The 57,671-nt window shown below is 49.0% G+C and carries 46 protein-coding genes (2 of these 46 cut by a window edge); 39 read left to right on the forward strand and 7 right to left on the reverse strand.

The features are described 5' to 3' along the window. From EJL91_RS14820 to sigE, 10 genes are all read left to right on the forward strand, one after another. On the forward strand, positions 1-1,375 hold the 3' portion of the coding sequence (locus tag EJL91_RS14820) for a peptidoglycan D,D-transpeptidase FtsI family protein (protein WP_243125364.1). The gene continues 737 nt to the left of window position 1, outside the view; only the last 1,375 of its 2,112 coding nucleotides appear in the window; its start codon lies off the left edge, out of view; it ends in the stop codon at positions 1,373-1,375. A gap of 111 nt (positions 1,376-1,486) precedes the next feature. Next, complete coding sequence (locus EJL91_RS14825; protein WP_125142727.1) at positions 1,487-3,229, forward strand: peptidoglycan D,D-transpeptidase FtsI family protein; 1,743 nt, start codon at positions 1,487-1,489, stop codon at positions 3,227-3,229. Positions 3,230-4,086: 857 nt separating this feature from the next. After that, positions 4,087-5,043, forward strand: a complete 957-nt coding sequence (gene mraY, locus EJL91_RS14830; protein ID WP_125142728.1) for a phospho-N-acetylmuramoyl-pentapeptide-transferase — start codon at positions 4,087-4,089, stop codon at positions 5,041-5,043. A gap of 12 nt (positions 5,044-5,055) precedes the next feature. Beyond that, positions 5,056-6,402 (forward strand): UDP-N-acetylmuramoyl-L-alanine--D-glutamate ligase, encoded by a 1,347-nt coding sequence (gene murD, locus EJL91_RS14835; RefSeq protein ID WP_125142729.1) that lies wholly within the window; start codon positions 5,056-5,058, stop codon positions 6,400-6,402. 60 nt (positions 6,403-6,462) lie between these two features. Beyond that, a complete protein-coding gene (locus EJL91_RS14840) occupies positions 6,463-7,623 on the forward strand; it encodes an FtsW/RodA/SpoVE family cell cycle protein (RefSeq protein ID WP_125142730.1) in 1,161 nt (386 codons plus the stop codon). Positions 7,624-7,730: 107 nt separating this feature from the next. Continuing rightward, the gene (murA, locus tag EJL91_RS14845) at positions 7,731-9,002 is read left to right on the forward strand and encodes a UDP-N-acetylglucosamine 1-carboxyvinyltransferase (protein ID WP_125142731.1); all 1,272 of its coding nucleotides are present in this window, start codon (positions 7,731-7,733) and stop codon (positions 9,000-9,002) included. A gap of 76 nt (positions 9,003-9,078) precedes the next feature. Further along, positions 9,079-9,807, forward strand: a complete 729-nt coding sequence (locus tag EJL91_RS14850) for a cell division protein FtsQ/DivIB (protein WP_125142732.1) — start codon at positions 9,079-9,081, stop codon at positions 9,805-9,807. Between the two features lie 207 nt (positions 9,808-10,014). After that, on the forward strand, positions 10,015-11,247 hold the full coding sequence (gene ftsZ / locus EJL91_RS14855; RefSeq protein WP_125142733.1) for a cell division protein FtsZ: 1,233 nt from the start codon (positions 10,015-10,017) through the stop codon (positions 11,245-11,247). A 657-nt stretch (positions 11,248-11,904) separates the two neighbouring features. Continuing rightward, complete coding sequence (locus EJL91_RS14860; protein ID WP_125142734.1) at positions 11,905-12,693, forward strand: sigma-E processing peptidase SpoIIGA; 789 nt, start codon at positions 11,905-11,907, stop codon at positions 12,691-12,693. Positions 12,694-12,847: 154 nt separating this feature from the next. Further along, positions 12,848-13,588 (forward strand): RNA polymerase sporulation sigma factor SigE, encoded by a 741-nt coding sequence (gene sigE / locus EJL91_RS14865; protein WP_125142735.1) that lies wholly within the window; start codon positions 12,848-12,850, stop codon positions 13,586-13,588. Here sigE and EJL91_RS14870 read toward each other — a convergent pair. Continuing rightward, complete coding sequence (locus EJL91_RS14870; RefSeq protein ID WP_125142736.1) at positions 13,548-14,624, reverse strand: acyltransferase family protein; 1,077 nt, start codon at positions 14,622-14,624, stop codon at positions 13,548-13,550. The genes sigE and EJL91_RS14870 overlap by 41 nt on opposite strands. 216 nt (positions 14,625-14,840) lie before the next feature. Between EJL91_RS14870 and EJL91_RS25385 the strand changes: the two genes are divergently transcribed. Further along, positions 14,841-14,951: a DUF6783 domain-containing protein gene (locus EJL91_RS25385; protein WP_423243447.1), complete on the forward strand. Its 111-nt coding sequence runs from the start codon at positions 14,841-14,843 to the stop codon at positions 14,949-14,951. Positions 14,952-15,124: 173 nt separating this feature from the next. Here EJL91_RS25385 and sigG read toward each other — a convergent pair whose 3' ends face one another. Then, positions 15,125-15,901 carry an RNA polymerase sporulation sigma factor SigG gene (gene sigG / locus EJL91_RS14875; protein ID WP_125142737.1) on the reverse strand — a complete coding sequence of 259 codons (777 nt, stop codon included), beginning with the start codon at positions 15,899-15,901 and terminating at the stop codon, positions 15,125-15,127. 219 nt (positions 15,902-16,120) lie between these two features. Here sigG and EJL91_RS14880 point away from each other — a divergent pair, with 219 nt between their 5' ends. Continuing rightward, entirely contained in the window at positions 16,121-16,903 is a 783-nt protein-coding gene (locus EJL91_RS14880) for an SseB family protein (RefSeq protein WP_125142738.1), read from the forward strand. 165 nt (positions 16,904-17,068) lie between these two features. Here EJL91_RS14880 and EJL91_RS14885 read toward each other — a convergent pair whose 3' ends face one another. Beyond that, positions 17,069-17,833, reverse strand: a complete 765-nt coding sequence (locus tag EJL91_RS14885) for a type III pantothenate kinase (protein ID WP_125142739.1) — start codon at positions 17,831-17,833, stop codon at positions 17,069-17,071. A gap of 344 nt (positions 17,834-18,177) precedes the next feature. Between EJL91_RS14885 and EJL91_RS14890 the strand changes: the two genes are divergently transcribed. The 6 genes from EJL91_RS14890 to EJL91_RS14915 all read left to right on the forward strand — a co-directional run bounded on the left by EJL91_RS14890 (position 18,178) and on the right by EJL91_RS14915 (position 24,987). Next, entirely contained in the window at positions 18,178-19,158 is a 981-nt protein-coding gene (locus EJL91_RS14890) for an alpha/beta hydrolase (RefSeq protein WP_125142740.1), read from the forward strand. A gap of 286 nt (positions 19,159-19,444) precedes the next feature. Then, positions 19,445-21,109 (forward strand): peptide chain release factor 3, encoded by a 1,665-nt coding sequence (locus EJL91_RS14895; RefSeq protein ID WP_423243444.1) that lies wholly within the window; start codon positions 19,445-19,447, stop codon positions 21,107-21,109. A 60-nt stretch (positions 21,110-21,169) separates the two neighbouring features. Continuing rightward, positions 21,170-21,616, forward strand: coding sequence for a GatB/YqeY domain-containing protein (locus EJL91_RS14900; RefSeq protein WP_125142742.1), 447 nt, complete (start codon positions 21,170-21,172; stop codon positions 21,614-21,616). 15 nt (positions 21,617-21,631) lie between these two features. Then, the gene (locus EJL91_RS14905; protein ID WP_125142743.1) at positions 21,632-23,035 is read left to right on the forward strand and encodes a Sapep family Mn(2+)-dependent dipeptidase; all 1,404 of its coding nucleotides are present in this window, start codon (positions 21,632-21,634) and stop codon (positions 23,033-23,035) included. A gap of 481 nt (positions 23,036-23,516) precedes the next feature. Next, positions 23,517-24,527, forward strand: a complete 1,011-nt coding sequence (locus EJL91_RS14910; RefSeq protein WP_125142744.1) for an FAD-binding protein — start codon at positions 23,517-23,519, stop codon at positions 24,525-24,527. Positions 24,528-24,744: 217 nt separating this feature from the next. Next, the gene (locus EJL91_RS14915; protein WP_125142745.1) at positions 24,745-24,987 is read left to right on the forward strand and encodes a PRC-barrel domain-containing protein; all 243 of its coding nucleotides are present in this window, start codon (positions 24,745-24,747) and stop codon (positions 24,985-24,987) included. Between the two features lie 381 nt (positions 24,988-25,368). Here EJL91_RS14915 and EJL91_RS14920 read toward each other — a convergent pair whose 3' ends face one another. Next, positions 25,369-26,685 (reverse strand): IS4 family transposase, encoded by a 1,317-nt coding sequence (locus tag EJL91_RS14920; RefSeq protein ID WP_125142746.1) that lies wholly within the window; start codon positions 26,683-26,685, stop codon positions 25,369-25,371. A 384-nt stretch (positions 26,686-27,069) separates the two neighbouring features. Here EJL91_RS14920 and nrdR point away from each other — a divergent pair, with 384 nt between their 5' ends. From nrdR to EJL91_RS14985, 13 genes are all read left to right on the forward strand, one after another. Next, a complete protein-coding gene (gene nrdR, locus EJL91_RS14925; protein ID WP_125142747.1) occupies positions 27,070-27,543 on the forward strand; it encodes a transcriptional regulator NrdR in 474 nt (157 codons plus the stop codon). Next, positions 27,543-28,100, forward strand: coding sequence for a YqeG family HAD IIIA-type phosphatase (locus tag EJL91_RS14930; protein WP_125142748.1), 558 nt, complete (start codon positions 27,543-27,545; stop codon positions 28,098-28,100). The genes nrdR and EJL91_RS14930 overlap by 1 nt, the downstream gene beginning before the upstream one ends. Beyond that, complete coding sequence (gene aroE / locus EJL91_RS14935) at positions 28,084-29,511, forward strand: shikimate dehydrogenase (RefSeq protein WP_125142749.1); 1,428 nt, start codon at positions 28,084-28,086, stop codon at positions 29,509-29,511. Before EJL91_RS14930 ends, aroE begins: the two co-directional genes overlap by 17 nt. A 134-nt stretch (positions 29,512-29,645) precedes the next feature. Next, on the forward strand, positions 29,646-30,203 hold the full coding sequence (gene efp / locus EJL91_RS14940) for an elongation factor P (protein ID WP_125142750.1): 558 nt from the start codon (positions 29,646-29,648) through the stop codon (positions 30,201-30,203). A gap of 229 nt (positions 30,204-30,432) precedes the next feature. Beyond that, positions 30,433-31,125, forward strand: a complete 693-nt coding sequence (locus EJL91_RS14945) for a peptidoglycan recognition protein family protein (RefSeq protein ID WP_125142751.1) — start codon at positions 30,433-30,435, stop codon at positions 31,123-31,125. A 33-nt stretch (positions 31,126-31,158) separates the two neighbouring features. After that, positions 31,159-32,940: an arginine--tRNA ligase gene (argS, locus tag EJL91_RS14950; protein ID WP_125142752.1), complete on the forward strand. Its 1,782-nt coding sequence runs from the start codon at positions 31,159-31,161 to the stop codon at positions 32,938-32,940. A gap of 62 nt (positions 32,941-33,002) precedes the next feature. Beyond that, positions 33,003-36,164 carry a DEAD/DEAH box helicase gene (locus tag EJL91_RS14955; RefSeq protein ID WP_125142753.1) on the forward strand — a complete coding sequence of 1,054 codons (3,162 nt, stop codon included), beginning with the start codon at positions 33,003-33,005 and terminating at the stop codon, positions 36,162-36,164. Positions 36,165-37,037: 873 nt separating this feature from the next. Further along, a complete protein-coding gene (locus EJL91_RS14960) occupies positions 37,038-37,517 on the forward strand; it encodes a MarR family winged helix-turn-helix transcriptional regulator (protein WP_125142754.1) in 480 nt (159 codons plus the stop codon). 91 nt (positions 37,518-37,608) lie between these two features. Continuing rightward, positions 37,609-39,417, forward strand: coding sequence for an ABC transporter ATP-binding protein (locus tag EJL91_RS14965; RefSeq protein ID WP_243125365.1), 1,809 nt, complete (start codon positions 37,609-37,611; stop codon positions 39,415-39,417). Continuing rightward, complete coding sequence (locus EJL91_RS14970) at positions 39,417-41,279, forward strand: ABC transporter ATP-binding protein (protein WP_423243448.1); 1,863 nt, start codon at positions 39,417-39,419, stop codon at positions 41,277-41,279. The genes EJL91_RS14965 and EJL91_RS14970 overlap by 1 nt, the downstream gene beginning before the upstream one ends. 199 nt (positions 41,280-41,478) lie before the next feature. Next, a complete protein-coding gene (locus EJL91_RS14975) occupies positions 41,479-41,718 on the forward strand; it encodes a helix-turn-helix domain-containing protein (RefSeq protein ID WP_125142756.1) in 240 nt (79 codons plus the stop codon). Between the two features lie 196 nt (positions 41,719-41,914). Next, positions 41,915-42,901, forward strand: coding sequence for a diaminopimelate dehydrogenase (locus tag EJL91_RS14980; RefSeq protein WP_125142757.1), 987 nt, complete (start codon positions 41,915-41,917; stop codon positions 42,899-42,901). A gap of 65 nt (positions 42,902-42,966) precedes the next feature. Next, positions 42,967-43,434 carry a YbaK/EbsC family protein gene (locus EJL91_RS14985; RefSeq protein WP_125142758.1) on the forward strand — a complete coding sequence of 156 codons (468 nt, stop codon included), beginning with the start codon at positions 42,967-42,969 and terminating at the stop codon, positions 43,432-43,434. A gap of 96 nt (positions 43,435-43,530) precedes the next feature. On the opposite strand, the gene EJL91_RS14990 is transcribed toward EJL91_RS14985, so the two are convergent. Then, entirely contained in the window at positions 43,531-43,839 is a 309-nt protein-coding gene (locus tag EJL91_RS14990; RefSeq protein ID WP_125142759.1) for a helix-turn-helix domain-containing protein, read from the reverse strand. A 308-nt stretch (positions 43,840-44,147) separates the two neighbouring features. On the opposite strand from EJL91_RS14990, the gene EJL91_RS14995 reads away from it, so the two are divergent. From EJL91_RS14995 to EJL91_RS15030, 8 genes are all read left to right on the forward strand, one after another. Then, complete coding sequence (locus EJL91_RS14995; protein ID WP_125142760.1) at positions 44,148-45,575, forward strand: D-alanyl-D-alanine carboxypeptidase family protein; 1,428 nt, start codon at positions 44,148-44,150, stop codon at positions 45,573-45,575. A 276-nt stretch (positions 45,576-45,851) separates the two neighbouring features. Then, positions 45,852-46,031 carry a hypothetical protein gene (locus EJL91_RS15000; RefSeq protein WP_125142761.1) on the forward strand — a complete coding sequence of 60 codons (180 nt, stop codon included), beginning with the start codon at positions 45,852-45,854 and terminating at the stop codon, positions 46,029-46,031. Further along, positions 46,032-46,598 carry an ATPase gene (locus EJL91_RS15005; protein WP_125142762.1) on the forward strand — a complete coding sequence of 189 codons (567 nt, stop codon included), beginning with the start codon at positions 46,032-46,034 and terminating at the stop codon, positions 46,596-46,598. Between the two features lie 307 nt (positions 46,599-46,905). Further along, on the forward strand, positions 46,906-48,312 hold the full coding sequence (locus EJL91_RS15010) for a Wadjet anti-phage system protein JetA family protein (protein ID WP_125142763.1): 1,407 nt from the start codon (positions 46,906-46,908) through the stop codon (positions 48,310-48,312). Continuing rightward, complete coding sequence (locus tag EJL91_RS15015; protein WP_125142764.1) at positions 48,305-48,970, forward strand: DUF4194 domain-containing protein; 666 nt, start codon at positions 48,305-48,307, stop codon at positions 48,968-48,970. Before EJL91_RS15010 ends, EJL91_RS15015 begins: the two co-directional genes overlap by 8 nt. Further along, positions 48,930-52,289 carry an ATP-binding protein gene (locus EJL91_RS15020; protein WP_125142765.1) on the forward strand — a complete coding sequence of 1,120 codons (3,360 nt, stop codon included), beginning with the start codon at positions 48,930-48,932 and terminating at the stop codon, positions 52,287-52,289. Before EJL91_RS15015 ends, EJL91_RS15020 begins: the two co-directional genes overlap by 41 nt. Positions 52,290-52,358: 69 nt before the next feature. Beyond that, positions 52,359-53,630, forward strand: coding sequence for a Wadjet anti-phage system protein JetD domain-containing protein (locus EJL91_RS15025; RefSeq protein WP_164516852.1), 1,272 nt, complete (start codon positions 52,359-52,361; stop codon positions 53,628-53,630). A 379-nt stretch (positions 53,631-54,009) separates the two neighbouring features. Further along, positions 54,010-54,261: an AbiH family protein gene (locus EJL91_RS15030; protein WP_125142767.1), complete on the forward strand. Its 252-nt coding sequence runs from the start codon at positions 54,010-54,012 to the stop codon at positions 54,259-54,261. Between the two features lie 158 nt (positions 54,262-54,419). Here the strand turns inward: EJL91_RS15030 and EJL91_RS15035 are convergent, their stop codons facing one another. Together EJL91_RS15035 and EJL91_RS15040 are read right to left on the reverse strand one after the other, a co-directional pair. Further along, positions 54,420-56,543, reverse strand: coding sequence for a CocE/NonD family hydrolase (locus EJL91_RS15035; RefSeq protein ID WP_125142768.1), 2,124 nt, complete (start codon positions 56,541-56,543; stop codon positions 54,420-54,422). A gap of 22 nt (positions 56,544-56,565) precedes the next feature. After that, positions 56,566-57,671, reverse strand: partial view of a DUF819 family protein gene (locus EJL91_RS15040; RefSeq protein WP_125142769.1) — the 3' portion only. 61 nt of this gene lie beyond the right edge of the window; only the last 1,106 of its 1,167 coding nucleotides appear in the window; its start codon lies beyond the right edge, outside the window; its stop codon occupies positions 56,566-56,568.

Raw genomic sequence — 57,671 nt, forward strand, 5'->3', positions numbered from 1 at the left:
GAAATATATCGACGAATGGCAGGCAGGAATTGGAAGCAAGGTGGCGGCCGTCATCGTCATGGATCCCAATAATGCGGAGATCCTTGCGATGGACACCAACATCCGTTACGATTTAAACGATCCTTATAATATGGACCGTTACTATACCCAGGAAGAACAGGCCGCCATGGATGAGAAGACAAAGGCGGATAACTGGTATAAGATGTGGAGGAACTTCTGCGTCAGCGATACCTTTGAACCGGGTTCCCCGCAGAAAGCGTTTACCGTGGCGGGAGCCATCGAGGAGGGGGCTATCAGCGGCTATGAGACGTTTGAGTGCGGCGGTATGCTCCAGCTTGACAAGTGGAAAATCCGCTGTGTTGCCAGAAGCGGCCACGGCCCTCTGACCATTACGCAGGGACTCATGAAGTCGTGTAACGTCGTCATGATGAATATCGTGCGTCTGGAAGGCAAAGAAAAATTCAGCAAATACCAGAGTATTTTCGGCTTTGGTTCCAAAACGGGAATTGACCTTCCGGGAGAAGCCGATACAGCAGGCCTTGTATACAGGGCGGACAAGATGGGGCCCGTCGATCTTGCGACAAACGCCTTCGGACAGAACTACAACTGTACGATGATTCAGATGGCGGCCGCATACAGCTCCCTGATTAACGGCGGCTCCTACTATGAACCGCATGTGGTCAGAAGAGTCTTGAACGACCAGGGCGCCGTAGTTCAGAAGAGCAGCCCGAAACTGGTCCGCGAGACCGTATCCGAGAGCACGTCGAGATTTATCAATGATGCGCTTTACCAGACCGTTTCCGGCGTGGGCGGTACGGCGGGTGCTGCGGCAGTAGAAGGATACCAGGTGGCCGGCAAGACGGGTACGGCCCAGAAGCAGCCGCGTGAAGAGAAAAATTACCTTGTATCCTTTATTGGTTATGCTCCCGCTTATGATCCACAGGTTCTTGTTTATGTCGTGCTGGACACGCCGAACCTGCCGGGAGAGGAACAGGCGCATTCCAGGTTTGCCAGTGAAATTTCAAGTAAAATCATGGCGGAAATTCTTCCCTATATGAACGTATTCCCGGATACCGACACAGGACTTCAGGAGGATGAGGAACTGGCGGGAAGAGAAGAGGGAATCACAAGCGGAGAAATCTCCGAGACCCAGGAAGAGACCGGTGAAAGCGGAGAAAGTACGGCTCCGATGGAAACATGGCCGTCCTTTGATGACGAATTTATTGATTCCGGAGAGGAAGACTATAATTATCCGGACAGAATGCCGGGAGGAACAGGCACATCGCCTGAAAGCTCCGGAGACGATATGACGGAACCGCCGGGCAGCACCGGGGCGCCGCCCGAGAGCAGCCAGGCTCCAAGCCCGCCGGCTTAAGGCCCTTAAAAAGGGCCTGCGACAGGCAGGGAAAAACAGCCTGGACCAATGTTAAAGAATAAAATCCTGATTTTTTAATATACTGTACCAACGAAAGCATAAAGGTACCGCATGAACAGAAATCAGACACATCACAGAGGAAGAATAGCGTTCGTATGCATCATGTTATGCCTGTGCATGGCAGGACTGACCGGAAGGCTGTTCTTCCTTATGATCTATAAAGCGGACTATTACAGCCAGATGGCGGAGGATCTGCACCAGAGGGAGAGGACGATCAAGGCTGCCAGAGGACGGATTCTGGACCGGAACGGAGTGGTGATCGCCGACAACAGGACAGTATGTACGATATCGGTGGTGCACAACCAGATCAAAGATCCGGAAAACGTCATACGGGTGCTTTCCGACGAACTTGAAGTGCCGGAAGACACGGTCAGAAAAAAGGTGGAGAAATACTCGGCGCGAGAGATTATAAAGACCAACGTGGATAAAGCGGAGGGAGACAAGATCCGCGCCCAGGGACTTGCCGGGGTAAAGGTAGACGAGGATTATAAGCGCTATTATCCTTATGACAGCCTGGCCTCCAGAGTACTGGGATTCACCGGCGGAGACAACCAGGGTATCATCGGGCTGGAAGTCCAGTACGAGAAATACTTAAAAGGCCAGGACGGAAAAATCCTGACGCTTTCCAATGCGGCGGGAGTGGAAATCGAGAACGCGGCGGAGGATCGGATCGAGCCGGTGGCGGGCAACGACCTTGTCGTCACCCTGGATGTTAATATCCAGAAGTTTGCCGAACAGGCGGCCTATCAGGTCATGGAGAAAAAACAGGCGAACAGTGTGTCGGTGGTTGTCATGAACCCGAAGAACGGTGAAATTCTCGCTATGGTAAACGTGCCGGAATTCAACCTGAATGAGCCGTTTACCCTGATCCCGGGTATTGCGGCCGACGGTAACGGAAAAAGCTCCCAGGACCTGCTGAACCAGATGTGGAGAAACAAGTGCATTAATGATACGTATGAACCCGGTTCCACGTTCAAGATTGTGACCGCTGCTGCGGGACTCGAAGCCGGAGCCGTAAGGCTGACCGATCAGTTCTCCTGCCCGGGTTTCCGCGTGGTGGAGGACCGAAAAATCAGGTGCCATAAAGTGGGAGGCCATGGAGGCGAGACATTCCTGCAGGGAATGATGAACTCCTGCAATCCCGTCCTCATCGACGTAGGGCAGAGACTAGGCGTGGACAATTATTATAAATACTTTTCGCAGTTCGGCCTGCTTGGAAAGACGGGAATCGACCTGCCCGGCGAGGCGGCCACGATCATGCATAAGAAAGAGAACATGGGCCTTGTGGAACTGGCCACCGTCTCCTTCGGCCAGTCGTTCCAGATCACGCCGCTCCAGCTTATCACGACGGCATCGTCTATCATCAACGGAGGAAACAGAGTTACGCCCCATCTGGCCGTAAAATCGGTCAGCCCCCAGACCGGCTCGGTGCACAATTTCGATTTCCCCTTAGGTGACAGAATCCTGTCCGAGGAGACCAGCGGCACAATGCGCTACATCCTGGAACAGGTCGTGTCCGAGGGCAGCGGTAAAAACGCCAAAATCGAAGGATACCGGATCGGAGGAAAGACAGCGACCTCCGAGAAACTTCCAAGAAGTCTGAAAAAATACATTTCCTCCTTCGTAGGTTTCGCCCCGGCCGACGATCCCCAGGTAATCGCCCTGATCACGATCGATGAACCGGAGGGAGTATACTACGGAGGCACGATAGCGGCCCCGGTTGTGGGAAGCATATTCGAGAATATCCTTCCGTATCTGGGGATTCCAAAGACGGAGGAGGAGTCAGAGGAATGAGAACGCCGCCGGGACGGCCGGGGGTCGGGATGGTGAGAGGGAGGGGATGAGTCTTCAGTCCCTGAATGTAGGTTGTCGCGGGTGGGGAATCCGGGAGAAAAAATTCCTACGGGGACTCGCTCCCGCTTGTGGAGCGCACAGCGGATGCTAAGCTCGATAATACCTCGCTAAGCACCGGCGGGCTCCAAGGTCCCCTGCGGAAAGTTTTCTCCCTCCTTCCCCACGGGAAAGTTACGGCCCGGGACTGAAGACGCGAAGGTTTCCGCCATCCCGAAACCGCGGCCTGCGGGGACTGATTTGTTCTATTCCTTGAAGAAGGGAGATATTGTCGCTGCCACTACTTATCTTTGGATGCGTCAGGATGCAAGACGTTCACAACTGTATAGTGGCAGCGACAATACCTCCGCCCCATTTGACGAAAGGGGCAGTCAGGCTCTTAAAATGACGGACGGGGCCGATCCCTGCCCGGTCTTCGGTCCCGGCGATCATCTTCCCGGGGGAAGGAGGAGAAAAACTTTCCGCAGGGGACCTTGGAATCCGACGGTGCTTGATGAGGTTTTTTCGAATCTAGCACCCGCTTCGCATTCCACAAGCGGAAGCGAGTCCCCGAAGGAATTTTTTTCTCCGGATTCCCCTTCACGACACTTAATAAACCGGGACTGAAGACCCAACCAACCAAATTCCCCCACCCCGTCCGCCATCATACAGAGTCGCCCCCGCATCTCAACTACAAGGCGGACCACACGGAAAAAAGGTTGATTATTCCATTAAAAAGACGTATACTATTTTCGTATGTAGTAAATTTTGAATAATAGAAAAATACAAGGCAGAGGCTACATAAGAATTAGAGGTGTGACATGGTTAATGAGACAATACTGGCGGTAATTATCGCATTTGTAATCAGCGCGATTCTGTGTCCAATCGTGATACCGTTTCTTCACAAGCTGAAATTTGGGCAGCAGGTCAGGGATGACGGACCGCAGGCACATTTGAAAAAACAGGGGACTCCGACGATGGGCGGATTGGTAATTCTTTCGAGCATTATCATAACTTCGCTGCTCTATCTGAAGGATTATCCGAAGATTATCCCCGTTCTGTTTGTCACAGCCGGTTTCGGCGTGATAGGTTTTCTGGACGACTATATCAAGATTGTCATGAAGCGCTCGGAAGGACTGAATCCGGGGCAGAAGCTGGTAGGCCAGATTATTATTACGGGAATTTTCGCTTATTATATTATTACATCTGATGAGATTGGAACAGGAATGCTCATTCCGTTTACGGGGAAAGTTCTGGAGATGCCGGTCTGGCTTTTTGTTCCGGCCCTTTTCTTTATCGTCCTGGGAACGGATAACGGTGTAAATTTTACCGACGGTCTGGACGGTCTCTGTACCAGCGTGACGATTCTGGTGGCCACCTTTTTTACAATCGTAGCCATCGGTGAGAACAGCGGCATCAGCCCGATTACAGGCGCCGTAGTAGGCAGTCTTTTAGGCTTCCTGCTGTTCAACGTATATCCGGCCAGGGTGTTTATGGGTGACACCGGTTCCCTGGCTCTGGGAGGCTTTGTGGCGTCCAGCGCGTTTATGATGCAGATGCCTCTCTTTATCGCCGTCGTGGGCCTGATTTATCTGGTGGAGGTCCTGTCGGTCATCATCCAGGTGACCTATTTTAAAAAGTCAGGCGGTAAACGTGTTTTCAAGATGGCCCCGATCCATCACCACTTTGAGCTTTGCGGCTGGTCGGAGACGAGAGTCGTGGCTGTATTTTCGATTATAACGGCAATCCTTTGCCTTGTAGCTTACTTAGGATTATAGGAGGAATGGACGATGAGTCAAAAAGTATTAGTAGCAGGAACAGGAATCAGCGGTATTGCAGCTGCAAAACTTCTTCTTGCCAAAGGCGGGGAAGTAGTTCTTTATGATGGAAATGAAAAGCTGGATGCAGAGAAGATTAAGAAGAATTTCGACGAGGACGCAAAAGTGACGGTGGTTCTCGGAGAACTGAAGAGAACGGATTTACTGGGAGTTGAACTTTCAGTTATCAGCCCGGGCATTCCGATGGACGCTCCGTTTGTGGCGGTTTTGGACGAGGCGGGAGTGCCGATCTGGAGTGAGATCCAGCTTGCATTCCACTGTGCCAAAGGTAAACTGGCCGCGATTACGGGAACCAACGGAAAGACGACGACGACGGCTCTGACAGGGGAGATTATGAAATCTTTCTACGAGAGCGTTTTTGTTGTGGGTAATATCGGGGAACCATATACGGCGCATGCACTGGAGACGGTGGAGGATTCCGTGACCGTAGCGGAGGTTTCCAGTTTCCAGCTTGAGACGATTATGGACTTCCGTCCCAATGTCAGCGCTATCCTGAATATCACTCCAGACCATCTGGACCGCCATAAAACAATGGAATGCTACATTGAAGTCAAAGAGGGTATTACGAAGAACCAGAAAGAGGGCGATACATGTGTCCTCAATTATGAAGACTCCGTATTGAGAGAGTTCGGTGAGACGCTGAAGATCAACGTGGTATATTTCTCCAGCCGCCAGACCCTGAAGAAGGGATACTATCTGGACGACGGAAAGATTGTTTACAATGACGGAAGCAAAGTGGTGGAGATCGTGGATATCCATGATCTGAAGCTTCTCGGACGCCATAACCACGAGAATGTAATGGCGGCGGTTGCCATCAGCATGAATATGGGTGTTCCTCTGGAAAAGATTCAGGAAGTAGTTAAGAATTTTGAGGCGGTTGAACACAGAATTGAGTATGTAACGGAGCGCTTTGGCGTAAAATATTATAACGACTCCAAAGGTACGAACCCGGATGCCGCCATGCAGGCCATCAAGGCAATGCCGGGACCGACCATTCTAATTGCGGGCGGCTATGATAAGCATTCCGAATTCGACGAGTGGATTGAAAGCTTTGACGGAAAAGTGCGGTATCTCGTACTGATCGGACAGACCAGGGATAAGATTGCAGAATGTGCAAAACGTCACGGATTTACAGATATCATGTATGCCGAGGATCTGCTGGAGGCAGTCCAGGTATGTGCATCTTATGCGAATCCGGGCGACAACGTGCTCCTTTCTCCGGCCTGTGCAAGCTGGGGACAATTTAAGAACTTTGAGGAGCGGGGAACCAAGTTTAAAGAATATGTAAGGGGCCTGTAACCGACTTTATCTCATAGGGAATAATGGTTTTGGCGTACCTTAGGGATGAGGAGTGGAATAATGCCTGGTACGGGGAAAAAGAAGAAAAAGAAAGCGCATCGCTTCTACGATTACAGTCTGCTGTTTACGATTATTTTCCTGACTGCGTTCGGACTTGTGATGATTTACAGCGCCAGCTCCTACAAGGCACAGTTGGACTATGATAACCCTGCGTACTTTGCGATCAGGCAGGCGGCGATTGCAGGCGGAAGCTTTGTGGCCATGTACATGGTCTCCAAGATTGATTACCACTGGTTTGCCAGATTTGCTATTCTGGGTTATGCCCTGTCATGGATTACAATGCTGCTGACGATGTTCAGCCCCCTCGGCGTGGCTTCCCACGGAAAAAAGAGATGGCTGAAGCTGGGACCGAGTTTTCTTCAGTTCCAGCCCACGGAGCTTGTAAAGATTTCCCTGATACTCTTTGTGGCCGTTTTCATAGCCGAGCTGGGAACGAGAATCAACAAACCGAAACCGGCCCTCGTGCTCATCGGTTTTTCCCTCCCGTTAGCCCTGCTCGTTACGGCAAACAACCTGAGTTCGGGTATCATTATCTGCGGCATCGTGTTCGTCATGATGTTTGTGGCCTGTAAGATCAAGTGGCCGTTTTTCGCCTGTATCGGAACGGGAGTCGGGCTTCTGGCGGCGGCTCCGTACATCGGGCATATTCTGGTGAATATGCATATCCTGAAGGATTACCAGCTGGGCCGAATCAACGTGTGGAAGAACCCCATCATGTACTCGCGGTCCGGCGGATACCAGGTCCTGCAGGGATTATACGCGATTGGTTCCGGCGGCCTTTTTGGAAAAGGTCTGGGAGAGAGCCTTCAGAAACTGGGGTTTGTGCCCGAGGCGCAGAACGACATGATTTTCTCTATCATTTGTGAGGAGCTGGGGCTTTTTGGAGCGATCTCCCTGATTCTGATTTTCATGTTTATGATTTACCGTTTTATGGTGATTGCAGGCAATGCCCCGGATCTTCTGGGCGCTATGATAGTAGTGGGAGTGATGTCCCATATCGCCATTCAGGTTATCCTGAATATTGCCGTAGTTACCAACTCCATTCCCAACACGGGTGTTACACTTCCTTTTATCAGTTACGGAGGCACATCGGTCCTGTTTCTGATGCTGGAGATGGGGCTTGTGCTGAGCGTGTCGAACCAGATTAAGCTGGAACAGTAACACGGCGGCAGATGATACATACAAACAGTGGAAAACAGCAGATTTATGCACATAATTTCATTTTTTACATAGGATAGTATATAGAAGACAAACGGGAGGGGTTTTTCTTGTCTGCGATAGAGGTCCAGGGGCTGTGCCCGATAAAAGGTGAAATTATAGTGCAGGGTTCAAAGAACGCGGTTCTGCCGATGATGGCAGGAGCAGTTCTGAACAAGGGAATAACGGTCATTGATAATGTCCCCAGAATACAGGATGTGTTCTGTATGATGGGGATACTTGATTCTCTGGGATGCAGCTGCGTCCTGGATGGACACAGCCTCACGATCAATGCGGCAGGGCTGTCCCGTTTTTCCATTCCCAGGGAAGAGATGGAGAAGATGCGTTCCTCCATCATGCTTCTTGGCGCTCTTCTGGGAAGATGCAAAGAGGCGGAAGTGTATTATCCGGGCGGTTGTATGATAGGGAAGCGGCCGATTGATCTTCATCTGATGGCCCTTGAAAAGATGGGGGTCCTGATAGAGGAAGGGGAAGGGGATGAGCCGCTTCGGGCAAGCGTGCCGCGCCTTCGGGGAACAGTGGTGGATTTCCCGTTCCCAAGCGTCGGAGCCACGGAAAATGCAATTTTTGCGGCGGTGGCGGCTTCGGGAAAAACCATATTAAAAGGCTGTGCGAAAGAGCCCGAGATTACGGAGCTGTGCCGTTTCATGAATAACATGGGAGCTTCCATCCGGGGAGCCGGGAGCGATTTGCTCGTAATCGAAGGCGGTCTGCCTCTCCATGATTCCAGATTTACCGTATGCGGTGACAGGATTGCCGGAGGAACTTACCTTCTGGCGGCGGCCGGAGCCGGCGGAGAGCTTCTTCTGACCGGTACCGAGAGCGCGGGCCTTTTAACGGTCACTACGGTACTAAAGAGGATGGGCGCTCTGGTTTATGCGGAGGATGAGCTTATTTACGTAAAAGCCCCGGAAAGACTGCAGGCGTCATCCATAAAGACCGATCCCTATCCGGGATTTCCGACCGATCTTCAGTCCATTATGATGGCGGTGATGAGCAGGGCGGAAGGTACCAGTATCATAGAAGAAAAAATCTTTGAGAACCGGTTCAAAACGGCAGTGGAGCTAGAAAAACTGGGAGCTGAGATTATTGTCGAGGAAGATATCGCCAGAATTGTGGGGCACACCCATTTAAAGGGATCCCATGTCGAGGCGAAGGATCTGCGCGGCGGCGCGGCCCTTGTAGCCGCGGGCATGATGGCGGAAGGAACGACAATCGTCAGCAGCTGTGAATATATTATGCGGGGATATGAGGATATCTGCCGTGATTTGTCCGGGATGGGAGCCTGCATCCGATATGTGGAGGAACCGGCCGGACGCTGAACGACGTCTGTGATCCCGATTCGCAGAGTGAAATACGATAGAACCGCCGGGCGGGAAGTAAACAGGAGGTGCACAGTTGAGAAGAGTAAACAAAAACAGAAAAAAACTGGTAATTGCAGGGATTTTTCTGGCTGTGCTGCTGTTGCTTGCCGTCCTTCTCTCTGTCCGGATTAAAACGGTGAAAGTCAGCGGTAACGAGAGATATACGCAGGAACAGATTGAAGCTATGATTTTTGATACAAAATTAAGCAGAAATCCCGTTTACTGCTACTATCAGTATCGTTTCCGCCCACATAAGACAATTCCTTTTGTGGAAGACTATAAAATAGTATTCAGAAGTCCTGTCAATGTGGAAATCATCACCTATGAAAAAAGTGTGGTCGGCTACGTTTCCTATATGAACAGCCTGATGTATTTCGACAAGGACGGTATCATCGTAGAGAGCACCAATGAAAAGCTGGCGGGCATTCCGATGATTACCGGCCTCAGATTCGGCCATATTGTCCTGCACAAACCTCTGCCGGTGGAGGATGTGAGGATATTCGACGAGATACTGAATCTGACCCAGGTGCTTGAGATGTATGACATCAAAGCGGACAGGATCGATTTCAACAGCCAGAAAGAGGCCACGCTGACCGTGGACAACCTGAAGGTGGAGCTGGGCGGCAATGCCCAGATAAACGGTAAAATTTCCGAACTCAGAGATATTTTAAACACCTACACGGAGCTTTCCGGTACATTATATCTTGATACTTATGATGAAACAAACTCCAATCCATCATACCGCTTTGAGCAGGATGAATAAAGGACGGCCTGAAAATCCCCTGTGGAACGCACCATAGCGGAACTGCGGCGTAAAAAAACAAAATAAGTAATATTTTTATTAAATTCACAGTTGATTTTTTACCGAAAATCAAATATAGTATTAGGTAGACCAGATTTAGACAATCCAGAATGAATAATAATTATAAAGATAAACAAGATCAGATGGATAAGTGAAGGAGGAACTATCTTGTTAGAGATTAAGATAAATGAATCGGAGAATTCTGCCAGAATCATCGTTATAGGTGTCGGCGGAGCCGGAAATAATGCGGTTAACCGCATGATAGAAGAGAATATAGCAGGTGTGGAATTTATTGGAATTAATACGGACAAGCAGGCGCTGCAGTTTTGCAAGGCCGCTTCAGCCATGCAGATCGGTGAGAAGCTGACTAAGGGACTGGGAGCCGGGGCGAAGCCTGAGATCGGCGAGAAAGCTGCAGAGGAGAGCCAGGAAGAGCTTGCTCAGGCGCTGAAAGGCGCCGACATGGTATTCGTAACCTGTGGTATGGGCGGCGGCACCGGAACAGGTGCGGCACCGGTTATCGCGAGAATTGCCAAGGATATGGGTATTCTGACCGTAGGCGTTGTAACGAAGCCGTTCCGATTTGAAGCTAAGACACGTATGGGAAACGCACTTTCAGGCATTGAGAAATTAAAAGCCAATGTAGACACTCTGATTGTAATCCCTAACGATAAACTCCTTGAGATTGTAGATCGCCGTACAACCATGCCGGATGCTCTTAAGAAGGCCGATGAGGTGCTTCAGCAGGCCGTACAGGGCATTACGGATCTTATCAATGTTCCGGGACTTATCAATCTGGATTTCGCGGACGTACAGACCGTTATGATAGACAAGGGTATCGCCCATATCGGCATCGGACATGCCAAGGGTGACGACAAGGCTATTGAAGCCGTTAAACAGGCTGTTGCCAGCCCTCTGTTAGAGACCACCATCGAAGGCGCAAGCCACGTTATTATCAATATTTCCGGTGACATCAGCCTGATCGAGGCTAATGACGCCGCAACTTATGTACAGGAACTGGCAGGAGACGATGCCAACATCATCTTCGGCGCCATGTTTGATGAGAATGCACAGGATGAAGCAACAATCACGGTTATTGCAACAGGACTGGATGCCCATGGCATCAATACGCCCGTATCCAAGGCCATGACTGAATTCACCACACCATTCAAGGCAAAACCGGCTCCAACGTTTGCACCTCAGGGAGCAGGCAGAGAGACGGCGGCTACATCTGCGCCTGCCTATAAGACACCGACCTACAGGGCTCCTTCTGCAGCAGTTCCCCAGCAGCCACAGCAGCCCAAGGCTCCGGTACAGCCTTCCACACCGGTGCAGCCATACCGCCCGATGCAGAGAGAGACACAGATCAATATCCCGGATTTCCTGAAGAATAAAAAGTAATCAGGGTTAGGATTTAGACACAGACAGGAGACAGAGAGCAGCCTGTTTTCCGTATTTTTCATATGAGACGATATTAGCCGCAGTGCGTAAGCATTGCGGCCGTTTTGGATGATAAAATCAGTCCGGTTCACGATTGTCTGCCGGTTCCGGGCTCTTTTTATAATAAATCTTTTTTCAAATCTCTTTTTTAAAAACAGCGGTGGTATTTTATGTCCCGCCGTTCAAATCTGAATTGAATTTTCGACATTTTCAATCTTAAACCAACAAAATAAGAACGATACGGCCGGCCGGCCGGACTTAAAATACAGGTGGCGGGCGGCTATTTTACCCTTACGGCTGGTTTCATCGGCCAGGGCACAGGGGATGGGTCCTCCACAGCCACAGGAAGCAGAGGGAAAATCAGGAACGATTCCCGTCATGGAAAAGCCGATCGCGGTGTCCGCATTTTGTTTCGAAATATGACGATCAAAAACAGGAATTAACTTTCCGTATTTGACAAAAAACACAAGCCCGGGAATTTATAATGACTACTGTCGTAACAGTTCAGGTCCGGTATACCCTGTCGGGCGGTATCGCTTTTTTGAGAAAACCCGGCGTTATTCTGCAACAGAGCTGAACTGTATCCTACTGTCAGACAGAGAGGTGAGAGAATTTCCGGTGACATACAACGTTTACGCGGATGTGGTGTTAGCCAATAATTTTACAATCGATTTTTTGCTTCTCACAGTAGTAAAAAAGGTGATGAAGCTGGAGACACGAAAGGGAGGAATATTGCTGGCCAGCATGGCGGGAGCTTTTTACGCGCTGGCTGTGACCATTTTTCCCTTTCCTGTTTTTTTTCTCCAGTCAATTGTTACATACTTCGCAGCCAGCGCCCTGATGGCGGCCCTGGCATTCCGAATCAAAGACCTGAACGCGCTTATAAAAGCCGTGGCGGGCCTGTATCTGGCGGCGGTTATGACGGCAGGCCTGATGGAGCTGTTCCGTGCAGGAGGCTTCTTTGGTTCTATCTATCTCTATGCGGCGGCAGCGGGATTCAGTATCTTTTTAACGCTGTACCTGTGGAGGACCGTGTCAAAGAGTGCGACGGACAGCGGCCATCTCTACAGCGTCCTGATTGAATATCAGGGCAGGAAAGCCGGTTTTACCGGTTTTCTGGACACGGGCAACCGCCTGACGGAACCCTATACGGGAAGCCCGGTCAGCGTCATCTCGGCGGAAAGCTGCGGGGAGCTGTTCGGCACCGTGAATGCGGTTCTGTTCGTCCCTTTCCGCTCGGTCGGGAAGGACAGCGGCATTTTACCGGCGGTCCGGGCCGACAGGATGGAGATAGAAAAAGAAGGTCAGAAGAAAGTAATAGAGAAACCGTATATTGCAATCTCGGAAGAAACACTGTCACAGAATGGTTCTTACCAGATTTTGCTGAATGAAAAGCTGTGGCTGTGAGAAGGCCGCAGTATTGATGGAAAGCTGTAATGAAAATAATGATAACCGTTCAGGAGGCGTTGTACCCGGCAAAGCGGAACGCGCTGTTTTGCGAAAAGGTAAGGAAGAAGACTCTGACGGTTACAGATATGGTTATTTAAGGAGGAAAGAAATTATGGTTATAAAATTAGCAATCCCGAATCAATTCCGTCTTAAGATGGTTCCGTCGTTTAAATCGGTTTTTCTTCAGAAAGAGGGGGAAGTACATTATATAGGCGGTGCGGATATTCTCCCGGCGCCCTTAAACAGCAGGGAAGAGGCAGAGGTGTTAAAGGAACTGGGAACGGAGAAGGATGCTCAGGCAAAATCGAGGCTGATTGAGCACAACCTGCGTCTTGTAGTCTACATAGCGAAGAAGTTTGACAACACCAGCGTCGGCGTGGAGGACCTGATTTCTATCGGTTCTATCGGACTTATCAAGGCAATTAACACCTTTAACATTGATAAAAACATCAAGCTTGCCACCTACGCCTCCCGGTGTATTGAAAATGAGATTCTGATGTATTTAAGACGCAACAACAAAACAAAGATGGAAGTCTCCATTGACGAACCGCTCAATGTGGACTGGGACGGAAATGAACTTTTGCTTTCTGATATTCTGGGAACCGACGAGGACGTCATTTACCGGGATTTGGAAGATGAGATAGAAAAGAATCTGCTCAGTACGGCAATCAGCCGTCTGGGGCCGAGAGAACAGAAAATCGTGGAACTGCGTTTCGGCCTGGGAACGGAGAATGAGGATGAGATGACGCAGAAAGAAGTCGCAGACCTTCTGGGCATATCCCAGTCCTACATCTCCAGGCTCGAGAAAAAGATTATGAAGCGGCTGAAAAAAGAAATCGTGAAATACGAGTAGAAATCCAGCCGATGAATGCGGGAATCAGGGTTCCGGCTATCAGGTAGACCGGCCACAGCTCATGGGAAAAACCGGTGGGGAACCCGGCCAGATTTTCGGGTACCGACCGGAGCCAGAGCTTTGCATAGAAGTAGTCCACCAGTTTAAAGACGGCAAAATGAACCGCCATAATCTCAAAGGAATAGCGTCCCAGGAACGAAAGAAAACGGGAAGCGGCATTAAAACGTTCCATCAGAGTTCCGAGGGACAGACAGAAATAGATTCCAATCAGGGAGATGACGTAAAACCAGGCTCCGGGAATTACCATTCCGTCTAAAAGAATATAGATGCCCATCTTTGCATTGATAAAGTAGAGGGCAATGGCGCTGATAACGCAGCCGTACCAGGTGGTGTACTTCTTAAAATCGGGACAGTGAAGCCGCAGCAGGTATGCAAAAAAGTAAACCGGTACTACGACCAGGGATGCGTGAAGGTTATAGGCAATCCCCACCTGCCTCATATTCAGGAACACACCGGCGGCGCCGATTGAGGCGCAGGCAAATCCAATCAGCCATACCTTAAGCTCTGGTTTTCCAATCCGTCTTGAAAAGGTGCGGCCGAACCATACGGCAGCGCCGAACAGACCGGATGCGGCCAGCCAGGCCGGAATGAACCAGAGCGCTCCCTGGGCCGGCTCGGAGCCTGTGAAGGAGATATTGGTACAAATCTGAGCCAGCATTTTCGTATGGTTATAAAGCTCCTGGCCGGAATAGAGACCCTGCGTCACAAAGAAATTGTGGAGCAGGACGAAACAGGATGTGTAAAAAACATAACGGGGCCATGTTCCTGCAAATCGGTTGCCGAAAAAGGCAAAGGGAGCATCCCCGTATTTTTTTTCGCTGTAGAGATAGCCGGAGACAAAGAAAAACAAGGCCAGATGAAACAGATAGACAAAGCCTACGGCAAAGTAACAGCTGTGTCCAAGAACAATTGCAATAATACCAAGTCCTTTTACAATATCCCAGTAAGGGGAACGTGACGGTGCGGTTGGGTTCATAGTGGTAACTCCTTAAATATTTTTTTCGGTGATATGTACGGTTTCACCCCGGCCTTTCACAGCAAGTGAGGGCCTTCAGGAAACGCGCAGCGAATGTTCCCTGTATGATTGGAACATGGACTGTGTTAAGAGCTTATCATCAAGTATAGAATATGTGGGGAAATGTGTCAACTGAGGGGAAAGGAAAAGGGGAGGAGAGAACTTTTGGACCGATGGATGAGAGGTTCTCTTTTCCTGGGGAAAGGAGGACAGGGCGTGCAGATGGCGGGAATGAATTTTCAAACACGCTCAAGGAGATGTGTTAAATGTCTTTGGGTGATGTGTTAAAGTTTTTAGGCAAAGATAATAGTGCCTTGTCTGATGAAGAAAGAGGATTGATTTGAAGAAATTAGTTCTTCTTAATGTCTTTCTTTATCAGGGCAGGGCACTGTGTATTTAAAATGTTTATGGCGGCCCGGATGGCCCGCTTTCGGAGAACCGGGGAACCCTCTTTCCGGGAATTAGCTCAGGTAGTTTCGCATGCTTTTTAATGCGCTTTTTTCGAGGCGGCTGACCTGGGCCTGGCTGATGTGGATTTCTTCGGCTACCTCGGTTTGGGTTTTACCCTCGAAGAAACGCATGTCGATGATATGGCGCTCGCGTTCCGGGAGGCGTTTCATTGCTTCGTTTAAGGAAATGTCCTCGATCCAGTGTTCTTCTGAACATTTTTTATCACTGAGCTGATCCATGACATACAGAGGATCTCCGCCGTCGGTGTAGACCGGTTCGTAGAGGCTGACCGGACTCTGGATTGCGTCCAGGGCATAAGTGATGCTTTCCTTGCTGACTCCGATTTCATCCGCGATTTCACAGATGGTCGGTTCCTTCAGGTTCTTTTTCATCAGCCCTTCCCGGGCATAGATTGCCTTGTAGGCGGTGTCGCGCAGGGAACGGCTGACACGGATTGAATTATTATCTCTCAGGTAACGTTTGACTTCTCCGAGGATCATCGGAACTGCATAGGTGGAGAACCGCACGTTCTGTGTTATATCAAAATTATCTATCGCTTTTATCAGCCCGATGCAGCCGATTTGAAAAAGATCGTCCACATTTTCGCTGCTGTTTGAAAAACGCTGGATGACGCTTAAGACAAGACGTAAATTTCCTTTAATGTATTGTTCTCTGGCATCCATATCCCCATCAAGAATCCGTTTAAACAACGCTTCCTTCTCATCGTTGCTGAGAAGCGGCAGTTTGGAAGTGTTGACTCCGCAGATTTCCACTTTGTATACAGGCATGTACTTTACCTCCGCATCTTTCATTAATTATCTCGGCGGAATTTATTGTAAGGGATATTTTCCACCGAATTCTTATAAATGAATGATGTACGAATTTGGATCGATTTATACGATTGGGGGGATGAAAAAATTTTCCTTTTCAGAGAGTTGATTGATTGTTGACCCTGTCTGTGTTAGAATAGTACAATAACTTTTGATGCATACAGATGGAGGAAAAGAATGAAAACCATAAACGAACTGATTAAATCCTATCTTGAGAATGAAGATAAAGCAGTTTTCGGAGAAATTCTGGAAGTAATTAAGACGGGAGAAGCCCTGTTTGCGGTTGCAGCCAGAGCTACCAACAACTTTTTCATGGGGGCAGAGAATGAGAAGCCGGCAGCTTATATCTTTTCCAGCAAAGCATTTGCAGATGAATTTGTAAAGGAATTAAAGTGGGAAGGATACGAGGTGAAGAGCCTTGAGATCAGACCGGCCCAGAGAATCGGATTTTTTAATGATCTGTACCGCAGCGGCTTTGAGGCCGTTATGGTCGACAAGGGCCAGGAATCTCTTGCAATGTCGTTATTCAGCATTGTAGAGAAACCGGAAGAGACCGCGGACATGGTGATTAATCCGTCCCTGATGCGTGCCGCAGCCCAGTTCTACCAGGAGCTTTCCAGAAAAAGAGCAGTAAAACCGATGCAGGACCTGATGTGTTCCGAGTTATACAATGCAAAGTTCCTGATCCCGGCAGAGGATGTGAATGAGCGTGTTTATCCGATGATCGCCGACAATAAGGGCCTTAAGTTCTATCCCGTATTCACCGATCTTATCGAGTTCGGAAAATTTGACAAGAAACAGAAATACCAGCCGGTCGTTGTGAAGTTCCGCGATTTGAAAAAGCTGGTGAGGAAGGTGGACGGAGTGGTAGTCAATCCGTTTGGCTTCGGACTCAGACTGGACAGAGAGAAGATTGATAATATTGAGAGAGACTGCTCTACTTTGAAGGTTGTAAAATAAGAAGAGAATGAGAAGAGAAAATTACGTTAATCTATTTATGAACGGCAGCGAATACCGTAAAAATAATTTTCTGTAATTCAGTACTGGACAACGAAAAAGCCGGAAAAGAATCTGCATATAAAATGGCGTCTTGCCATCTGATATGCCGTTCTTTTTCCGGCTTTTTTATCTGTTCTTCTCATACAGCGCCAATAACCCCTTCAGCAGCAGCGCCCCATCATAAATAATCGTATGGCTGCAGAGCGGCAGCACTGCCTTTGCAATACCGCCGGTAGCGATAACGGTGGCGGGTTCGCCAAGTTCTTCCTCAATTTTCGTAATCATCCCGTCTATCATAGCGGCATTGCCGAAAATAACCCCGCTTCTCATACAATCCACGGTATTTTTCCCAATAACTCTTTTTGGCGTGTCCAGGCTGATTCGCGGTAGCTGGGCCGTACTTGCACTCATACTGTCTAAAGATACGCGGAGGCCGGGGAGAATAGCGCCTCCGATATAACGGCTGTTCTTATCAATGACCGACATCGTGGTGGCGGTCCCCATCTCCATGATAATAATGGGCGGCTCATGCTCACCTAGGGCTCCAATGGAATTGACGATCATATCGCTGCCCACGGATTTCGGATTATCCATCAGGATATTGAGTCCGGTTTTCATGCCGGAGCCGACGAGCTTGGGCGAGATTCCGGTGATTTTTCTGACAGCGGACATAAGCGTCCTGTTTAACGGCGGGACGACCGAGGAAATAATAGCGCCTTCAATCTCTTTAGGCTCAATATGATAGATTTCCAGAATACTTTTCAGCGTAATAGCATATTCCAGATTGGTTTTGCCAATAGTAGTTGTGATACGCTCTACAAAATATGTTTTTTTACTGTCAATGGCCCCAATGAAAATATTCGTGTTGCCGATATCGATTGCCAGAATCATGCGGATGCTCCTTATGTTTAATATACTGAAAGTATACAATATTTTTGTCGGAAAAACAATCGTGCAAACATGTGAATTGTTATGATAAATATATCTTGCACTATAGTCTGGTCCTGCGGCTGAATATTATTCGTTATTGTCCACCTGTCCACCGGCAATATCCCATGAGACGTGTTATTGTTCGCAGCACGCTGTTTTTAAACGGGGTAGGAACAGTAAAGGTTAGTTTTTTGGCTTTCTCATTATAGGCTCATTATAGCAGGTATTTTTACTTTACCGTGGCCAAACGGCGGTGTACAATGATGGTATCTTTTTTGTGCAGCAGTGAATGGGAGCGTGATTGGATGATTTTTAAAAAGTATTTGATAGAGACCGGGATAGGAGAAACAGGATTCCGGATAAAAGACATACCGATGGAGACAGAAGGGGACGACGGCGGCAATATCAACGGAAGCATTGAAGGAAGTAGCAGTGGAAACGACAGCAGTAAAAACAGCAGCGGTGGAGACGCGGGATTACCGAAGAACCGCAAACGGCGCAGCGGAGGCGCGCTTCTCACCTGTTTTCTGAAGGATAACACGGACGGAAAACCGGATGCCAGGAGAAAAGCGGTCATTATCTGTCCGGGCGGCGGTTATGAATTCTGTTCCACCAGAGAAGGGGAACCGGCGGCTTTCCAGTTTCTCGCCATGGACTGTCAGGCATTTGTGCTTCACTACAGCACGGATCCCGGCATTTTTCCCGAGGCGCTCTGTGAGTTGGCGGCCGCCGTGGCATTGATACGGAGACGGGCCGGTGAATGGCATATTGAGCCAAACGGAATCTGCGTGTGCGGCTTTTCGGCGGGCGGTCATCTAGCAGCTTCGCTGGGAGTGTTCTGGAACAGGGATTTCTTGAAGGAACGGCTGGGGCTTGAACCGGAGCAAATGCGTCCGAACGGGCTGATCCTTTCTTACCCTGTTATCTCATCGGGAGAATTCGGGCATGCGGCATCCTTTGACAACCTGACGGGAAAAGGCAGAGCGGAATTTTCACGGGAGTTTCTGTCTTTGGAGAACCAGGTGGGAGAACAGGTTCCGCCTGTTTTCATGTGGCATACGGATACCGACGGAACCGTGCCGGTGGAAAATTCCCTGCTTTTTGCCTGGGCGCTTAAAAAGGCAAAGGTCAGCCTGGAGCTTCATATCTATCCGCAGGGAAGACACGGTCTGGCTCTGGCAAATGAGGAGACGGACAAGGTGATGGATGACGGGAGAGGCAGTTATGTGGTTCCGTGCTGCCAGTCCTGGACAGAGCTTGTAAAAAAGTGGATCATATCGCTTTGAAAAAATACCCGGCACGGGATAGACAAGGGTAACAGTTCAGATAGGTCTGCGCATTTACTGCGCTGACCGTACAAAAAGTTAGTGGCAGCAGGCATTCGGTTCATCGCGCAGCGATTTCATTAGCCGAATGCCGTAACAGTTCATGCTGTCTGAACTGTTACAGATAAGGCAGATTATAGAAAAGTTCTGTCAAGACTTTTTATTGACTTTCCTTATATTTCATAATAGAATAAAGTAGACATCTTCCACGGATGTCTATTTTTTCGACAGGAAACAGAGGCTGTTTATGGAAAGGCGGTATGCGCCATATTCAGTGTGGAACATTAGAGAATCATTGATTTTGGAGGAAAAACTCTTGGAGAATATAACAGAGCAGATTAAAAAACGACGCACCTTTGCCATCATTTCCCACCCCGATGCAGGTAAGACCACATTAACCGAGAAGTTCCTGCTTTACGGAGGAGCGATCAACCTGGCCGGAACGGTCAAGGGAAGGAAGGCGGCTAAGCACGCTGTTTCCGACTGGATGGAGATTGAGAAGGAGAGAGGTATCTCCGTCACTTCGTCCGTACTGCAGTTTAATTACGAAGGATACTGCATCAACATCCTGGATACACCGGGACATCAGGATTTCTCGGAGGATACGTACCGTACGTTGATGGCGGCAGATTCCGCCGTCATGGTAATCGACGCATCAAAGGGTGTCGAGGCACAGACGATCAAACTGTTCAAGGTCTGCCTGCTCAGGAATATCCCGATTTTCACATTTATCAACAAGATGGACCGTGAAGCCAGGGATCCTTTTGAACTGATGGATGAGATTGAGAGTGTGCTTGGAATTAAGACATGTCCGGTCAACTGGCCGATCGGCTGCGGAAAGAATTTCAAGGGCGTATACGACAGAAATACAAAGAAGATTACCACATTCACGGCTGCCATGGGAGGACAGAAGGAAGTCGCTTCCCAGGAATTTGATTTGGAGAGCGGCGATGTGGACGGCATCATCGGGCCGGACTACCATAGCCAGCTTCTGGAAGATATCGAGCTTTTAGACGGCGCCAGCGATGAATTTGATATGGACCTGGTAAGCCAGGGTAAGCTTTCGCCGGCATTCTTCGGTTCCGCCCTGACTAATTTCGGAGTGGAGACGTTCCTGGAGCATTTCCTCCAGATGACGACGTCACCTCTTCCAAGAAAGACGACGACGGGCATTGTGGATCCGTTTGACAACCAGTTCAGCGCCTTTGTATTTAAAATCCAGGCCAATATGAATAAGGCCCACAGGGACAGAATCGCATTTATGAGAATCTGTTCCGGCAAATTCCAGGCCGGAATGGAGGTTACCCATGTACAGGGCGGCCGTAAAATCCGTCTGTCCCAGCCGCAGCAGATGATGGCACAGGACAGGAAGATCGTGGAGGAGGCATATGCCGGCGATATTATCGGTGTGTTCGATCCGGGCATTTTCTCCATCGGGGATACGCTCTGCACGGCTTCCGATAAGATAGAGTTTGAAGGAATCCCCACATTTGCGCCGGAGCATTTTGCCAGAGTCCGCCAGATGGATACGATGAAACGGAAACAGTTTATCAAGGGAATCAACCAGATTGCCCAGGAGGGCGCGATCCAGATTTTCCAGGAGTTTAATACGGGAATGGAAGAGATTATCGTCGGCGTTGTAGGAGAGCTGCAGTTTGAGGTACTCACCTACAGACTGGAAAATGAATACAACGTGGAGGTCAGGTTAGATAAGCTTCCATATGAATATATCCGCTGGATCGAGAATAAGGATGAGGTGGATGTGGCGAAGCTCCAGGGTACATCCGATATGAAGAGGATTAAAGATCTTAAGGACAATCCACTGCTGATATTTATCAACAGCTGGAGCGTGGGAATGGTCCTCGACCGTAACCCTGGCTTAAAGCTCAGTGAGTTTGGACGCAATAATTAACAGGGAACCGCTAAGGATATGGTTTCACATCATTTCATATAATTCACAGGAGGTAAGAAGATGAGTAAGATTGATGTTGTACGTGCAGCTATGGTAGAGGCTATGAAGGCAAAGGACAAGGCGAGAAAAGATTCTCTTTCCATGCTTCTTTCCGCTCTTAAGAATGCAGAGATAGATAAAAGGGAACCGCTTACCGAGGCTGAGGCCGATGCTATCGTGAAGAAAGAACTGAAACAGACGAAGGAGACCTATGAGCTGGCTCCCGCAGACAGGGATGATATCCGCGCCGAGGCTGAGGCCAGGATGGCGGTTTACAAAGAGTTTGCCCCGGAGGACATGAATGAGGAGCAGATTGCTGCGGTAATCAAAGAGGTGCTGGCGGAACTCGGAATTGAGAAGGCGGCTCCGTCCGACAAGGGAAAAATCATGAAAGTCCTGATGCCGAAGGTAAAGGGAAAAGCTGACGGAAAAGTGGTAAACCAGGTATTGGCGGAATTGCTTAAATAGCGGAAAGGACCGGTTATGTACAGAGAAGAAATAGAAAAATATATCGATTCCCACAGACAGGAAATGATAGATGATATCTGCCTGCTGTGCAGAATTAACAGTGAGAAAACATCTTATCAGGAGGGAAAACCGTACGGTGAGGGAGCAAGCAAAGCTCTGGCGCTGGCTCTTTCCATGGCTGAAAAGTACGGATTTTCAATTAATAATTACGACAATTACGTAGGAACCGCAGACCTCAATGACAAGGAAAAGCAGCTCGACATCCTGGCTCATCTCGATGTGGTCCCGGCCGGAGAGGGCTGGACCGTGACAGAGCCGTTTGAGCCTGTTGAAAAGGACGGAAAACTTTACGGACGCGGAACGGCAGATGATAAGGGACCGGCTGTAGCCGCCCTCTATGCCATGCGCGCCATCAGGGAGCTGGGAATCCCGGTTTCTAAAAATGTCCGTCTGATTCTGGGAACCGATGAGGAGTGCGGCAGCTCCGATATCCGCCATTATTACGATGTGGAGGAGGAAGCACCGATGACATTTTCACCGGACGGCTCATTCCCGGTTGTTAACATAGAAAAAGGAAGTCTGTCCGGTCATTTTACAGCGGAATTTGAACCTTCCGAATCGCTTCCAAGAGTGATTTCCATCCATGCGGGCACCAAGGTAAACGTAGTTCCCGGAAAGGCATTTGCCGTATTTGAAGGACTGGACGATGATCTGGTCCGTGAGGTATCGGAAGGAGTGGAGAAGGAGACGGGAGTATCTTTTGAAATCCAGGGCAGAAACCACACGCTGGAGATTACGGCCGTTGGCGTTGGAGCCCATGCGTCCCTTCCAACAGAAGGTAAAAATGCGCTGACGGCGCTTCTGCTTTTAATCAGCCGCCTTCCTTTTGCAGAGTGCGGACAGATTGAAGCTCTTCATAACCTTGTAAAACTTTTCCCATGCCATGACACAGCCGGAGAGGCGCTGGGGGTTGCCATGGAAGATGAACTTTCCGGTGCGCTGACCCTGGCTTTCGATCTTCTGGAAGTGGACGGCGGCAGCCTGGATGCCACATTTGACAGCCGCTGCCCAATCTGCTCCAACGAAGGAAATGTACTGGAGCCTGCAAGGAGGAAGCTGGCAGAGCACGGATTTACCCTCACCAACGATTCCATGACGCCTCCTCACCATGTGGACGGCAATTCCGATTTTGTAAAAACACTGCTGAGTGCATATGAGACCTATACGGGAAGAAAAGGAACATGTGAGTCCATGGGCGGAGGCACCTATGTGCACACGCTTAAGAACGGAGTGGCATTCGGAGCAGCCATGCCGGAGACCGATAATAAGATGCACGGCGCAGACGAATTTGCTGTGATTGACGAACTGCTCGTAAGCGCGAAAATATTTGCGCAGGTGATTGCGGATCTTTGCGCGTAGGGCAGGGGCTTTCGCTCCGGGCAAAGGGGACTGATATGGTGAGTCTTTCGCGCTTGGCAGTACGCTGCGTAATGAATTGAAACGGTAAAACACACCGTTTCCTGCCGTATTTTCCGGTTTTGACTAATAAACAAAGTGAGTGAAAGCATTTTCTGTTTTCACTCACTTTATTATGCCCTCCTTTCCGCTGCTTTCCGGCCATCATTCCATAAGGCATTTTCGTATATATTCTGCATAAAAATCCCAGGTTGCAAGGCGTAAAACAGAGTTTGGTTCCCGATTTTATAAATATTTAATAAAGAATTTTATTTTTCCAAATAGAATTAAAAAAAGCTCAATTGATTTGCGGCCGATAATATGCTAGACTTTAATACTGGTACAGCCGGAAGACAGCAGGTTTAAACGCCTGAACATCCGTTCCCGGCTGGCGGCCATGGAAAAGCAGATACCGACAGGACTGCAAAAGAGAGGAGAATGCTACATGAAGAAAAGAACACTTGCCCTGTTTTCGGCAGCAGTGATGGCTGCAGCGGCGATGACAGGATGCAGCAATAATACCACAAAGACACCATCCACAGAAGGCACGACGGAGGCTCAGACAACGCCGGAGACAACGGAGGCGGCCACAGAGACGGCGGCAAAGGAGAATAAACCGCAGCTTGTGATTCTCGGAGGAGACGGCGCAGGGCTGACAGCGGCTATCCAGGCCGTGGCCGACGGAATGAGCCCGTCCAAGATTCTGATCCTGAGCGGCGCCGATGAACTGGCGGCCGACGTCAAAGAGAAGGAAGAATTCATCAACGCGTCCGATACGGCGGAGCAGTTTGAGGCAGAAATCGAGGATTCCTACGAGTTATACCTCGCCGACACGATGAAGGCAGGAAAGAATACGAACAATGCCGAGATGGCGGAATTCCTTGTTGAGGGCGCCGAGGAGGCCAAGAACTGGCTCGAAGGCCTTGGCATCGAATTAAAAGGCGTGGAGAAGAAAGACGGCTCCTCAGTAGCCAGAAGCTATACACTGGCCAACGGCGGCAGCCTTGCAGAGGAAGTATCCGATGCTCTTGTTAAGAAAGTAGAAGAACTTAAGATCCCTGTTAAGACAGGTGTGACAGTCAACGAAATCATCACAAACGAAGACGGCGCGGTAACCGGAGTGAAAGCAGTAGTGGATGGGGAAGAAAAAACCATCAACAGCATCGCTCTTGTAGCCACAGACAAAGAACTGCTTCCTATTATATCCAAACTTGATATCCAGCTTTCCAAGGCATCTGATGAGAAAGTGACAGGCGTTATCGTTAATACATGTGCGGAAGCAATTGATGCAAAGGGAGAAACCGTTCCGGGACTCTATGCAGCAGGAGAACTGATCAGCGCAGGCGTCCACGGCGATGCAGCCCTGGCAGGCAATGACCTGACGGCCACAATCGTATTTGGCGAGACCGCAGGCGTAGAATCCGCAATCTACGTATCCGACAACCAGGAACAGTAAGAAGCCTGCACACTGTGCACCGGCAGCATCACACATAAAAGACAACCGTTAGCCCCGAATCCCGGGACTGGCGGTTGTCTTTTATGTTCATAGAAATTACATCCTATAAAGCAAAAATGTTCAGCGAGGATGCACAATCAAAGAACCCATTCCGGAAAGAACCTATCCTCAAACCATGCATATACTATCAGTAACCAACATTCCGGAGGCCATAAAAATGAGAATCTGTGACCTGAAACAAAAAGAGGTAATCAACATCTGCGATTGCAAGCGGCTCGGCTTTGTAGGAGACGTAGACTTTGATATCTGCACGGGAAGAATGCTAGCGATCATCGTCCCAGGCCAATGCTGTGTCTGGGGCTTTCTGGGACATGAGAAAGAATACGTAATCCCCTTCTGTGACATCCAGCAGATAGGAGACGATATCATCCTGGTAGAACTGCACGAAAAAAAGGAATAATCCCATCCATACGGCTTACATACCTCACCCCCCTATCCTCCCATCCCCCTCAAGAAAGAGGCTTCTCAGCCGGAGCCCCATGGCGCGCCGGTGTGTGCACGACAACCCCGGCGTCTTCAGTCCCGGTCCATAACCTTCCTGTGGGGAATCCGGGAGAAAAAGATTCCGCAGGGAACCTGGGAGTTCATCGGCACTTACCGAGGTCTTTTCGAGGTTAGTGTTCGTTATGTACTCCAAAGAGCGCAATGTCATTAAGTTAAGAGATTTTGATTCCGCCTATGTAATGGATTTTCTTTCGGAAGGTCAAGCGCTGCCTTTTTATGGCACCACAAAAAGGCAGGTTGCCATCTGCCTGGTTTCTGTCTTATAATGAAGGGGATATTAGACAACTCTGTAGTTGAATTTTACTGCGGGATGATAGCTTACCTTCCGGGGAAAGCTCCGATTCGGGCGGATTGGCAGCAGTTCTTTCGCGATCAGTGTTTCTACATCAGGTGGAGCTCCCTGGAAGTGACCTTTCAGGAAATTACGGCAGATATGGATGGCCATTGTGTGGTTAACCTGGTATTGATATTTCGTACCTTTTTTCTCGACGATCACAGCGGCAATGACGATCTCGCAGTAATTATACAGGATGACCCGTGCCAGGATTTCCTTTTGGATGAGCTCCACCTTTTTTGAATGGAGATTGGAAAGGCCAATGGCATATTTCAATTCCCGGAAGGAAGTTTCGATTCCCCAACGCATCCGATAGAGTTCTTTTAACTCTTCCGGAGGAAACTCTTTTTTTGGGAGATTGGTGATGACACACTCATAAATGCCCGGTGATACTTCAAACCGTACAATCCGCAAGGTCATTTTAAACTGCGGCCGCTCCTTGTTGAGAAAATAGGGGGAGTTGCCATGGGTAACGATTTTGTAAAGCTCCGGATGGGTTCGGATATACTCGTTTTTGCGCCAGGTAAAAATCCGGGTAAAGGTTTCGTCGAATTGGGCATCCTTTTCTTTCGGGAGTGGAAAGCCCTTTACAATCCCCCCGGTATTGCCGTCCTTGACCCGGAAGAGATAGAAAAGCTCTTTTTGTTCAATCTGGGCAAAGAGACGGTAGGCCTCATAGCCGCGGTCAGCGATCAGAATCGAACCGGGAGTAAAATCCCGGAGTTCCAACATCTCGCAGAGGCCTTGGACCTCATGGTGCCCTTTTCTTGGATGGATGATCAAATCGGTATAACAGTAATTGCATAAATCATAAAGGGCATTGATATGAAGCTGATAGTAATCCTTCTGGGTCTCGCGCTTTGAATAAGAGTAGGCTTCATTTCCCGGGACATGGTCAAGGGGGACATTCAAAACAGAACCATCGCAGGCCAGGAGTTGGTGTCCACGGTAGGAAGAAGAGAGGAAGACCTGGTTAAACTGATAAAGAAGGTGATAAAAAGCCTTCAGGCGTATCTTTTTTCTTTGCTGGATTAAAGCGGAGGGGGAGACGGTATCCGCCTGATAGTCAAAGAAGTCCAGAAGCTCTTTTTTTAAGGGAGAAGCCTGCATGGAAAGAGTAAATCTCATGGTGGTGAAGAAGTCAAGGATGCGGTTCCTGGTAAAATCCTTATCCGGATTCAAAACATAAGGAGCCGGGGAAGCGGCCATAGAGCGGATGATTTGGAAAAGCGTATTTTTTGCAATCAGTGCCTGGTTCATAAACGAAACCTCCTAAAGATAATTTATAATTAAGGGCTTCGCCGCACATTTTTATAAAGATGTCAAGTGTTTTTTGCGATTTCAAGAAAAAAAGCGACCTATGAAAGGAGGAATTTCATACATCGCTTTATGATGGTAATTATAAATTTCTTAACTTAATGACATTGCCAAAGAGCGTAAGCGTTTCCCGAAGGAACTTTTTCTGCCCGTATTCCCCACCCGCGATAACCTATAAACCGGGACTGAAGATTCACTCCGTTCCCCACACCCAGCCCCCATCCGTCTCCCCCGGCCCTCATTTCTAACAAAATCCACTTTTTGCTTGCATATCCCTCCCCATTGCGATAAAATAAACACAATTATTTGTGTCAGGAGGAAAAACAATTGAAATGCCCATTTTGCAATGCAGCAGACACGAAGGTAATCGATTCACGCCCTGCTGATGATAACAGCTCGATCCGTCGCCGCCGGCAGTGCGAGACGTGCGGCAAACGATTTACCACCTACGAAAAGCTTGAGACAATTCCGCTGATGGTAATCAAGAAAGACAATACGAGGGAAGTGTATGATCGCGCCAAGATTGAGGCCGGTGTTCTCCATTCCTGCCACAAGAGGCCGGTATCCCCTCAGCAGATTGCTTCTCTGATCGATGCGATTGAGAATAAGATTTTTAATATGGAAGAGAAGGAGATCAGCACATCCGCCATCGGCGAGCTCGTGATGGACAAACTGAAAGATCTGGATGAGGTTGCGTATGTCAGATTTGCCTCCGTATACCGTGAATTTAAGGATGTCAACACATTTATGGAAGAGCTTGGAAAGCTTCTTCAGAATAAGCCGGACGGAAGGATAGTCTGATGTTTAATGCGTTTTACCCAAAAGAGTATGTGGATTCAGCCTATGTTATTCCCTATGAGGATTTCTATGATAAGGGAATCCGAGGTGTTATTTTTGATATTGACAATACTCTGGTACCGCACGGGGCCCCGGCTGATGAGAGGGCCGTGGCCCTTTTTAAAAGACTCTGGAAGATGGGGCTGGAAACCTGTCTGATGTCCAATAATAAGGAACCCAGAGTGTCGTCGTTTGCATCCCAGGTTGGGTCGCGTTACCTCTATAAAGCGGGAAAACCCGGAATGAAGGGATATAAAAAAGCAATGGAGCTGATGAAGACAGACAGAGCGTCCACGCTCTTTGTCGGTGATCAGCTTTTTACGGATGTCTACGGCGCCAACCGGCTTGGGATTTACGGGATACTGGTCAAACCGATCCATCCGAAAGAAGAGATTCAGATTGTTATAAAGCGCCGTCTGGAATGGATTGTGCTTTATTTTTACAATAGAGACAAAAGAAAGACAGAGAAAAAAGAAAATTTCAGAAGAGGAAGAGATAGTGAGTATGGACGGAAAAACTAGAGTATGCGGAATTATTGCCAATCCGGTGGAGCACAGTATGTCTCCGCTGCTGCAGAATCTTTATGCAAAGAGGACAGGAGTGAATCTGGCATATGTTCCGTATAAGGTGAAGGAAGAAAATCTTGAACAGGCTGTGGAAGGCGCTTACGCCCTGAATATCCTTGGACTGAATGTCACGGTTCCCCACAAGCAGACTGTTATGAAATATCTGAAGGAAATTGATGAGACGGCCGCAGATATCGGCGCCGTCAACACGCTGGTACGGATGGACGGCGGATATAAAGGGTATAATACCGATGTTCCCGGACTTTTACGTTCCGTGAGAGAAGAAGGCATTGTGCTTAAAGACCGGGCCTGCATCCTGATCGGCGCGGGCGGCGCGGGTAAGGCTGCCGCCTATATGATGGCCAAGGAAGGCGCGTCCGTCATCTACCTTCTGAACCGGAGCCAGGAGAAAGCAAAAGCGCTGACGGACTGGGTCAATAAACTGGTGGGCAGAGACGTGGTTAAGCCCCTTCCTCTGGGGGACCATGGTAAGATTCCCGACGGCAAATATTTTACCGTCCAGTCGACCAGCGTGGGTATGCATCCGAATGTCGGTGTGGCTCCCATTGAAGATCCTGCATTCTATCAGAAAGTAGGGGAAGCGGTCGATGTGATTTACACACCGGCGAAGACAAGGTTCATGGAGCATGTGGAGGCAGCCGGCGGCCGTGCGATCAATGGGCTGAACATGCTGCTCTATCAGGGAGTAATATCATATGAACTGTGGAACCCGGGCGTAAAGGTGGACGAGGAGACGATTACCGAGGCCAGAACGACGATAGAAGAACGTCTGGCGGCCAGCCGGAAAGCCGCGGCATGGAAGGGTAATCTCATCCTGATCGGATTTATGGGCGCAGGCAAGACCTGTGTCGGTGAAGCATACGCGAAGAAACACGGACTTACCATGGTGGATACGGATTATCTGATTAGGGAAGAGGCCGGAACCAGCATTTCCGATATATTTGCCGAGAGAGGCGAGGAGGCCTTCCGCCAGATGGAGACGGAGCTTCTGAAAAAGCTGGTGGCAAACAGGGAAAACAAGAGCGAGAGGATGATTCTGTCCGTAGGCGGCGGACTTCCCCTTCGCAAAGAGAACAGGGAGCTCCTGAAAAAACTGGGCCGCGTCGTATACCTGCGTGTCACGGCCGATACGGTTTTAAAAAGACTCAAGGGCGACACTACCAGACCGCTTCTTCAGGGCAGCGATGTGAGGGAAAATGTGGAGACACTGATTGAAAAGCGTAACCCCATTTACGAGGAGAGTTCCCACCAGTCGCTGGAGGTTGACGGAATTGATATCCCCGAGGTGGTAAAAGCGATCGAAAAGCTGGAAAAAGAGACACCGGTCTATGACGGCAAGCAGTAAGGCCGGCATTTTAACGGCAGACGAGATGCGGATCACGGTGAATTAGACGTGATTCGTCAAAAAGTAGTTGAAAAACAGGGTATTATAGTATAAAATAAAAAAGATTAAGAGAATTTCAAGGAGGAGTATCATTTATGATATCAGCGGGCGATTTTAGAAACGGTATCACACTGGAAATTGAAGGTAACGTTTTTCAGATTATGGAATTTCAGCATGTAAAACCTGGAAAAGGTGCTGCATTCGTTAGAACAAAGATTAAAAATGTAATGAGTGGCGGTGTTGTGGAGAGAACATTCAGACCAACTGAGAAGTTCCCGGCAGCCAGAATCGACAGAGTGGACATGCAGTATTTATATGCCGACGGCGATCTGTTCCATTTCATGGATGTGAATACCTATGAGCAGGTAGCGTTAAATGAAGAGACAATCGGCGACGCTCTGAAATTCGTCAAAGAGAATGAGATGTGCAAGATCTGTTCCTACAATGGCAAGGTATTCTCTGTTGAGCCTCCATTATTTGTAGAACTGGAAATCACAGATACAGAACCCGGCTTCAAGGGTGATACGGCCCAGGGTGCTACGAAACCGGCTGTTGTTGAGACAGGAGCTACCGTTTATGTTCCGTTATTCGTAGATCAGGGAGACAAAATCAAGATTGATACACGTTCAGGAGAGTATCTGTCCAGAGTTTAATAGAAGGTTAATTGAACTGTAACGAACGGCTACCATAAGGAAAGGGAGCTGCTGTAAAATATCCGGAGGAGACGAGCGAGATTTTACAGCAGTTCTTTTTGATTAACGATGGAGACCTGTGCGCATAGCGTACAGGTTATCGCTGATTGAAGACGGTAATCTGCTCTGAGAGCGGGCGGGTTACCGTTAACGGTTAAGAGTGGGTTAAGGACAAAAGAGGAGAGGACGGATGGAGAAGGAGAGAAGAGAAAGCCGCCGCGCAGACAGCGCAAAAGAGCTGAGGCGCAGGCAGCTGATCCGAAAAAGGCTCATAATCCGCTGTGCCATAGGAATTATTGCATTTATTCTGGGAACCGGGACGGGATGGTTGTTACGGGGGACAACGATCCGAAAACCGATCGATTTGAGCGCCATCAAGGCGCCGGAGTGGATTGACCAGCAGTTTTTATCGGTGAATCCATATTCCAGGCCGGGGACGAAACTGGCATCGGTGAATGCGATTGTCATTCATTATATCGGCAACCCGGGAACTACGGCCCAGCAGAACAGGGATTATTTTGAGAGCCTGAAAAATCAGAGCGGCAGTAATACGACATCAGTGAGCAGCAATTTTGTCATCGGGCTGGACGGAGAGATTATCCAGTGCATACCCGTTGACGAGAAATCATTTGCTTCCAATAACCGCAATTCCGATACGATTTCTATCGAGTGCTGCCATCCCGGCGAGGATGGTGAGTTTACCGAGGAGACGTATGAATCGCTGGTGAAATTGACGGCCTGGCTCTGCAAGGAGCTGGATCTGAGTTCCAAGGATGTCATCCGCCACTACGATGTGACGGGAAAAGCATGTCCGAAGAACTTTGCAGAGGATGAAGATGCCTGGAAGAAATTTAGAAAAGATGTAAAAAAAGCGATGCGATAAGCAAAGGCGATATTATAGAAGGAGATTAATCCGATGAAAAAGATAGTGGATCTGATCATAGAGGAATTTAAGCCGGCGTTCACAGGCTGCGGTTACGATGAGAAGTATATCCGCGTGACCCTGTCCAACCGCCCGGATCTCTGTGAATATCAGTGTAACGGCGCTATGGCGGCAGCTAAAGCATATAAAAAGAAACCAATTGACATTGCAAACGAGGTGGTGGAGAAGCTAAAGGACAGCCCGATGTTTTCCGAGCTGAATGCGGTAATGCCCGGTTTTATCAACATCCGTTTGAATCCGGAATACCTGGCGGATTACGTGAACAGGATGGCCGGGGACGGAAAATACGGCCTTGAAGAGGCCAAGGAGCCTGAGACGATTATCGTGGACTACGGCGGAGCCAATGTTGCAAAGCCGCTTCATGTCGGGCACCTGCGTGCGGCCGTTATTGGTGAGAGTATTAAACGCATCTGCCGTTATATGGGACATAAGACCATCGGCGACGTGCATCTGGGTGATTGGGGCCTTCAGATGGGCCTGATTATTGAGGAGCTCCGTGACAGAAAGCCGGAACTTCCTTATTTTGATGAGAACTTCAGGGGGGAATACCCGGCCGAAGCGCCGTTTACCATTTCCGAGCTGGAGGATATTTATCCGGCGGCAAGTGCGAAAGCAAAGGAAAAGACGGAAGCAGGAGAGGCATTTAAGGAGAGGGCCCAGGAGGCCACCTTTAAGCTTCAGAGCGGATACGAGCCGTACCGTGCTATCTGGAGACATATCATGAATGTTTCTCTGGCTGATTTGAAGAAGAATTATAATAGTCTGAATGTCTATTTCGATCTTTGGAAGGGGGAGAGCGATGCCCAGCCTTATATTCCGGGCCTGATTGAAGATTTGATTCAGAAAGGCATTGCCTATGAGAGCGAGGGCGCTCTTGTGGTGGATGTGGCGCAGGAAGGGGATACGAAGGAATATCCTCCCTGTATCGTTAGAAAATCAGACGGGGCGGCGCTTTACGCAACCTCGGATCTGGCTACTCTCATCGAGAGGGAGAAGGATTATAAACCGAACCGTTATATCTATGTGGTGGACAAACGCCAGGATCTTCATTTTATTCAGGTGTTCCGCGTTGCGAAGAAGGCCGGAATTGTGAAGGAAGATACAAAGATGATTTTCCTTGGTTTCGGCACGATGAACAGCAAGGAAGGCGGCCCGTTCAAGACGAGGGACGGCGGAGTCATGCGTCTGGAAACACTGATTAAGGGAATTAACGAGGAAGTCTATAAGAAGATTCAGGAAAAACAGAAGGTTCCGCAGAATGAGATGCAGCGCACCGCCGAGATTGTAGGTCTTGCAGCTCTGAAATACGGAGATCTTTCAAACCAGGCAACAAAGGATTATGTATTTGATGTAGACCGTTTCATCTCCTTTGAGGGCAACACAGGACCTCATATCCAGTATATGATCGTCCGAATCAAGTCCATCCTGGAAAAATATGCGGAGCTTAAGGGCGCTGACGCCGCGAAAGCTCTGATCCGTCCGGCCCAGTCGGTGACGGAGAAGGAACTTCAGCTGGAACTGTGCCGTTTCGGCGAAGTGGTTGAAGCGGCCTTTACCGAGACGGCTCCCCACAAGATCTGCCAGTATATGTCTGACCTTGCGGATGCCTTTAACAATTTCTATCTGGAGAATAAAATTATTGCCGAGGAAGATGCTGAAAAACAGGCTGCATTTATCAGCCTTATCACACTTACAAAAGAGGTGCTGGACACCTGTATGGATCTTCTGGGAATGGAGTCTCCGGAACACATGTAATATGCTTTTACAGGCGGCTGTCCACTGAGGGAGCCGCCTGTCTATCTATTGGAGGGGTCAGTTTGAATATCAGGGATATGGCGGTTGACACGTTTTGGAAGGGAGAAGTACGTGTTCAGGCGGTGGTGGAAGATGGTGACGGGACATACAACACCAGAATCTTCATTAAGAACGGGGAGATCTATGATTACCACTGTACCTGTGCACAGGGAAATTCTTATAAGGGAGCGTGTGTTCACGGCCTGACATTGCTAAAGGAATACGGAGCCAGGGAACGGGAGAACAGAAGCATTCCGATATCGACTTCTCCGTCTGTCAGGACGATGATCCGCGAGTATACAAACCGTGAGGTCGCCCGGATTATGGGGGAAGAGATTTCAGAGACCGTGAGCCTTGTGCCGCGCCTCATTGTGGGACACAGGGGTGTTTCCCTGGAATGCCGCATCAGGGAGAAAAGGCAGTATCTGATTAAGGATTTAGGGACATTTTCCGATGCGGTCAGGACGGGAAAGCGGGTGGAGTATGGAAAAGGGCTTGCCTTCGAGCATAGTCTCTCAGCCTTTACGCCGGAGAGCCGTCCGCTTGTCCAGATGGTGATAGAAGAGACGGGAATCTATAGGGAACATTTTGAAGATATCAGGAAGAGGACAAACACCGCGGTGCCGCTCCTGAATACCATTTTCCTGAGTAAACCGGCCTGTGACCGGTTTTTCGCAATCATGGAAGGAAGTGTAGTTGACGCGGAGGACTACAAGGGGCACAGAAGGGAACTTCTGCTTATTAAGGGAAAACCGGCCTTCTACGTCCATGCAAAAAGGATTGGCCGGGAAGGAATCGAGATTTCGGTGCCAGAGGAGCTGATGGCCTTTCAGGGAGAGAAGAGCCTTTATGTGGCAGATGAGAACAGCCTGTACTGCTGCGACCGGGAGAGCACGGAAATCCTGACCTTATTTTTAAAACACATTTTATCCGAACCGGGCGGAACGCGCAGGGTGAGGGTGAATGAGAGAGATATCCCGCTTTTTTACGAGAGAGTTTTAAAAAACCTTGATGAAGCGGGGCTCTTAAAGACAGAAGGAATCGATTGGGAACAGTACAGGCCGGCGGAATTAAAGGCCAGGTTTGAATTTGACAGCAGTGAGCCTGAGGAAATTGCCCTGAAACCGACTCTGTCATATGGGGACTTTTCGTTTCACCCGCTGGACGACGAACGGATACCAAAGGAAATATGCAGGGACGTGCCCGGGGAGTTCAGAGTCAGCCGGCTGATTACGAAATATTTTGAGTACCGGGAGAACAATGGGGAACATCTGGTCATCCGGGAGGATGAGGATGCCATCTACCGCCTTTTGAGCGAGGGGATGGATCGGTTTCGGGAAATCGGGGAAGTGTGGGTTTCCGAGAATGTCAGAAACATCAGAGTGATGGAGCCGCCCAGAATCTCTCTGGGAGTTTCCGTCAATGGAAACTGGCTGGATCTTAAAGTGGACGCGCAGGGGATGACGGCCCCGGAGATGGCTGGAATTCTTTCGGAATACCGGCAGAAGAAGCAATACTGCCGGATGAAAAACGGAGATTTTCTACGGCTGAACGACGACGGTCTTCTCACGCTCCTGAAGCTATCGGACGGCCTTGCTCTCGGGAAGAATGATTTTCAGTCGGGCGTCATAAGGCTGCCGGTCTACCGTGCGTTTTATCTGGAAAGCCTGGTCAGGGAGAACGGGCATATTCCGTTTTCAAGGGACAGCTGTTTCAAGACGATTGTAAGGGATCTTCAGCTTTCGGAAGCCGTAGGTTATGAACCTCCGGATGAACAGGGGCGGGTGCTCAGGGAGTACCAAAAAGCAGGTTTTGTCTGGATGAAAATGCTGGATGTGTACCGTTTCGGCGGTATCCTTGCCGATGATATGGGGCTTGGAAAGACACTTCAGATGATTACGCTGCTGGTGTCTGAGAAAGAGGAACGGAAGGAAGACGGCGGGGACTGCGTATCCCTGGTGGTCTGCCCCGCTTCACTCATTTACAACTGGGGACACGAGATTGCCTCATTTGCCTCCTCCCTTAAGGTGCTTCTGGTAACCGGGCCGCAGGCCGAGAGACAGATGCAGCTGGAGCACATAAAAGAGTACGATGTGGTGGTCACCTCTTATGATTTGCTCAAACGCGATCTGCCGTTTTATATGGAACACACCTTTCGTTTTGAGGTGATCGACGAGGCGCAGTATATCAAGAACGCATCCACACAGAGCGCGAAAGCGGTCAAGGCTGTCAGGGCCGTGACCCGCTTTGCCCTGACGGGAACCCCGGTGGAGAACCGGCTCAGTGAGCTGTGGAGTATCTTTGATTACCTGATGCCGGGTTTTCTATTTACCTACCGTAAATTTAAAACTATGTTTGAGATACCCATTGTAAAAGAGCAGAGCGGGGAAGCGCTCGAGAATCTCCACAGGATGATCCGTCCGTTTATCCTGAGAAGGCTGAAGAAGGATGTCCTGAAGGAACTGCCCGATAAGCTGGAAAAGGTGGTCTACTCGGCGCCGGAAGGCAAACAAAAGACCCTCTATCAGGCGGCGGCCCTGAAACTGCGCCAGAGTCTTTTGGAGGATGAAAGGGCGGTGGAGGGCGGCGGAAAGCTTCAGATACTGGCCGAGCTTACGAGACTCAGACAGCTGTGCTGCGATCCCTCTCTTTGTTTCGAGCGCTACAGCGGGGAGTCAGCCAAGCTGGAAACATGTATTTCCCTCATTGTATCGGCAGTGGAGTCGGGACATAAGATTCTTTTATTCTCCCAGTTTGCCTCCATGCTCTCGATCATCGGACAGAGACTAAAAAAAGAAGAAATTTCTTATCATCTGCTCGTCGGCTCCACGTCCAAAGAGGAGAGGAACCGGATGGTGAGTGACTTCCACCGCGACGAGGTGCCTGTTTTCCTGATTTCACTGAAGGCGGGCGGAACAGGGCTTAACCTGACCGCAGCCGACATTGTGATCCATTACGATCCGTGGTGGAACGTGGCCGCACAGAACCAGGCGACGGACCGCGCCCACCGCATCGGACAGAGCAGGCAGGTGACGGTGTATAAGCTGATTATGAAGGATACGATAGAGGAAAATATTTTAAACCTGCAGGAAGCGAAGAAAAATCTGGCTGACCAGATTGTGACGGAAGGAATGGTTTCTTTGGCGGAGCTCAGCAGAGAGGAACTGATACGGATTTTAAGTTAATATGGAATGAAACATTGAACTGGCCGCTCTCCTATCTTTGGGGCGGCCAGTTCTGTGTGAGGATTTAATTGAGATGCGAGGACGCCTCTGTGAGATGACGGACGGGGGAGTGGGTGGTGTGTATGAGTCTTCAGTCCCGGTTTGTAGAGTGTGGTGTGGGGGAATCCAGGAAAAAAAATTCCTGCGGGGACTCGCTCCCGCTTATGGAATGCGCAGCGGATGCTAGCTTCGTGTAAGACCTCAGCAAGCACCGGCGGATTCCAAGGTCTCCCTTCGGAAAGTTTTCTCCTTCCTTCCCCGGGTAGGTTGTCGGCGGGACTGAAGACTCAGGGAAGGTTGTTGCCCCGTCCGCCGGCTTCAGGGGCTGATTGTCTCTTTCGTCAAGTGTGGGATAGGTATTGTCGCGGCCACTATATAGCCGTGATTCTTTTACATTTTAACGGCATCTTAGGCTGCATAAAAAGAGTATCAGAATAAACACTCTAAGATTATAAGATTATAAGTTTATATGGTCTCATAGTGAACAGGAGGCAGTTTTCAGGCATTCTGAGAAACGTAGTGGCAGCGGCAAGCGCCTCCCCCATTGAAGAAAGAGGACAAATCAGCCGCCGTAGGCTGGGGCCGGGCCGCTGTCTTGGTTGAGTCTTTCGTCCCGGCCATAACCTTCCCGCGGGCAGGAGGAATCTTTTTCTGCCCGGATTCCCCGCCCACAACAATCTGACGCCCGGGACGAAAGACTCAGCGTTCCCCCTCACCACCCCGGCCCCCGACCTGACGGCGGCGTCCTCACTTCATAAAAATTTCACTTGACATAAGTTAACTAACTAATTATCATATAGTTAATTATTAGAAGGCTAACAAGGAGGTTAAAAAATGAACTGTGACTTTCATGACAATATGGACACCCGTAATCATGAACTGGTAGAAAAATATTTTATGGCAAATAAACTGCACAGGATGTATCTTGAGCGGGAACTGAATAAATCGGGAGTATACCGGAGCCAGCATCAGATCCTGATGTTCATTTCCAGATGCCCTAATGCATCACAGAAGGAAATCGCGAACAGGCAGCATGTTTCTACCGCGACCATAGCCGTCTCCCTAAAAAAGATGGAAAAAGGCGGATACATCAGCCGCGTGGCGGATAAAGACGACAACCGTTTTAACCAGATCTGCATTACACCCAAGGGCCAGGCGGTTGTGGAAGGCAGTGAGAAAATATTCAAAAAGGTGGAAAACGCCCTTTTTGCCGGATTTACCGACGAAGAACTGGATCAGTTTGAGGGGTTCCTTGATAAAGTACGCCTCAATCTGGAATATCTTTTCCAGGAAAGTGATACAAAGACAGAATAGGATGGCTGCCGTCCATAGCGGTGTTCTGCAAAACATACTGCTGGTTGCGCCGTGGACGGTAACACAGGATTGACTTGGAGGGAAAGACAATATGAAGAGATATAAGAAATATGTCACGCCGTATCTGAGCGCCTTTATCATCGGGCCGCTTATGATGCTGACGGAGGTGTTCGGAGAGATTATGCTTCCGAAACTGATGTCTATGATTATCAACAACGGTGTGGCGCAGCGTGATGCGGGCTATATTATCAGAATCGGCTTTGTGATGATTCTGACTACGGTGCTGATGGCGGCGGGAGGGATCCTGGGCGCCTATTTTTCAGCAAAGGCCTCGATCAGTTTTACAAGTGATTTGAGAAAGGATGTATTTTCCAGAGTCCAACAGTTTTCATTTAAAAATATTGATGAATTCAGCACGGGTTCCCTGGTCACCAGGCTTACCAATGATATCCAGCAGGTGCAGAACGTTATGATGATGGGACTGCGCCTGATGCTGCGCGCTCCCGGAATGCTGATCGGGGCGCTTATCATGGCATTCCTGATGAATGCGCGTCTGGCGGTAATCATTCTGATTGTCATCCCGCTTCTGACGGCGGCGATTGCAACGATACTGAGGCTGGCGTTCCCGCGGTTTGAGGTGATGCAGAAGAAACTGGACCGTCTCAACAGCGGCATCCAGGAAGTCCTGACCAATGTCAGGGTAGTGAAATCCTTTGTCAGGGAGGACTATGAAAGCGGCCGCTTCAAAGAGATGAATGCGGACTTAAAGGAGAGCAGTTTAAAAGCGATGCGTATCGTCATTGCAACAATGCCGGTCATGATGCTGGCAATGAATGTGACGACAATCGCCGTTGTCTGGTACGGAGGCAATATTATTATTGCAGGAGAGATGGCAGTCGGGGATCTGACCGCATTTACCACCTACATTGTGCAGATCCTGATGTCATTAATGATGCTCTCCATGGTGTTTTTACAGAGTTCCAGGGCCATGGCGTCGGTAAAACGTATCAACGAGGTCATGGATACCGAAATTGATCTGACCGATGAAGATGCGGGCAGAAAGGATGCGCTTGTTACGGAAGGGCGGGTAGAGTTTAAGGACGTCTGTTTTTCCTATGACAATGACCGGGATTACGTCCTGGAGCATATTGATTTCCAGGTGAACGGAGGCGAGACGGTGGGAATTATCGGTTCCACCGGAAGCGGCAAGACGTCCCTGGTACAGCTCATACCAAGGCTTTACGAAGCTACGGCGGGGCAGGTGCTGATCGATGGGATCGATGTGAGGGACTACTCGCTGAAACATCTGAGGGACGGCGTGGGTATGGTGCTTCAGAAAAACGTACTGTTTTCCGGCACCATTGAAGAAAACTTAAAATGGGGCAATGAGGAGGCCGATATGGAGACGGTCAGGCTGGCGGCGGAGAGCGCCCAGGCGGACGGTTTTGTGACCTCATTCGCCCAGGGATACGGCACGGAAATGGGCCAGGGCGGCGTCAATGTGTCGGGCGGACAGAAGCAGAGGCTCTGTATCGCCAGGGCGCTTCTGAAAAAACCGAAAATCCTGATCCTGGACGACAGCACCAGCGCCGTGGATACAGCCACGGAAGCCGAGATACGAAAGGCATTCAGGACAACGCTCAAAGACACGACGAAATTCATCATTGCACAGAGAATCAGTTCCGTGGAGGATGCCGACAAGATTATTGTACTGGATGACGGAAAAATCATCGGTATGGGAAGGCACGGCGAACTCCTCGCCTCCTGTGAAGCCTACAGGGAGATTTATGAAACCCAGTACGGCAGAAAGAACGGCGATGAAGAGGAGAGCGGCAAAAACACAGAAGCGCCGGCACAGGCAGTGACGGACGGAAACGGCAGACAGGAGGTGCAGGCATGATGGATCAGAGAAGAATTGAAAGCCTGAAACGGCGCTACGGAAACAGAGTGGCGGACGCTCCGAGAAAGAAACACGGCCCCGGCCGTATGGCGGCAAAAGGAGGCGGGAAACCGCAGAACAGTAAAGAGACGGTAAAACGGCTTTTATCCTATCTCGAAAAAGACAGGATGTGGATGCTGGTTGCGTTTGCCTGCGTTATTGTGAGCACACTGACTAATCTGGCGGGAGCGTATATGCTGCGCCCGATTATCAATACCTATATCGTGCCTCTGGACGGCAGCAGAGGGGACAGCGCAGGCCTGTTCCGGGCGCTGCTCGTGATGGCGGCCATCTATCTGCTCAGTGTGGCGGCCAACTATACCCAGTCTCGCATTATGCTGACTATTGCCCAGAACGCGCTGCAGCGTATCAGGGAAGAGCTGTTTGCAAAGATGCAGAAGCTGCCTCTGAAATTTTATGACACCAATAACAACGGTGATTTGATGAGCCGTTTTACAAACGACGTGGACACTATCGGCAATATGCTGAGCAGCACGCTCGTACAGCTGTTTTCGGGAGCACTCAGCATCATAGGGACGCTGATCCTGATGATTTACACGAATATTTACCTGACGGTGATTACGGTGGTGATAATTCCGCTGATGATGAAGGCGGGAGGCTTTGTGGCATCCAGAAGCCAGAAGTATTTCTCGGCCCAGCAGTCGGCCCTCGGCGCCCTCAACGGTTATATTGAGGAGACAATCCAGGGACAGAAGGTAGTGAAGGTATTCTGCCATGAGGAGGTAGCGGAGGAAGAATTCGGCTATCTGAACGGCGATTTAAGGGATAAACAGATAAAGGCCCAGTTCTTCGGAGGAATTATGGGACCGGTGATGGGAAACTTAAGTCAGGTCAATTACGCCCTGACGGCCTGCATCGGAGGGCTGCTCTGCGTATTTAGAAACTTTGATGTGGGCGGCCTCACGGTTTTCCTGAATTTCTCAAGGCAGTTTTCAAGGCCGATCAACGAAATTTCAATGCAGATCAGTAACGTATTTTCCGCGCTGGCCGGTGCGGAGCGTGTATTTGCCGTGATGGATACGGAGCCCGAGCAGGAGGACGATGCCGATGCGGTGTCCCTTCAGCCGGTGAAAGGCGAAGTGGTGCTCGACCGCGTAACCTTCGGATACAATCCGGATAAGGTAATTCTGGACGATATCAGCCTCTATGCAAAACCGGGGCAGAAAATCGCATTTGTCGGTTCCACGGGAGCCGGTAAGACGACGATTACCAACCTGATTAACCGTTTTTATGACATCCAGTCGGGAAGCATTACGGTGGACGGAGTTGACGTCCGCCACATGAAACGCAACGAACTGAGGCAGAATATCGCAATGGTTCTTCAGGATACCCATCTGTTCACGGGCACAGTCATGGAGAATATCCGTTACGGCCGCCTGGACGCGACTGACGAGGAAGTAATAGAGGCTGCAAAGACGGCCTCCGCCCATTCATTTATCATGCGTCTGCCGAAAGGATATGACACCATGCTGGAAGGGGACGGAGCTAACTTAAGCCAGGGCCAGAGGCAGCTTCTCAACATTGCCAGGGCCTCGGTTTCAAAGGCGCCGATACTGATTTTAGACGAAGCGACAAGTTCGGTAGACACCAGGACAGAAAAGCATATCGAGCACGGCATGGACCGGTTAATGAAAGACAGGACGACGCTTGTTATTGCGCACCGTCTTTCCACAGTCCGCAACGCCAACGCCATAATGGTGCTGGAGCACGGTAAGATAATAGAAAGAGGTGATCATGAGGACCTAATCCGCCAGAAAGGCCGCTACTATCAATTGTACACCGGACTAAGTGAGCTGGAATAATGTACTTTTACAGTAACTGTCCAGAAGGCATTTTTCCGCAAATCGGTAATAATTGGGATACCGGAGAGCTATCTTATACAGCGGAAAAGTTGTAAGCTGGAAAAAATTTCCACAACCTTACATTCAGGATGATATATCGCCCGGCTCTTTGCGATTTTTCGTATAAACTAGATTCATACGAAAGATTGGAGGTCATAAGATGCAGATATGTGAGGCGACTGTGAAAAGGATCAGGGAGCTTCTCAAAAGGGACCGGCTCACTTTGTATGCCCTGTCGTATAAGACCGGGATGCCGCTCTCAACGCTGAAATGTATTCTCAATGGGCGCAGTAAAAATCCGGGCATAGTCAATATCCAAAAGATTGCCGAAGGATTTAACATGTCGATCCGGGAATTCTATGCCTGTGATTTGTTCAATAACCTGGATCAGGAGGATTGAGCAGAGGTCTCTTGGGAGAGCACAGTTAAACAGGCCGGCAGGAGCGGGCAGCAAAAGGAAAAACAGTTGTAGAAAGAATATAAAGAATAGATCTGGAAAATTTTATTAATTTATTGTATAATAGGGAACAACTGACGAGGGAGTGAGGAATCACTCCCTTTTTATGCCCAAAAACACAGATGGAGGAAAAGAGAATATGAGTATCAGAATCGGTATTTTAGGCTATGGAAATCTGGGAAGGGGTGTCGAGTGTGCAATCAGGCAGAACCCCGACATGGAATTAAAGGCCGTATTTACAAGGCGCGCCCCCGAGACGGTGAAGATTCTCACGGAGGGAGTTCCGGTGCTTGGAGTGGAAGAGGCGGAGAAGATGAAGGATCAGATCGACGTCATGATTCTCTGCGGAGGCAGCGCGACTGACCTTCCGGAGCAGACGCCTTACTATTCACAGTGGTTCAATGTGGTGGACAGTTTTGACACACATGCAAAGATTCCGGAGCATTTTGACGATGTGGACAAGGCGGCAAAGAAGGGCGGCAGAATTGCCGTTATATCGGCCGGCTGGGATCCTGGCATGTTCTCCATTACCCGTTTATACGCTATGGCGGCTCTGCCGGATGGGGAGAATTACACATTCTGGGGCAAGGGCGTAAGCCAGGGCCATTCAGACGCCATCAGAAGGCTCGAGGGAGTGAAGGATGCCAGACAGTATACAATTCCGGTGGAGAGCGCGCTTAAGGAAGTCAGAAGCGGGACAAACCCGGAGCTAACTACGAGACAGAAACACACGAGAGAGTGCTTTGTCGTAGTGGAAGAAGGGGCGGACAAGACAAAGATCGAGAATGAGATTAAGACAATGCCAAACTACTTCGCGGACTATGATACGACCGTTCATTTTATAACGGAAGAAGAGATGAAGAGAGACCACAGCCGTCTCCCTCACGGAGGTTTCGTATTAAGGGGAGGAAAGACAGGCTGGAATAAAGAGAACGGCCATGTGATCGAGTACAGCCTGAAACTGGATTCCAACCCCGAATTTACATCCTCAATCATTGTCGCCTATGCCAGGGCGGCCTATAAGATGAATGCGGAAGGGCAGAGCGGATGCAGGACCGTATTCGACATTGCGCCGGGCTATCTTGTTGCAGAGAGCGCAGCGGAGCTGAGAAAGAAATACTTATAATACAGATTGCCGAATCCGCAGGAACCGCTGCCGGATTCGGCATTTTGAACAGGGAGGGTAAGAAGATGTCAATTGAACGCGCAAGAGAACATATGAAAAAATGGGGAATGGAGGACAAGGTTCTGGAATTTGAGACATCCAGCGCCACTGTGGAGCTGGCAGCCCTGGCGGTCGGCTGCGAGCCGGCCAGGATTGCGAAGACGCTGTCCTTTAAAATCGGCGAAGACGCGATTCTGATCGTCACGGCGGGCGACGCCAAGATCGACAACCACAAGTATAAAGAACAGTTTTCGGTCAAGGCTAAGATGCTCTCACCGGACGAGGTGACGGAGAAGATCGGACACGGCGTAGGCGGCGTATGTCCCTTCGGCATTAATGAAGGAGTGAAGGTATACCTGGACGAGTCGATGAAACGCTTTGAGACGGTATTTCCGGCATGCGGAAGCAGCAACAGCGCCATAGAGCTGACGATGGAGGAGCTGGAGCGGTGTTCCGGGTATGAGATGTGGGTTGATGTGTGTAAGCTGGGATAGGCACCGGGAGTCCGGGAATAGAGGGCGCAGGCTCTGAGGAGCGGATGTGGAAGGAATAGATGAGTCCGCCTGCCCGGACTCTATCCTTAAGCCTGCTCACTTGCGCAGTCCCTTTATAATCACCCCTATATTCTGCAGGTAGGACCGGTTGAGGTGGCGCAAATCTTCTATAATAGCTTTCAGTTCTGCGGGATACCCGTTTCCCTCATCAAAGAACTCAGAGGGAGTGACACCCAGATATTCACAGATATAAAAAAGAACGGTCAGAGACGGCATGCCTTTTTTATTTTCAAGCGAGTTAATATATCCCGCGCTCTGACCGATGGAGAGGCTCATATCGCGGGCTGAGACACCTTTATTCAAACGCAATTCAATTAATCTTTTATAAAATAATTCTTCGTACATTTTATCACCCCTGTATATGATTTTAAAGTATATATGACTTGATTGTGTCCGGTCTGGCATGATATATACGCCGATTTATCCGGTTAAAATCTGCGGTTTGCGAGAAGTGTAGTGTTTTAAACGATATCCGTTATTTTCTGATCTTATACCAACAGTCTGTAATAAAATTGTAATAATTATAACTTTCAGATCGGATTGTAATAAAGAATGAAATGCTGTACAATGGTAAAGTACGAAATACGAAATATGAGATATCATATTTTTACTGGAAATCAATAAAAATACAGAAATATACAGGAGTATTACCGATGAACAGATGGAAAAACATAAAAGCAGCCCTTTGTCTTGGACTGGCCATGTCGATGGCCGTAGTTTCCACAGTATCAGCAGACGTCTCCACCCCTGCCGCCGGTCCGGGAGCGGGCCAGCAGACGGTGCAGAGCCAGACCGGTTCATCCAGTCCCTCGCGTCTTCCGGCGCTTTCCGGCACTGTTACAACCGACCAGGGGAACCAGGCATCCGGTGCAGGTACATCGCAGGGACAGACAAACGGAGCGGCCGAGAAACCGGTGGTGGCTTCCCAGGGAGCCGTACTGTACGATGTTAACAACAACCGTTTTCTGTTCGAGCAAAATGCGGATATAAGATATTATCCGGCCAGCATTACTAAGCTGATGACGGCGCTGCTGGTGCTGGAAAACAGCAATTTAAACGACACGGTAACCTTTTCAGAGAGCGCGGTATCGAACCTGGAATCGGGAGCGGTGACTCTGAAAATTAAGGCAGGGGACAAGTTTTCCGTGAAAGACTGTCTGTACGCCCTGCTGCTTAAATCAGCCAACGAGGTGGCAAACGGCCTGGCAGAACACGTATCCGGCAGCGTCAGCGGCTTCGCCGATCTGATGAACCAGAAAGCGGCTTCCCTCGGATGTACGAATACACATTTTGTGAATCCGAACGGCCTCAATAATACGGAACATTATACAACGGCCAGAGACATGGCTCTGATTGCCAAAGCGGCATTCGCGAATCCGACACTCTCGCAGATCGCTTCCACGATAAGTTACGATTTCCCTGCTACGGCCAGTGTTCCAACCGTCAGAAAGCTGACGATAGGCCACAAGATGATAAGTTCCGCCAATGCGGAATACTATCAGGGTATCGTGGGCGGAAAGACGGGATATACATCCCTGGCGGGCAATACGCTCGTCACCTGCGCAGAGCGGGACGGCAGACGGCTGATTGCCGTTGTTCTGAAGAGCAAGCAGACGCATTACACGGACACCAAGGCGCTTCTGGATTACGGTTTCGCCTATCTGACAGAAGAGCAGAACCAGACGGGCAGCCCGGCCGGCGGCCAGCAGACAGGCCCGGGAGGCGGACCGTCCTCCTCACCTTCGGCAGGCCCGGGAGTTTCCTCCAAGGACGTCAACAAGTGGGAGCAGAACGGTGATGTATGGAAGTTTGTCAAGTCCGACGGAACGTATGCAAAGAATGAGTCCATGATGATCAATAATGAAATCTACCATTTCAACAACGACAGCCAGATGGTCAGAGGCTGGAACCAGATCGACGGCGTATGGTATTTCTTCAGAAACAGCGGCGGCCTGGCGAAGACCAGATGGGTGGAGACCAATGGAATGTGGTATTATGTAGATGATAACGGCTCCCTGTTTACAGGGGGGACGACACCGGATGGGTTTAAGGTGGATGAGAATGGAGTTTGGATACAATAACTTGTTGAAGATGAAAGGGCGTGAAGAAAAATTATCACGCCTTTTCTTTTATCTCATTTTCCTGTATAATAAATAGGACAGTTGAAGAAATTTAGTTTAATGGTATAAGATACTTCCTGGCCGTCACCTATGCAGGTGATGCGGAATGTTAAGACTATGGAACTGGAAGGATATGTCACCACTAAATCGGTGGTGTGGATAGAACGGTTGAAAGGTCGGTAAATCTGGCTTTTTACGTCACCTCTATTTTTATAGAGGAAAAAGGAGGGCAATTTTATGTCAAAGACTGAAGCTGCAAAGAAATTATACGAGGAATGTAAAGATATGGATATAGATGAAACTTTGGAGTTGGTCTTAAACGCGGAGACAGAGGAAGAGCAGGATTTTTTTTCTATGTTAAGTGATTTTCTATTACAGAAACAACAAAAGAAAGTAATAGACCAGAAGAGGTTCTAAGTGAAAAAATACATTTTATATGCCGGAGTAAATGGGGCAGGAAAGTCAACTTTATATAGGACAACACGTTATCAGGATATGATGCCGCGAATCAATACAGATGAAATATTGAGGGAATTTGGAGATTGGAGAAATACTGCGGATTTAATGAAAGCAGGTAGAATTGCCGTTGAACGATTGAATTCTTACCTGCATGAAGAGGTTACATTTAATCAGGAGACTACCTTGTGTGGACATACAATATTGCGTACAATACATAAGGCAAAGCAATCTGGTTATTGGATAGAATTACACTATGTCGGTGTTGATTCTCCGGAGATAGCAAAGCAGAGAATTGCAGAACGAGTGAAAATGGGAGGCCATGGAATACCAGACAAGGATGTTGAGAAGAGATTTGGAGAAAGTTTAAGTAATCTACACAAAATTATAGGTTTGTGCGACTTGGCAGCACTATATGATAATACAAATGAGTTTCGGCGGTTTGCTATTTATAAAAGCGGGGAGATTGTCAGGATCTCAAAGAATATTCCAGATTGGTATATAAAGTGGCAGGAAGGATGTCATTAACTCGACACAACCCTGGGTGCAGTAGATTTAATATATTACGATGATTATATGTGCGGTAGATGGTTGAAAAGCCATCTGCCGCATTTTTTAATTATGATGAACTAAGGGAAAATCGGAAGAACAGCATCGTACAAAATATAGTTTTGCTCTAAATTGCCAAACAATATAAAACATGGTAAGATAAAGTAATGTTATGTATAGGAGGTACGTTCTTGAAAGAAAAAAGGATGAAAGATAAGTACCTTGAAATCGCGAAAGCGGTAGAGATAAAAAAGCAGTTGCTATAAGGTGTGGGGAACGAAAGCAGATGAAATTATTTGAACGGATACCGGATAAATTTTTCAGCATTTTGTCATCAAGTAAAAAAGAATTATATGTGGAAGCGCTTTTCGTACTTCGCCAGGCATTTAAGACGGAGCTGGTGATCCGACGGGAGAATCTGACGGCGATGTTGATGGATTCGCTGGAATCCAGCATCCTGCAGGCGGATTTTTCAGAAGAAGCGGAGGAAACCGGCGAGGAGCGCGCGGACATGGACGGAATATCCGGAAAGGCCCACCTGCTTCTTCGGAAACTTAAGGCTACAGGCTGGCTGGAGGTAGAGTATGAGAGGGATTCATTTGACGAGAATATCACTATTCCGGACTACGCGATCGAGGTGATCGAGCTTCTGCACGACTTATCTTCCGAACGAGTCAAGGAATATAACAGCTATGTCTATGCCACGTACGCCGCCCTGCAAAATTCCAGGGAAAATCCGGATTATCTCTATCAGGCGCTGCAGGCCGCCTATCAGAATACCGTTAAGTTGGTCGATGAGCTAAAGCTGCTTTTTAACAATATCAAAAGGTACCATCAGCGGATAACGGATCAACTGAATGTGAATGACCTGCTGGCGGAACATTTTGACCGATATAAAGAGCAGGTGGTGGATACGATTTATTATCCGCTTAAAACTATTGATTCGGTTCCGAGATTTAAGTATGCGATCCTGTCCGTTTTGAATGGCTGGCTTTTGGACGATAAAATGATTTCCGATATTGTACAACAGGGAATCGGCCGCCATATTTTCCCGGATGAAGAGAATGGAAAGGAGGAGGTTCTTTCCATGATTAATTCCATCGCGGATACATATGACAGCATCGAGGTCATGATAACCGACATTGACAGAAAGCACGTGGAGTATACCAGCGCCTCCATCGACCGGATCCGTTATATGATGAATGCGGACAGAAGCGCCAAGGGAAAGCTGGTGGAACTGTTAAAGCATGCGGGGGAAAAAGAAATTTTCTCCGAGATGAACCGGGCGGCCCAGGCATACCGGCATTCCTTTATGGATATGCAGTCCCTGTATGACCGGGTTAAGCGCACCGTGAAGACGGAGGGAAAGCCCCTGCCCTTACAGGAGAGGGAGGAAAATCCGGATCTGGTGCAGTCTTTTTTGTCAGATGTGAGAAAACAGTACAGCAATCAGAAAATAGATGATTATATTGAGGGCTGCTTTCAGGGGCAGCCGGAATTTTCTACAGAAGATCTTATGATGGAAGGGCCGGAAGACTTCATCCTGTTTCTTTTGGGTACTCTGAGGGGCAGGGAGAAAAGCGCCGGTTACAGGGTGGAATTTGGGGAAGGGAATGTGGACTGCCAGGGTTACAGCCTGCCCCGCACACGCTTTGTGAAGAAAAAGACGGAAAGAGTGGAGAAACATGTTTGAAGAAAAATTTGAGAAGCTCAGTTTGACGGAGCAGGAGTCTTTTCGCCGGATTATCAACTGGCTCTTAGCGCACACCTATCTGCTTCAGGGAAATTATGTGTTTGACGACAGCATGAAGCGGACGAACCCGGATTATCTGTTTGTGGAACGGCAATTCGGCCTGTTTCAGGATTATCTGGAATACAGTGGGTTTCATCTGGAGCGGGACAGTAATTACGGCGTCATTTTTATATCCAGCACCTATGAATATAACCGCGTTAAATTCGACAAAGCCACTACGCTGATGCTGTATGTCCTGCGTCTCATATATGAGGAAGAGCGGGAAAAATTATCTTTGTCCAGAGATATTTTCACCTCGACCGGTGATCTGGTTCATAAGATGATTTCACTGGGCGTGATTAAGAAAAAACCGTCCAATCTCGTGCTGAGAGATTCTCTGAGGACGCTGAACCGGTTTCGGGTCATAGAGAAACCGGATGGCAGCTGGGAGGCGGCCGACACGAAGTTACTAATTCTGCCCACCATACTATTTATTGTTACCAATGAACGGATCAGCAATATGTATAAGCTGATTGACGAGGAGCCGGGTGGGGATATGATACCGGAGGACGAAGAAGATGAAGAAACTTACCAGGATGCTTCTGATTCACTGGCATAATTATGAAAAAGAAGTCATTGATTTCGATATGATTAACTTTCTGACGGGAAAGACGGCGGCGGGCAAGTCTACCATCATCGACGCTTTGCAGCTGGTGCTTCTGGGGGATACAAACGGAAGCTTTTTTAATAAGGCTGCAAACCAGAAATCGGCCAGAACGCTGAAAAGCTATCTTTTTGGCGAGATGGGAGACGACGGAGATACGGGATTTCGATATTTGAGAAATGATCGTTTTACCAGTTATGTGGCGCTGGAATTCGAGGATACGGAACGGAAAAGCCGCTTTACCGCCGGTTTTATCAGCGATTGCTACAAGGATCAGAGTATTGATTTCAAATGGTTTATCCTTCACAGCCAGGGATTTCCGGAGAATCTGTTTGTAGATGAATCGACACGGACGCCCTTCGATATCCAGGGGCTTAAGACCTTTCTGTCCCGGACGCTGGGTAAGAAAAAAAGCACCTTGTATGAGTTTTACGATACCAATAAGCGGTATCAGGATGTGACTCTGGCTAAATTTGGCCAGATTAAAAATAAGTACCGGGTTCTTCTGAAAAAAGCAGTTCCCTTCTCGCCCATCGCCGACATCGAGCAGTTTATCACAGAATCCATCTGCGACGTGAAGAATAATATTCAGGTGGATCAGATGCAGAGCGATATCCGCCAGTATAAAAGCCTGGAGGAGGATGCGAAGAGGACAAAAGAGCGCATCGGCCGCCTCAGGGAAATAAGCGGCATTAACCGGGAGTATGAGAAGGAAAAAGAGAAGTATTTACAGCAGAAATATATTGTGGTGAGGGCTGAAAAAGAGCAATTTGCGGAGCAGGAGAAAAAGTACAGGGAAGAGATTACGGAAAAGCAGGCTCTCATTTCAGAACACAGAGAACAGATGAAATCTCTGGAAGAGGAGAGAAAGAGGCTGAAAAAAGAGCTGGAAAGTCTGGAAAAAGAATATTCAAGCTCCAGCCTTGTTCAGCGTGAAAAAGAATTGAAACTTCATTTAAATAATCTGGCGGAAGAGATAGAACGGCTGGAAGCCGGAGTGAAAAATGCGTGTCAGCAGATAAGAAAGTACGGCCGGGACTGGGCGATACAGATTAAGAACGTCGAGGAGACAGGTTTTTCGCTGGAACCGGAATTTTTTGAGCTGGCGGAGTCTATGTCTGCTCTGGAGGAGAACCAGGCGTCGGATTTCCCATATGAACCGACTGCCGATACCATGCGCCGGATGCAGCAGCAGGTAAGCGACTATCGCGCACAGCTTAAGGGGAGGGCGGAGCAGCTTCAAAGAGACATTAAGGCTCTGGAAGCTACTGTAGAAAACCTGGAAAGGGGGATCAAACCGTTTCCGGGGTATGTAACCGCTTTAAAACGCCTGCTGGAAGAGACGTTATTCTCCCGGCATAAAAAGACGGTGAATGTATATATTTTAGCGGATTTACTGGAAGTCAGGGACCCGGCCTGGAGAAATGCCATCGAGGGGTATCTGGATAAGCAGAAGTTTTATTTGATGGTGCCGGAAGAATACTACAAGGAGGCGCTCCGGATTTATAATCAGGAAAAAAGGGAGAAAGAGATTTACGATGCAGGCCTGGTAGATATCGGAAAATTGCGGAAAAATTTCGGGAAAAAGCCCATGGCCGGCTCTCTGGCGGAGGAGATTGAGACAGAGCATCCTGATGCAAGGCTGTATGCGGATTATCTGCTGGGCGGCGTGGTAAAATGTGATGATGTAGACGAACTGAATCAGCATAAAATATCGATCACAAGAAGCTGTATGCTGTACAAAGGATATGTCAGCCGCAAATTAAATCCGTCCAGATATGCCAGCCCCTTTATTGGCCGGCGCTCCATGGAGCTTCTGCTGCGGCAGAACCGGGAAGAATTACAGCGCCAAAAGAAGCTTTATGAGGAAACTGCCGGTTTCCATAGAGTAGTCCGCGCGGCGGCGGAAACTCCGATCTTAGGGGAATATGAGGCAAAACAGCACCGGAAAGCGGTGGAAGACGGCAGGGGGTTAGATGGACTACGAGAGCAGAGAGGCAGAGTACAGGAAGAATACGACGGGCTGGATCTCCTCTACTTAGAGCGGATGAAGGATAAGATAAAGGCGCTTAAGACGGAAGTGGAGACGAACAATAATCATTGGCACGATCTGGACAAGAAGAATGGACGTCTGGATGTGGAGCTGACATCACTGCGGGGAGAAAAACTTCCGGAGGCAGTAAGACAGGTTATGGAAATACAGCAGCGGATCGAACAGGAGTTTGATCACACCTGGATTGCCGAGACAGGAGAACCGCGTTTTAGGGAGGTTCAGGGCGGAAAGTTCGAGGTTTCTCTGCGGGAACGCTTTTTTGCCGCAATGAGGCAGACGGAGATCAAACGGGATAATCTGAGAAAGAACAGGACGGAGAAACGCTCCCGGTACAATGCAGACTATAAGATGCCCTATGATGTGGAGGAGGAGAGCAACCGTTTCTTTGACAAAGAATTGAATGAACTGGAGCAGATCCGCCTTCCTGAGTATGTCGAGAAAATACGTGATTCCAGGGAAAAGGCCTATAACCAGTTCCGGGATGATTTCATAGCGAAAATCAAGTCCAATATCGAGTCCGTAACGCAGCAGATTGAGGAACTGAATGCCTCGCTGAAACAGAGTGTCTTCGGCACGGATCGCTACCGTTTTGTAAAGAAACCTCGGCCGGAATACCAGAATTACTACAATATGATTATGGATCCGCTGCTGATGGATACCGGCGGGTGGAATATTGCCTCCCAAAGCTTTAATGAAAAGTATCAGAAAGAGATCGACGAGCTGTTCCAGCTTCTGATCTTAAACGAGACGAATGTGACGGCCGAGCGCAGGGCCGAGTATGAAAAGAGTATCCGCAAGTTTACGGATTATAAGACCTATCTGGTGTTTGACCTGATCGTGACGGATGAACAGGGGGAGGAACAGAGGCTATCCAAGACACTGCTCAAAAAATCGGGAGGAGAGACGCAGATCCCGTTTTATATTGCGCTGCTGGCCTCCTTCTCACAGGTTTGCCGTATCAGAAACAAAAACCAGAATAATACGATCCGGGTTATCATTCTCGATGAGGCGTTCAGTAAGATGGACGGGGAGCGGATTCGGGAGAGCATCCATCTGCTGAGGCGTTTCGGCCTCCAGGCCATTTTTTCGGCGCCGCCGGACAAGATTCCCGACATTGCGCCCCTGGTTGACCGGAATATTGCGGTATACAAGGATAATCGGCATTCTTTTACGAGGCGGTTTGACCCGAAGGAAATTGAAGAGGATTTTGAGGAAACGTAAAAGTGAGAGGTTTAAGGAGTGCTCTGTATGCGTCGGGGAATACGGTTTGCAGGGCGGAGGGAGGCTCAAATGGATTACCAGAGATGGTTGCTGGAGAGGCTTTTAAAGAAATATGAAAATAGTAAGGCGTTTGTGAGCGGCGTTTTTTCCCGACGGATTATACTTGATGCAAAAAACGAACAGGAGCTTCAGGGGTATATGGAACGCCCCGACGAGAAGCATCTTTTTCTGTCTGTTCTGGAAAACTTGAAAAGAGAGGAGCTGATTGATTACTCCTGGGTAAAATACGAGATAGGAAATCTCGTTGATAAAATCTGGCTGGTACCGGAGGAAGAGGCCGTCAGGAAGTGCTACCTGCGTCTTGGGAAAATTCCCAAAAAAGATCTGGCTGATTACCTGAAAGAACAAATTATGCTTTATAGCCGGAGACTGTGCGGGGATACGGCAATTTTCAGGTTCCTTCAGGAGATGTGCAAAGAATTGGAGGAGAGCCGGCGGATTCCCAGATTTTTCACGGAAGATGGGAGATTGAATGAGGATATCTTAAAATGCCTGGTTTTTATGGAGAATAATGAGGACGAGCTGATGGAGCGGCTGCTGAGCAGCCGGCTGTATGGGGACAGCAAACATTTTGAGAGAGATGTAAAATCAAAAATCTTGTCGATCCTCCGCTATGTGAGGAAGAAAGAGAATGAGGATATCCTGGAGGACGATGAGCTGCTGCGAGAGAAGGGGATTGTCAGATGGCCGGAGATTATGGAGTTTACGGGAAGAATTTCCGCTGTCCTTAAGGATGGCAGTCTCATCCAATACGGTACTCAGAGATACGGTGCGTATATTAATTCAGATACGGTGAAACAGATAAGAGAAGTCACGGTGGAGGGAATCGTAAAGATTACGTTCATTGAAAATAAGGCGAATTATATATGGTATGTGTCCCATCAGAAATCAGATGATGAACTGGTTGTGTTTCATGGTGGCTGTTATAGTCCGGTCAAAGGACGGTGGATTCAAAAAATATATGACGGTACAAAGAAACAGGAATTAGAGGCCAGCTATTATCACTGGAGCGATATCGATGTGGGCGGATTCCACATTTTTCATCGATTGAAGAAAAATATCATTCCGGAGCTGAGACCTTACAAAATGGATGAAACGACTTTGGAAATCTTTAAAGAGCAGGCAATGAGGATACAATCTCCGTCGTATAGAAATACATTAAAGGAAATGGAGAAGGACAACGATTATAAAGAGTTTTGGGCAGTGATCCAAAAGATGCTGGCTTTTGGTATCCGTCTGGAGCAGGAACAGATTATTTTGTCCGATTGTAGTGGGAGATAGCTGGAGAGAAAGACATTGTTCCCTTTGTTAAGTGCATACTTAAACATTATGTGATTAGGGCAAAGACTGCTTTAGGATATGGAATAGGCAGTTTGAATAAATTATAATGAAAATGTGGTGTAGGAATTCTGGTGAGAATCCCTAGCAAACATAAAATACCCAGGAGATTCGCATCAGAATAAGGTATATAATATTTAATTTCAAGTGAAGATATCGTATAATATGAGAAGCAGATTGTGTATTGTGTATGAGAATATGCTATGATTGATGGGGGATATTATGCATAATTGCTGCCATAGTCTGTGAGGACTGTGAGAATTGAAATAATCTCGGCAGAGCAATCTATCTGCAAGGTCTCCCGTCACAGTCCGCGAGGACTATGGCGGAATGGGCCGTTTATCCTTTGCAGGTAATTGAGGCGGAACTTTCAAAACGGTTTCGCAAGTGGATTGAAAGCCTCAGACCTTCGGGTACGGCAAAGCCGCTGGTATCGGTCATCAATAATAATGGATATTATATCAACTTTAATTATACAGAATTTCTTGAGTCGATTTACGGTGTTCCGTCGGAAAATATTTTGTATATCCACGGCGACAGGAGAAAGAAAAAACAATTCGAATGCGAAATATAAAAATCCCCATCAGGACAAGTCTGCTTCCTGATGGGGATTTTGCCGTTTTGCCGATATTACCTTTTCTTTACGGGCGGTATCTTTGACATCGCTATTGTTATTATAATAATAATTATTATTGGCAGCGGAACCCCGTGCACGTCCCCAAAGAGTATCGTCTACCCTTCCTCATACAGAATCACCCGCGACGCATAAATTCCTCCCCGATGAATCCGGTTATCTGCGGTCCGAACCGTTACGCTGTTAAAACCGTCCCGCGTATTCCGGTTTGGAAAGATGAAATTCTTTGCGCTGGAGGTGACGGTCACGCGAAGCTGATGGCCTGTTTGAAAGGTGTGGGACAGCTTCGTAGTGCGGATCTTCACCTGATAGACCTGATCTGGCTCCATGAATTCGGGATGTTCAAACTGGTTGCGGTAGCGGACACTTATAACCCCGTCGGCCAGCTTTATGGAGCGGCCGTTTTCATCCACGTCCGTGATTCGTACCATCAAATCCGTATCTTCACAGTCGGAGGAGATGAAAAGTTCTGCCGTTGCATCACCGGTAATCGTTAAATCCGATGAAAGCACACCGGTGGAGTAGCACAGAAAATCGGGCCGTTTTTCCTCTTCCGTATAATCCTCCGGCACTTCCAGCTCATTTTCCGACATGTCCACGAGATGGACGGCCGGATTCTTTGGATCATAGAGGTAGGAATCATAGGAGGGATGCACCGGGGCGGAAGAAGAGAGGAGCCCCTCATTAGCCGCAGCCGCATTCGGGCGCGCCCCGTCCAGATAAAGGCTCAGTTCCCGTGTTCCCGGAACGGGCCAGTTATCGGCCGTCTTCCACTCATTGCTGCCCATGGTATAATACTCGACCCGTGGCGTCTTCTCAATGCCGTTATCCACGCCTTTTAAATAATGCTCCAGCCATGCCAGGCAGACCAGATCCATATCATAACGGAGGGCATTGTTACCGAGTGCAAATCCGTGAATGTCATAGTTGGCATTGCCGCCATGCATCCATGGGCCCAGGATGACCTTCTTTTCGTCATAGTCATGATAAAGCTCCAGGGCCTCCGTTGTGCCCATGCCGTTGTCATCGAACCAGCCGGACATAATCAGGGCCGGGACACGGTGTTTTCCGGTCCGTTCCTTCCAGTTTCCGCGTTTCCAGAGATCGTCGTAATCCATATGCTCAAACCATTTTTTCAGGAAGGGGATATCATATCCGAGCGCTTTCGGCGCCAGATCTTCGAGTGGCCTGATGTCCAGAACTTCCTCCCAGTCATCACGCGCCATCAGTCCGGGATTGGCGCGCTGACCGGAAACCAGGAAGGCCCATGCCAGCATGCCGGAGTTGAAACAGCCGCCCCGCCGGGGGACATCGATAAACGGGCTTCCGGCGCAGACGCTGCTGAGCATTGCCTTCAAATGAGGATTTTCGCTGGCGGCAGCAGCCCATTGGACGTATCCCAGATAAGAACCGCCCGTCATGCCGACATTTCCGTCGCTCCACGGCTGTGCCGCAATCCAGGTCAGGGTATCGTCGCCGTCCTCAACTTCATAGTACATGGGGAGCCATTCCCCTTCGCTGTCTTCGCGCCCCCGAACATCCTGTATCACCACGGCATAGCCGCGCTGCACGAAGCGGAAATAGGCGGAGGCTCCAACACTCTTTCCATAAGGGGTGCGGACCAACACGGCAGGTACTTTCCCGGCGCCCTTCGGAAGATAAACGTCGGTCGCAAGACGTATACAATCCCGCATCGGAACCATTTCCGTCACCGGAGGTTCCACAGGGAAAAGAGGACCCGCATCCATTTCATTCCAGTTCTTTAAAATGGTTCTGTCTTCAAAACCTTCCTTTACCAGCACTGCGCACTGATCGCGGAATGGGGTGATGAATGCGATTACTTTTTCATTCTCCGTAACCAGATCCTTAGGAAATTTAATATTGCGCTGTATATAGGTATGGCTGTCCCTTTTTTCAAAAGTTTCCCCATTTGCAGTTTCGAATTGACGCCTGCAACAGGAAGCACTGTCAGTCTCTGAGCCTTTTGCATCCGTCCGCCCGGCGGTTTCTGCGATACCGGCTTCATAGTCTGGCAGACGCAGAAGGGCTTCACGGACGTTCATTTTTCCAAGTTCCAGGTACCAGATATCTTCCTCCGTAAGTACCTGCCATTCCTTCAGACGGCCGGTGTACACGTCAAGGGGCTGATGAAAGATCTGATTATCCCTGCGCTCACAGACTCCGTACAGGATTCCGGACAGGTAAAATTTCCATTGTTCCATATGCTGACTCCTTTTTTATGCCTTATGCCCCGATGATAAATTTAATCAGATAGGCAACTAAAATACCTACATAGTTTCCGCAGACTCCGCCGATGACGCCCATGAGCAGGCCCACGCTGACCAGCCGGTTCCACTTGGCGCTGGATGCGACCAGGGAGGCGGTGGTTCCGTCGGCAATCGCTCCGGTAATGCCGAGAATCACGTATTCATACGGTACCCTGAACAGTCTGGACAGGAGCAGATGGAGCGTGATACTTCCGACGATGACACAGAAGCAGAAGAGCGTGATTGTCATAGTGGAGCCGAAGAAGGAAGCCAGATCCACGCTGAATCCGATGATAGCCAGATACATCATTCCGAAGAACAGTCCCAGATTCAAATTTCCCCTCAGCTTTCCAACAGCCGGAATCTGGGCGGCCGCGATGGAGAGCGTGGAAATGAGGAGTATCCGTCCTGCGCTTGCAAAGTCGGACGGCAGGAAAGCCGCCATCCTGGTGGCAATTGTCACGATGGTGATTGAGATTGCCAGAAGACACGCGATATCCTGAATACTCCATTTCTGTTCGGCCATCAGGACCGGCTCCTCCCCGTCGCCGAAGCGGTCTTCGTCGGACAGGCGGTACGGCCAAAGCTTCCTCAGGAATTTAACATTCTGGAACAGGGCCGGGGCGGCGAACATCAGAAACAGCGTCGGCATGCCCACCACATAGTCTGCGGCATTGGCGGCGGCGATGGTTTCGTTGGCCGCATCCAGGCCAACCGCGATTGCAGTTAGGTTGGAGCTGCCTCCCGTATAAGTTCCGACAAACATTCCGGCGATTTTCCAGCCCTCAAACATCTTTCCGCTGAAAATCGCACCGAACACGGTGGCTACCAGGCAGACGCTGAAAACGGCCGATACGAGGCCGACCACGGCCTTTCCGGACAGCTTTGCCAATTCCTTTAAGTTAATGTTTAACAGATAGATGGAGATGGACATCGGGACACAGTAGGTGATGATAACGCCATACACGTCCTGATACCCGGGAACAATGTGCAGATTGACGAGCGCAAGTCCGATGACAATTACCGTGAGGGCCGGGCCGATATATTTAAATGCCTTAAAACGCTGGACCCACAGGGAAAATG

The sequence above is a fragment of the Clostridium transplantifaecale genome (assembly GCF_900626075.1).
Taxonomy (GTDB): Bacteria; Bacillota; Clostridia; order Lachnospirales; family Lachnospiraceae; genus Otoolea; species Otoolea transplantifaecalis.

What these genes read in the sequence shown, in the direction of transcription:
- EJL91_RS14825 (WP_125142727.1), top strand. Translation starts at nt 1,487, where the DNA reads ATGAACAGAAATCAGACACATCACAGAGGAAGAATAGCGTTCGTATGC.
- mraY (WP_125142728.1), top strand. Translation starts at nt 4,087, where the DNA reads ATGGTTAATGAGACAATACTGGCGGTAATTATCGCATTTGTAATCAGC.
- murD (WP_125142729.1), top strand. Translation starts at nt 5,056, where the DNA reads ATGAGTCAAAAAGTATTAGTAGCAGGAACAGGAATCAGCGGTATTGCA.
- EJL91_RS14840 (WP_125142730.1), top strand. Translation starts at nt 6,463, where the DNA reads ATGCCTGGTACGGGGAAAAAGAAGAAAAAGAAAGCGCATCGCTTCTAC.
- sigE (WP_125142735.1), top strand. Translation starts at nt 12,848, where the DNA reads ATGGTTATAAAATTAGCAATCCCGAATCAATTCCGTCTTAAGATGGTT.
- EJL91_RS14870 (WP_125142736.1), bottom strand. Translation starts at nt 14,624, where the DNA reads ATGAACCCAACCGCACCGTCACGTTCCCCTTACTGGGATATTGTAAAA.
- EJL91_RS25385 (WP_423243447.1), top strand. Translation starts at nt 14,841, where the DNA reads ATGAGAGGTTCTCTTTTCCTGGGGAAAGGAGGACAGGGCGTGCAGATG.
- sigG (WP_125142737.1), bottom strand. Translation starts at nt 15,901, where the DNA reads ATGCCTGTATACAAAGTGGAAATCTGCGGAGTCAACACTTCCAAACTG.
- EJL91_RS14880 (WP_125142738.1), top strand. Translation starts at nt 16,121, where the DNA reads ATGAAAACCATAAACGAACTGATTAAATCCTATCTTGAGAATGAAGAT.
- EJL91_RS14885 (WP_125142739.1), bottom strand. Translation starts at nt 17,833, where the DNA reads ATGATTCTGGCAATCGATATCGGCAACACGAATATTTTCATTGGGGCC.
- EJL91_RS14890 (WP_125142740.1), top strand. Translation starts at nt 18,178, where the DNA reads ATGATTTTTAAAAAGTATTTGATAGAGACCGGGATAGGAGAAACAGGA.
- EJL91_RS14895 (WP_423243444.1), top strand. Translation starts at nt 19,445, where the DNA reads ATGGAAAGGCGGTATGCGCCATATTCAGTGTGGAACATTAGAGAATCA.
- EJL91_RS14900 (WP_125142742.1), top strand. Translation starts at nt 21,170, where the DNA reads ATGAGTAAGATTGATGTTGTACGTGCAGCTATGGTAGAGGCTATGAAG.
- EJL91_RS14905 (WP_125142743.1), top strand. Translation starts at nt 21,632, where the DNA reads ATGTACAGAGAAGAAATAGAAAAATATATCGATTCCCACAGACAGGAA.
- EJL91_RS14910 (WP_125142744.1), top strand. Translation starts at nt 23,517, where the DNA reads ATGAAGAAAAGAACACTTGCCCTGTTTTCGGCAGCAGTGATGGCTGCA.
- EJL91_RS14915 (WP_125142745.1), top strand. Translation starts at nt 24,745, where the DNA reads ATGAGAATCTGTGACCTGAAACAAAAAGAGGTAATCAACATCTGCGAT.
- EJL91_RS14920 (WP_125142746.1), bottom strand. Translation starts at nt 26,685, where the DNA reads ATGAACCAGGCACTGATTGCAAAAAATACGCTTTTCCAAATCATCCGC.
- EJL91_RS14930 (WP_125142748.1), top strand. Translation starts at nt 27,543, where the DNA reads ATGTTTAATGCGTTTTACCCAAAAGAGTATGTGGATTCAGCCTATGTT.
- aroE (WP_125142749.1), top strand. Translation starts at nt 28,084, where the DNA reads ATGGACGGAAAAACTAGAGTATGCGGAATTATTGCCAATCCGGTGGAG.
- efp (WP_125142750.1), top strand. Translation starts at nt 29,646, where the DNA reads ATGATATCAGCGGGCGATTTTAGAAACGGTATCACACTGGAAATTGAA.
- EJL91_RS14945 (WP_125142751.1), top strand. Translation starts at nt 30,433, where the DNA reads ATGGAGAAGGAGAGAAGAGAAAGCCGCCGCGCAGACAGCGCAAAAGAG.
- argS (WP_125142752.1), top strand. Translation starts at nt 31,159, where the DNA reads ATGAAAAAGATAGTGGATCTGATCATAGAGGAATTTAAGCCGGCGTTC.
- EJL91_RS14960 (WP_125142754.1), top strand. Translation starts at nt 37,038, where the DNA reads ATGAACTGTGACTTTCATGACAATATGGACACCCGTAATCATGAACTG.
- EJL91_RS14965 (WP_243125365.1), top strand. Translation starts at nt 37,609, where the DNA reads ATGAAGAGATATAAGAAATATGTCACGCCGTATCTGAGCGCCTTTATC.
- EJL91_RS14970 (WP_423243448.1), top strand. Translation starts at nt 39,417, where the DNA reads ATGGATCAGAGAAGAATTGAAAGCCTGAAACGGCGCTACGGAAACAGA.
- EJL91_RS14975 (WP_125142756.1), top strand. Translation starts at nt 41,479, where the DNA reads ATGCAGATATGTGAGGCGACTGTGAAAAGGATCAGGGAGCTTCTCAAA.
- EJL91_RS14980 (WP_125142757.1), top strand. Translation starts at nt 41,915, where the DNA reads ATGAGTATCAGAATCGGTATTTTAGGCTATGGAAATCTGGGAAGGGGT.
- EJL91_RS14985 (WP_125142758.1), top strand. Translation starts at nt 42,967, where the DNA reads ATGTCAATTGAACGCGCAAGAGAACATATGAAAAAATGGGGAATGGAG.
- EJL91_RS14990 (WP_125142759.1), bottom strand. Translation starts at nt 43,839, where the DNA reads ATGTACGAAGAATTATTTTATAAAAGATTAATTGAATTGCGTTTGAAT.
- EJL91_RS14995 (WP_125142760.1), top strand. Translation starts at nt 44,148, where the DNA reads ATGAACAGATGGAAAAACATAAAAGCAGCCCTTTGTCTTGGACTGGCC.
- EJL91_RS15000 (WP_125142761.1), top strand. Translation starts at nt 45,852, where the DNA reads ATGTCAAAGACTGAAGCTGCAAAGAAATTATACGAGGAATGTAAAGAT.
- EJL91_RS15010 (WP_125142763.1), top strand. Translation starts at nt 46,906, where the DNA reads ATGAAATTATTTGAACGGATACCGGATAAATTTTTCAGCATTTTGTCA.
- EJL91_RS15015 (WP_125142764.1), top strand. Translation starts at nt 48,305, where the DNA reads ATGTTTGAAGAAAAATTTGAGAAGCTCAGTTTGACGGAGCAGGAGTCT.
- EJL91_RS15020 (WP_125142765.1), top strand. Translation starts at nt 48,930, where the DNA reads ATGAAGAAACTTACCAGGATGCTTCTGATTCACTGGCATAATTATGAA.
- EJL91_RS15025 (WP_164516852.1), top strand. Translation starts at nt 52,359, where the DNA reads ATGGATTACCAGAGATGGTTGCTGGAGAGGCTTTTAAAGAAATATGAA.
- EJL91_RS15030 (WP_125142767.1), top strand. Translation starts at nt 54,010, where the DNA reads ATGGCGGAATGGGCCGTTTATCCTTTGCAGGTAATTGAGGCGGAACTT.
- EJL91_RS15035 (WP_125142768.1), bottom strand. Translation starts at nt 56,543, where the DNA reads ATGGAACAATGGAAATTTTACCTGTCCGGAATCCTGTACGGAGTCTGT.